52 protein-coding genes (2 of these 52 running past the window's edge) are annotated in these 55,533 nt (G+C 73.3%); 22 read left to right on the top strand and 30 right to left on the bottom strand.

Features of this window, described 5'->3' with window-relative positions:
• Positions 1–866: the 3' portion of an FUSC family protein gene (locus AC067J_RS13660; RefSeq protein WP_478298702.1), read on the top strand. Its footprint begins 859 nt before the window's first position; the window shows 866 of its 1,725 coding nt (coding positions 860–1,725); the start codon falls outside the window, past its left edge; the stop codon is at positions 864–866.
• A gap of 493 nt (positions 867–1,359) precedes the next feature.
• Here the strand turns inward: AC067J_RS13660 and AC067J_RS13655 are convergent, their stop codons facing one another.
• From AC067J_RS13655 to AC067J_RS13640, 4 genes are read right to left on the bottom strand one after another with little or no spacing between them, the layout of a single operon-like run.
• Complete coding sequence (locus AC067J_RS13655; protein ID WP_478298700.1) at positions 1,360–1,629, bottom strand: hypothetical protein; 270 nt, start codon at positions 1,627–1,629, stop codon at positions 1,360–1,362.
• A complete protein-coding gene (locus AC067J_RS13650) occupies positions 1,626–1,844 on the bottom strand; it encodes a hypothetical protein (RefSeq protein ID WP_478298699.1) in 219 nt (72 codons plus the stop codon). Before AC067J_RS13650 ends, AC067J_RS13655 begins: the two co-directional genes overlap by 4 nt.
• Positions 1,832–2,086 carry a hypothetical protein gene (locus AC067J_RS13645; RefSeq protein ID WP_478298698.1) on the bottom strand — a complete coding sequence of 85 codons (255 nt, stop codon included), beginning with the start codon at positions 2,084–2,086 and terminating at the stop codon, positions 1,832–1,834. Before AC067J_RS13645 ends, AC067J_RS13650 begins: the two co-directional genes overlap by 13 nt.
• Positions 2,083–2,451: an ATP-binding protein gene (locus AC067J_RS13640; RefSeq protein ID WP_478298696.1), complete on the bottom strand. Its 369-nt coding sequence runs from the start codon at positions 2,449–2,451 to the stop codon at positions 2,083–2,085. The genes AC067J_RS13645 and AC067J_RS13640 overlap by 4 nt, the downstream gene beginning before the upstream one ends.
• A 297-nt stretch (positions 2,452–2,748) precedes the next feature.
• Here AC067J_RS13640 and AC067J_RS13635 point away from each other — a divergent pair, with 297 nt between their 5' ends.
• The 9 genes from AC067J_RS13635 to AC067J_RS13595 all read left to right on the top strand — a co-directional run bounded on the left by AC067J_RS13635 (position 2,749) and on the right by AC067J_RS13595 (position 8,365).
• Entirely contained in the window at positions 2,749–3,615 is an 867-nt protein-coding gene (locus AC067J_RS13635; protein ID WP_478298694.1) for a helix-turn-helix domain-containing protein, read from the top strand.
• A complete protein-coding gene (locus tag AC067J_RS13630; protein ID WP_478298693.1) occupies positions 3,608–3,799 on the top strand; it encodes a DUF397 domain-containing protein in 192 nt (63 codons plus the stop codon). Before AC067J_RS13635 ends, AC067J_RS13630 begins: the two co-directional genes overlap by 8 nt.
• A gap of 66 nt (positions 3,800–3,865) precedes the next feature.
• A complete protein-coding gene (locus AC067J_RS13625) occupies positions 3,866–4,066 on the top strand; it encodes a DUF397 domain-containing protein (RefSeq protein WP_478298692.1) in 201 nt (66 codons plus the stop codon).
• Between the two features lie 233 nt (positions 4,067–4,299).
• Positions 4,300–4,521 (top strand): hypothetical protein, encoded by a 222-nt coding sequence (locus AC067J_RS13620; protein WP_478298690.1) that lies wholly within the window; start codon positions 4,300–4,302, stop codon positions 4,519–4,521.
• A 31-nt stretch (positions 4,522–4,552) separates the two neighbouring features.
• Entirely contained in the window at positions 4,553–5,011 is a 459-nt protein-coding gene (locus AC067J_RS13615) for a DUF6879 family protein (protein WP_478298689.1), read from the top strand.
• Positions 5,011–5,859 (top strand): helix-turn-helix domain-containing protein, encoded by an 849-nt coding sequence (locus AC067J_RS13610; protein WP_478298688.1) that lies wholly within the window; start codon positions 5,011–5,013, stop codon positions 5,857–5,859. Before AC067J_RS13615 ends, AC067J_RS13610 begins: the two co-directional genes overlap by 1 nt.
• Before the next feature lie 149 nt (positions 5,860–6,008).
• Positions 6,009–6,224, top strand: a complete 216-nt coding sequence (tgmA, locus tag AC067J_RS13605; protein ID WP_478298686.1) for a putative ATP-grasp-modified RiPP — start codon at positions 6,009–6,011, stop codon at positions 6,222–6,224.
• Between the two features lie 10 nt (positions 6,225–6,234).
• Positions 6,235–7,179, top strand: a complete 945-nt coding sequence (gene tgmB / locus AC067J_RS13600) for an ATP-grasp ribosomal peptide maturase (RefSeq protein ID WP_478298684.1) — start codon at positions 6,235–6,237, stop codon at positions 7,177–7,179.
• Complete coding sequence (locus AC067J_RS13595) at positions 7,172–8,365, top strand: rRNA adenine N-6-methyltransferase family protein (RefSeq protein WP_478298682.1); 1,194 nt, start codon at positions 7,172–7,174, stop codon at positions 8,363–8,365. The genes tgmB and AC067J_RS13595 overlap by 8 nt, the downstream gene beginning before the upstream one ends.
• Positions 8,366–8,494: 129 nt before the next feature.
• On the opposite strand, the gene AC067J_RS13590 is transcribed toward AC067J_RS13595, so the two are convergent.
• The 7 genes from AC067J_RS13590 to AC067J_RS13560 are packed head-to-tail and all read right to left on the bottom strand — an operon-like array spanning position 8,495 to position 14,252.
• Positions 8,495–9,184, bottom strand: a complete 690-nt coding sequence (locus AC067J_RS13590; protein ID WP_478298680.1) for an alpha/beta hydrolase — start codon at positions 9,182–9,184, stop codon at positions 8,495–8,497.
• Between the two features lie 14 nt (positions 9,185–9,198).
• Complete coding sequence (locus AC067J_RS13585) at positions 9,199–10,506, bottom strand: beta-ketoacyl-[acyl-carrier-protein] synthase family protein (RefSeq protein ID WP_478298678.1); 1,308 nt, start codon at positions 10,504–10,506, stop codon at positions 9,199–9,201.
• Positions 10,503–11,786 (bottom strand): beta-ketoacyl synthase N-terminal-like domain-containing protein, encoded by a 1,284-nt coding sequence (locus tag AC067J_RS13580; RefSeq protein ID WP_478298676.1) that lies wholly within the window; start codon positions 11,784–11,786, stop codon positions 10,503–10,505. Before AC067J_RS13580 ends, AC067J_RS13585 begins: the two co-directional genes overlap by 4 nt.
• 22 nt (positions 11,787–11,808) lie before the next feature.
• Entirely contained in the window at positions 11,809–12,657 is an 849-nt protein-coding gene (locus AC067J_RS13575; RefSeq protein ID WP_478298674.1) for an SDR family NAD(P)-dependent oxidoreductase, read from the bottom strand.
• Positions 12,654–13,193: a hypothetical protein gene (locus AC067J_RS13570; RefSeq protein ID WP_478298673.1), complete on the bottom strand. Its 540-nt coding sequence runs from the start codon at positions 13,191–13,193 to the stop codon at positions 12,654–12,656. The genes AC067J_RS13575 and AC067J_RS13570 overlap by 4 nt, the downstream gene beginning before the upstream one ends.
• Positions 13,190–13,990, bottom strand: coding sequence for an SDR family NAD(P)-dependent oxidoreductase (locus AC067J_RS13565; protein ID WP_478298672.1), 801 nt, complete (start codon positions 13,988–13,990; stop codon positions 13,190–13,192). Before AC067J_RS13565 ends, AC067J_RS13570 begins: the two co-directional genes overlap by 4 nt.
• Entirely contained in the window at positions 13,983–14,252 is a 270-nt protein-coding gene (locus AC067J_RS13560) for a phosphopantetheine-binding protein (RefSeq protein WP_478298670.1), read from the bottom strand. Before AC067J_RS13560 ends, AC067J_RS13565 begins: the two co-directional genes overlap by 8 nt.
• Positions 14,253–14,694: 442 nt before the next feature.
• On the opposite strand from AC067J_RS13560, the gene AC067J_RS13555 reads away from it, so the two are divergent.
• Positions 14,695–15,399 (top strand): helix-turn-helix domain-containing protein, encoded by a 705-nt coding sequence (locus AC067J_RS13555; RefSeq protein ID WP_478298668.1) that lies wholly within the window; start codon positions 14,695–14,697, stop codon positions 15,397–15,399.
• On the opposite strand, the gene AC067J_RS13550 is transcribed toward AC067J_RS13555, so the two are convergent.
• The 4 genes from AC067J_RS13550 to AC067J_RS13535 all read right to left on the bottom strand — a co-directional run bounded on the left by AC067J_RS13550 (position 15,366) and on the right by AC067J_RS13535 (position 21,133).
• Positions 15,366–16,382, bottom strand: a complete 1,017-nt coding sequence (locus tag AC067J_RS13550; protein WP_478298666.1) for a trypsin-like serine peptidase — start codon at positions 16,380–16,382, stop codon at positions 15,366–15,368. The two genes, AC067J_RS13555 and AC067J_RS13550, sit on opposite strands and share 34 nt — an antisense overlap.
• A gap of 355 nt (positions 16,383–16,737) precedes the next feature.
• Positions 16,738–18,189: an MFS transporter gene (locus AC067J_RS13545; protein WP_478298970.1), complete on the bottom strand. Its 1,452-nt coding sequence runs from the start codon at positions 18,187–18,189 to the stop codon at positions 16,738–16,740.
• A gap of 415 nt (positions 18,190–18,604) precedes the next feature.
• Entirely contained in the window at positions 18,605–20,329 is a 1,725-nt protein-coding gene (locus AC067J_RS13540) for a DUF885 domain-containing protein (protein ID WP_478298664.1), read from the bottom strand.
• Positions 20,330–20,434: 105 nt separating this feature from the next.
• Positions 20,435–21,133 carry a rhomboid-like protein gene (locus tag AC067J_RS13535; protein ID WP_478298662.1) on the bottom strand — a complete coding sequence of 233 codons (699 nt, stop codon included), beginning with the start codon at positions 21,131–21,133 and terminating at the stop codon, positions 20,435–20,437.
• Between the two features lie 184 nt (positions 21,134–21,317).
• On the opposite strand from AC067J_RS13535, the gene AC067J_RS13530 reads away from it, so the two are divergent.
• On the top strand, positions 21,318–22,055 hold the full coding sequence (locus AC067J_RS13530) for a TetR/AcrR family transcriptional regulator (RefSeq protein ID WP_478298660.1): 738 nt from the start codon (positions 21,318–21,320) through the stop codon (positions 22,053–22,055).
• Positions 22,056–22,131: 76 nt separating this feature from the next.
• Here AC067J_RS13530 and AC067J_RS13525 read toward each other — a convergent pair whose 3' ends face one another.
• Positions 22,132–22,992: a fumarylacetoacetate hydrolase family protein gene (locus AC067J_RS13525; protein ID WP_478298658.1), complete on the bottom strand. Its 861-nt coding sequence runs from the start codon at positions 22,990–22,992 to the stop codon at positions 22,132–22,134.
• A gap of 301 nt (positions 22,993–23,293) precedes the next feature.
• Between AC067J_RS13525 and AC067J_RS13520 the strand changes: the two genes are divergently transcribed.
• Positions 23,294–23,995, top strand: coding sequence for an MBL fold metallo-hydrolase (locus AC067J_RS13520; protein WP_478298656.1), 702 nt, complete (start codon positions 23,294–23,296; stop codon positions 23,993–23,995).
• Here AC067J_RS13520 and AC067J_RS13515 read toward each other — a convergent pair.
• The 7 genes from AC067J_RS13515 to AC067J_RS13485 form a co-directional block, all read right to left on the bottom strand.
• Positions 23,951–25,144 (bottom strand): serine/threonine-protein kinase, encoded by a 1,194-nt coding sequence (locus AC067J_RS13515; RefSeq protein WP_478298654.1) that lies wholly within the window; start codon positions 25,142–25,144, stop codon positions 23,951–23,953. The genes AC067J_RS13520 and AC067J_RS13515 overlap by 45 nt on opposite strands.
• Before the next feature lie 86 nt (positions 25,145–25,230).
• Positions 25,231–26,220, bottom strand: a complete 990-nt coding sequence (locus AC067J_RS13510; RefSeq protein ID WP_478298652.1) for an ABC transporter substrate-binding protein — start codon at positions 26,218–26,220, stop codon at positions 25,231–25,233.
• Positions 26,221–26,278: 58 nt separating this feature from the next.
• Entirely contained in the window at positions 26,279–27,031 is a 753-nt protein-coding gene (locus AC067J_RS13505; protein WP_478298968.1) for an amino acid ABC transporter ATP-binding protein, read from the bottom strand.
• Between the two features lie 38 nt (positions 27,032–27,069).
• A complete protein-coding gene (locus AC067J_RS13500) occupies positions 27,070–28,086 on the bottom strand; it encodes an amino acid ABC transporter permease (RefSeq protein WP_478298650.1) in 1,017 nt (338 codons plus the stop codon).
• Between the two features lie 40 nt (positions 28,087–28,126).
• Positions 28,127–29,074, bottom strand: a complete 948-nt coding sequence (locus AC067J_RS13495) for an ABC transporter substrate-binding protein (protein WP_478298648.1) — start codon at positions 29,072–29,074, stop codon at positions 28,127–28,129.
• A 101-nt stretch (positions 29,075–29,175) separates the two neighbouring features.
• The gene (locus AC067J_RS13490; RefSeq protein WP_478298646.1) at positions 29,176–29,670 is read right to left on the bottom strand and encodes a GNAT family N-acetyltransferase; all 495 of its coding nucleotides are present in this window, start codon (positions 29,668–29,670) and stop codon (positions 29,176–29,178) included.
• Positions 29,667–30,821 carry an LLM class flavin-dependent oxidoreductase gene (locus AC067J_RS13485; protein WP_478298644.1) on the bottom strand — a complete coding sequence of 385 codons (1,155 nt, stop codon included), beginning with the start codon at positions 30,819–30,821 and terminating at the stop codon, positions 29,667–29,669. Before AC067J_RS13485 ends, AC067J_RS13490 begins: the two co-directional genes overlap by 4 nt.
• 657 nt (positions 30,822–31,478) lie before the next feature.
• Between AC067J_RS13485 and AC067J_RS13480 the strand changes: the two genes are divergently transcribed.
• The 3 genes from AC067J_RS13480 (at position 31,479) to AC067J_RS13470 (ending at position 37,009) form a co-directional block, all read left to right on the top strand.
• A complete protein-coding gene (locus AC067J_RS13480; protein ID WP_478298642.1) occupies positions 31,479–32,531 on the top strand; it encodes an amino acid ABC transporter permease in 1,053 nt (350 codons plus the stop codon).
• The gene (locus AC067J_RS13475; RefSeq protein ID WP_478298640.1) at positions 32,528–34,465 is read left to right on the top strand and encodes an FAD/NAD(P)-binding protein; all 1,938 of its coding nucleotides are present in this window, start codon (positions 32,528–32,530) and stop codon (positions 34,463–34,465) included. Before AC067J_RS13480 ends, AC067J_RS13475 begins: the two co-directional genes overlap by 4 nt.
• Before the next feature lie 258 nt (positions 34,466–34,723).
• A complete protein-coding gene (locus tag AC067J_RS13470) occupies positions 34,724–37,009 on the top strand; it encodes an FdhF/YdeP family oxidoreductase (protein WP_478298639.1) in 2,286 nt (761 codons plus the stop codon).
• Between the two features lie 67 nt (positions 37,010–37,076).
• Here the strand turns inward: AC067J_RS13470 and AC067J_RS13465 are convergent, their stop codons facing one another.
• A complete protein-coding gene (locus tag AC067J_RS13465) occupies positions 37,077–38,768 on the bottom strand; it encodes a C40 family peptidase (protein ID WP_478298637.1) in 1,692 nt (563 codons plus the stop codon).
• Between the two features lie 406 nt (positions 38,769–39,174).
• On the opposite strand from AC067J_RS13465, the gene AC067J_RS13460 reads away from it, so the two are divergent.
• Together AC067J_RS13460 and AC067J_RS13455 are read left to right on the top strand one after the other, a co-directional pair.
• Positions 39,175–40,365, top strand: a complete 1,191-nt coding sequence (locus tag AC067J_RS13460; RefSeq protein WP_478298635.1) for an inorganic phosphate transporter — start codon at positions 39,175–39,177, stop codon at positions 40,363–40,365.
• A gap of 27 nt (positions 40,366–40,392) precedes the next feature.
• Positions 40,393–40,650, top strand: coding sequence for a hypothetical protein (locus AC067J_RS13455; protein WP_478298633.1), 258 nt, complete (start codon positions 40,393–40,395; stop codon positions 40,648–40,650).
• A 287-nt stretch (positions 40,651–40,937) separates the two neighbouring features.
• Here AC067J_RS13455 and AC067J_RS13450 read toward each other — a convergent pair whose 3' ends face one another.
• Together AC067J_RS13450 and AC067J_RS13445 are read right to left on the bottom strand one after the other, a co-directional pair.
• On the bottom strand, positions 40,938–42,431 hold the full coding sequence (locus AC067J_RS13450) for an MDR family MFS transporter (protein ID WP_478298966.1): 1,494 nt from the start codon (positions 42,429–42,431) through the stop codon (positions 40,938–40,940).
• Between the two features lie 188 nt (positions 42,432–42,619).
• Positions 42,620–43,081 (bottom strand): MarR family winged helix-turn-helix transcriptional regulator, encoded by a 462-nt coding sequence (locus tag AC067J_RS13445; RefSeq protein WP_478298631.1) that lies wholly within the window; start codon positions 43,079–43,081, stop codon positions 42,620–42,622.
• 112 nt (positions 43,082–43,193) lie between these two features.
• Between AC067J_RS13445 and AC067J_RS13440 the strand changes: the two genes are divergently transcribed.
• Positions 43,194–44,282, top strand: a complete 1,089-nt coding sequence (locus AC067J_RS13440) for an ABC transporter permease (RefSeq protein WP_478298629.1) — start codon at positions 43,194–43,196, stop codon at positions 44,280–44,282.
• Between the two features lie 93 nt (positions 44,283–44,375).
• Here AC067J_RS13440 and AC067J_RS13435 read toward each other — a convergent pair whose 3' ends face one another.
• The 4 genes from AC067J_RS13435 to AC067J_RS13420 all read right to left on the bottom strand — a co-directional run bounded on the left by AC067J_RS13435 (position 44,376) and on the right by AC067J_RS13420 (position 49,819).
• On the bottom strand, positions 44,376–45,590 hold the full coding sequence (locus AC067J_RS13435; RefSeq protein WP_478298627.1) for an ROK family protein: 1,215 nt from the start codon (positions 45,588–45,590) through the stop codon (positions 44,376–44,378).
• 151 nt (positions 45,591–45,741) lie between these two features.
• The gene (locus AC067J_RS13430; protein WP_478298626.1) at positions 45,742–46,251 is read right to left on the bottom strand and encodes a GtrA family protein; all 510 of its coding nucleotides are present in this window, start codon (positions 46,249–46,251) and stop codon (positions 45,742–45,744) included.
• A gap of 116 nt (positions 46,252–46,367) precedes the next feature.
• Positions 46,368–48,764: an endopeptidase La gene (lon, locus tag AC067J_RS13425; protein ID WP_478298624.1), complete on the bottom strand. Its 2,397-nt coding sequence runs from the start codon at positions 48,762–48,764 to the stop codon at positions 46,368–46,370.
• Between the two features lie 278 nt (positions 48,765–49,042).
• A complete protein-coding gene (locus tag AC067J_RS13420; RefSeq protein WP_478298622.1) occupies positions 49,043–49,819 on the bottom strand; it encodes a rhomboid-like protein in 777 nt (258 codons plus the stop codon).
• A 550-nt stretch (positions 49,820–50,369) separates the two neighbouring features.
• Between AC067J_RS13420 and AC067J_RS13415 the strand changes: the two genes are divergently transcribed.
• The 3 genes from AC067J_RS13415 to AC067J_RS13405 all read left to right on the top strand — a co-directional run.
• Positions 50,370–51,107, top strand: coding sequence for a response regulator transcription factor (locus AC067J_RS13415; protein ID WP_327680600.1), 738 nt, complete (start codon positions 50,370–50,372; stop codon positions 51,105–51,107).
• Between the two features lie 97 nt (positions 51,108–51,204).
• Positions 51,205–52,335: a sensor histidine kinase gene (locus tag AC067J_RS13410; RefSeq protein ID WP_478298620.1), complete on the top strand. Its 1,131-nt coding sequence runs from the start codon at positions 51,205–51,207 to the stop codon at positions 52,333–52,335.
• 323 nt (positions 52,336–52,658) lie between these two features.
• Positions 52,659–55,533, top strand: the 5' portion of a protein-coding gene (locus tag AC067J_RS13405) for a multifunctional oxoglutarate decarboxylase/oxoglutarate dehydrogenase thiamine pyrophosphate-binding subunit/dihydrolipoyllysine-residue succinyltransferase subunit (RefSeq protein WP_478298618.1). It continues 872 nt past the right edge of the window; 2,875 of the gene's 3,747 nt are visible here — the first part of the coding sequence; it begins with the start codon at positions 52,659–52,661; its stop codon lies off the right edge, out of view.

The following is a 55,533-nucleotide window of genomic DNA, read 5'->3' as shown; positions in this document are numbered from 1 at the left end:
CCGTCGCGGGCGCCTTCGGACCGCACGAGGACGCCGCCGTCGTACTGATCTTCGCGGTCCTCGCGCTCGCCACCTGGCTGCGCGAACTCAGCTACGCCTACTGGGCGGGGTGCGTCACCGCCGTGCTCTCGCTGCTGTACGGCTGGTTCGGACAGGGCTCCGACGACCTGCTGCGCACCCGGTTGGCGGCAATCGGCCTCGGCGCGGCCGTCGGCATCGCGGCGGCCTGGCTGATCCTCCCGCTCCGGACCCGGGACGTGCTGCGCCGGCGCACCGCTGACGCGCTGGCCGCACTGAACGAGCTGCTGGGCGTCGCCGACGCCGACCGGCCCGCCCTGCTGCGCGGCCGGGCGCGGTTCGCGTACGGCGTCGCGCAGCTCGAACTGCTGGCCCGCCCGCTGCGGGCCGAACGCCGCGCCGGACGGCTGACGCGGCGGCTGACCGGGCGCGGGGGCGGGTCCGGGTCCGGCGCCGGACGGCCCTACCGGGCCGACGTGGTGGATGCCGTCGGCGCCTGCGAATCCCCGGTGGGCGTGCTGGTGGACGGGGCGGTCACGGATCCCACGCTCTGGTCCGATCCCCGGGTGGCCCGGCTCAACCGGGCGGTGGCGGCGAACAGTGCGGCCGTCCGGCGGGCGATCGGCGGGCGACCCGGGCCCGCCTACCAGGGGGTCCGGGCGCGGATCCCCAAGCAGTCGGGAGCCGGGCCGAGCGGGCCGCCGGAGCAGCTGCGGATGCTGGCGGCACTGCTCGCCGTCGACGACGCGCTCGGGACGATGGCCGCGGTGTTCGGCGACCCGCCACCGGCCCCGCCCACGGACGGGGGCGCCGGGGATGGGGATGGGGGCGGGCCGGGGTCCTCCTAACGCTCGGCAGCACGGCGGAGGTGTTCGGGGCGACCCACCGCCGGTCCCGCCCGGCACCGAGGATGGCGGCGGGCCGGGGCCTGAGGCCTCCACCACGCCGCTCATCGTCGGCAACGCGGCCGGCAGCACGGCAGAGGCGTTCGGCGACCCATCACCAGCCCTGCCCGGTACGGGGCGGCAACGGACCGGGGCCACCGGCACTCCGCCCCGTTGGGATCAGCCGGGGATACCGACCGCACCGCTCACCATCGACAACGCGCCCAGCGCCCAGGCCGCGGTGCTCGGCGCCCCCGCCGGTCCCGCCCGGCGCCGGGGATGGCGGCGGCGACGGGACTTCCAGCTGCTCCGCCCCGCCGGAGCAGCTGGGGATGCCTACGGTGCTGCTCACCGTCGGCGGCCTGCCACCCGTCCTGCCCGACCCCGGAAGTAGCGACGAGCCCTTCAAGCACTCCACCCCGCCGGAGGACTCCGACGGGGCGAGGAGGGGTGCGGGTCAGTGGGGTATGCGGTGGCGGCCGTGGGGCTGCCGGTTGTCGGGGGTGGGGTTGGTCTCGGGGCTGAAGTGCCCGGCCTGGCGGGCGATCCAGGTGTACTCGGTGGTGCCGTCGGGGAGGTGGCGCAGTTCCCAGCGGCCGTGGCGGGTGATGGGGGGCGGGGGCGGGGTGTCCTCGATGCGCAGGCTCGTGACCACGCCGACGACGACGGTGGTGATGGCGAGGGCGAGGAGGACGGCGAAGGCGGTGCCGACGAGGTAGTCGGTCATCGGAGGTATCCGAGGTGGTTGGCGAGGTTTTCGAGGAGGTCGCGGGCCTGGGCGCGGGTGAGGGGGACGGCGAGGTGGTCGCCGGGGGCGGCGTTGACGGCGAGGTCGACGGGGAAGCGGAGCTGGAGGTCGGCGTCGGGGACGGTCTCGACGGTGAGGTAGGGGACGGTGGTGCGCTCAGTGTGGGGGCGCGGGATGGGGATCAGGACGCCCATCGGGGGTCGGTCCCTTCGCGGAGGAGGCGGAGGAGGTTGAGGAGGGTGGCGACCGGCGCGTTGCCGAAGTCGACGAGGATGCGGCCGTCGACGGTGCCGGGGAGGGTGGCGGCGGAGCCCCACTGGATGCCGAACGGGCGGCCCGCTTCGTGGAGTTCGCGGATCAGGGCGGTGACCTCGGGGTCGGTGTAGGTGCGGATGACGGGGTCGTCCGGCGCGATGGGGGTGTGGTCGTGGTTCACGCGGCGGCGTCCAGCTCGAACCAGACCCGCTTGCCCGTCTTGCGCGGATCGGCGCCGAACCGGTGGGTGAGCGAGCGCACGAGGTGCAGCCCGCGCCCCGACACCTCGTACGGGTCGGCGGAGATCCGCGGCTCCGGCAGCGTCGGGCTGTCATCGGCGACGGAGACCCGGACGGTGCGGGCGGTGAGGAGGACGACCACGACGGCGGGCGCCTGGCAGCCCGCGTGGCGCCAGGCGTTGACGTACAGCTCGTGGAGAGCGAGTTCGGCGTCGGAGATGAGGTCGTCGGGCCAGGCGGCGAGGGCGAGCGCAGCACGCAACTCCTCGCGGGCGGCGGACCAGTCGGGCGGGTTGCAGGCACGCATGAGAAACCTCCGAAGGAGAGGCGAGAGTGGGGAGGGGAGAGCGTCGGCGGATACGTCACCGTGAGCCAGGCCCGGCCATGGCTGCTCTGCGGTGCAAGAGGGCAGCAGGCACCTACCACCCCGATGAACAGGCGTTACTGACGATCCGTCGGATCGCTGTGATGTCGACCATAGCGCAGAGGGTCACAAATCTGTGGCGATCCCCTGGAAGTTCCCCCTACCGTGGCACCCAGCCTCAGATGGACCCGTTCACCACGGGCGCGGCACACTGACCCCAGTACCGGCAGAGAGGACGCCATGGCCCTTCGCTCCAACCCGACCCTCCGTCAACGTAGGCTCGGCGTCGAGCTTCGGCGGATGCGGGAACAGGCTGGCTTCGGGGGCAGTCAGCTTGCTCGCGACCTCGGCATCAATCCCGCGCATGTGACGCAGATGGAAGCAGGAAGGACCGGCCTCAGCACAGAGCGGCTACGCACCATCGCCGCACTGTGCATGTGCGTCAACCAGCCCCTGATCGATGCCCTTGCCGAGATCATCACCGAGCGCGGCAAGAGCGGCTGGTGGGAGGAATACCGCGGGACGCTGGCCACGGACTTTCTTGAGGTTGCCGAGCTGGAGGCCGGTGCACGGAAGATCTTCACCTACACAACCACTTTCATCCCCGGGCTACTTCAGACCAACGGATACGCCTCGGCACTCTTTTCCCAGACGTACCCACCCCTACCTCCGCACGAGGTAGACCTCAGGACGGCCTTCCGTATGCGGCGGCAACTCGTGGTGCGATCCGATTCAACGCCATACCGTGCGTTCATACACGAAGCTGCCCTGCACATGCAGTTCGGCGGCTCGAAGGTTCTCACTGAGCAGCTCGAATCGATCCTCGTTGACTCCGAGCGTCCCGGAATCTCCGTTCGAGTCGTGCCATTTGGCGTTGACGTCGTTCCAAGCCCCAGCGAGAACTTCACCTACGCGGACGGGCCTGTCACCGACCTGGATGCGGCGCAGATGGACACGGGCCACGGCTGCCGGCTCTTTGATGCGCCAGCGCACCTGGCAAGGTTCCGTGCGCTCATCGGACAGATGGAATCCACTGCGCTGGCCGAGGAAGAGTCGCGAGATCTCATCCGATCCATCAAGGAAGAAAAGGAAAGCAAGCATGGCTAACCTCGGCTGGCAAAAGTCCAGCTACTCCGCCGCAAGCGACAACTGCGTCGAGGTCCGCACAGTGAACGGGCTGATCGAACTCCGTGAGTCCGACGACGGCGACATCATCCTCCGCACCACCCCCGCCGCCTTCGCCGACCTCCTCCGCACCATCAAATCCGGCGGACTCAACCACTACGCCTAACTTCCAGCGGTGCCTCACTCGAACCGAGCGAGGCACCGCAACACCACCACCCTCGGGAGATGGGCCATGTCCAACCCCACCTGGCAGAAGTCCAGCTACTCCGGGTCGAGTAACGCATGCGTCGAGGTGCGTGCCGTGGGCGGCCTGGTCGAACTCCGGGAATCCGACGACGGCGACATCATCCTCCACACCACCCCCGCTGCCTTCGCCGACCTTCTCCACGCCATCAAATCCGGCGAACTCGACCACCTCGGCAGCAGCACCTAGCGGGTCGTTCCGGCGGCCCCTCGCGCCCGCGAGCGGCCGCCGGAGGTGAGCACGTGACCACCAGCACCTCTGCCCGCGCAGGAAGTCGGCCGGTCCGACTTCCTGCGCGGGCAGAGGGAGCAGGTCCTCCCCCACCCATGCAAGTTCGCGCAAGTCCGAGGCGTAGGAACTGCCCGGTGCTGCATGCTTCTTCGCAGCAATCCGCTTCGGCTACGAGCGAGAGGGAAGCCGGCATGGCGCTGCACAAGCTCGGCAAGGACCCCGAGTCCCCGAACGGGCACTCCCCCACGGTCTACCTGGATGACGAGACCGGCAACTACCTCCTCCAGGGCTGGAAGGTGCTGGACACCGAACGGCTGGCCCAGCTGGACCTCCCGGAGCACGAGACCGTGATCGAGTTCCCCCGCCGGATGCTTCAGTTCTTCCCGGAGGTGAACGGTGGCAGCTCTGTTTGAACGACTGTTCCAAGCGACGGAGCGATCGGCGGTGCACCTTGAGATGCGTGACGCCTACATGCTCGACGACCCGTCGTACATCGCCTGGCAGGACGGCCGGATCGTGCTCGACGGCGCTGACGAGGTCAACTGGCGGGGACTGGTCCGCGCCGCGACCGACCGGGGTGTGGCGGTACGCCGAGCCCGCATCGTGTCGGAGCCGCTGAGCGACTACACCCGCTTCGAACACGCCATCACCGAGGAGCACAACATCACAGCGGGCGAGCAGGTCCGTTGGCTGCCCCGGCGGAGCGCGACCGATCTGGCCCTGCCCGGCAACGACTTCTGGCTCTTCGACGACAGCGTCCTGCTGGTCAACCACTTCAGCGGAAGCGGCGACTGGACGGACTCCGAACTCGTCACCGATCAACCCACGATCAAGCTGTGCGCCACGGCGTTCGACTCCGTCTGGGACCGTGCCGTCCGTCATGAGGACTACCAGCCCGACTGATGTCCTCGCCCCACTCCTCCGTACAACGTGCCAGGGAGGCACTCGGCCAGCGCTTGCGCGAGATCCGGCTCGACTCCGGACTCACCGCACGAGCGCTGGCCGGTCTTGCCGGCTGGCACGAATCGAAGTGCTCGCGAATCGAGCACGGCAAGACTGCCCCCTCCGACACCGACATCAGGGCATGGGTGGTCCACTGCAACGCGACAGGGCAGACCGATGATCTGATCGCCACATTGCGTGGCGTCGAAGGAGCGTACGTCGAGTGGCGGCGTCTCGAACGGTCGGGACTGAAGCACGTCCAGAGTTCGGTGGTGCCGATCTGGGAACGAACACTTCGCTATCGCTTCTACTCGTCATGGCTCATCCCCGGACCACTCCAGACCGGCGACTACATCCGAGCACTGCTGACGGCGCTCAGGGACCGGCGAGGACTCACCGACGACATCGCGGAGGCCGTGGCGGTTCGCCTTGAAAAGCAGCAGGTCGCCTCCAGCGGCCATCGGCGCTTCTCCCTGGTCCTCGAAGAGAGCGCCCTGCGTCACCGGATCGGCAGTGTCAGAACGATGGCCGATCAGCTTGAGTACCTCCTCGAAGCGGCGACACTGCCCTCGGTGAGTCTCGGAATCATCCCGTCGGACGCCGACCGGTCCAAGTTCTGGCCGTCGGAAGGCTTCTTCATGTTCGACGACGAGCAGGTCAACGTCGAGCTCGTGTCCGCCCACCTGACCATCACCCAGCCGCATGAGGTCGCCATGTACGCGGAGACCTTCGCCGGTCTGGCCCGATTGGCGGTCTTCGGTTCCGCCGCTCGATCCCTCATCGTCGCCGCGGTCGACTCGCTCAGGTGAATCTCCGCAAGTTCACGCAAATCCATTGTTGGCACTGGGCGCTGATTCCTAGCCTCATCCGTAGCGAAGGCCCAACGCTCCGTGACATCGGGCGGGAAGGCATCGACGCGAACGACCCGTACGAGCTCAACACCGCAAGGAGGAGACCTGTGACCACCACCGTCCCCGAGCGACAGCCGTTCGCCATGCGCTACGCGGCGCGGCAGACCAGCGAGCCCGCCGACACCACCGGCGTCACGTACGACCGGGAGTTGCAGATCGCCGTCACGTCCGACGGCAACCCCTGGGCGCACACCGCCAGCGGAGAGACCAGCAGCAACACCAACTCCGACAGCAAGAACGACGAAGGCACCGACTTCTACTAGGAGAACCGCGGTGACGGAGCCTGACGGCGAGGCGGTGCTGGTCCTCACGCACCGGCTCGACTCGACTGCGGATCTGGTGGTCGAGCACCTGAACGACCGGGGTGTCCCGGTGTTCCGCTGCGACACCGCCGATTTCCCGACCGAACTCACCCTGACCGCGACGCTCGACGACAGGTGGGCCGGTGTACTCGACGACGGGTACCGCTCGCTCGACCTCTCCCGCGTCCGGTCGGTGTACTTCCGCAGACCCGAAGAGTTCCGACTGCCCGACGACATGTCCGAGGCTGGGCGGCGGTTCGCCGCCGCCCAGTCGCGGGCCGGCTTCGTCGGCGTCGCCGTAGCCCTTCCCTGCCTGTGGATCAACCACCCCGCGCGGGACCTGGACGCCAACCACAAGCCCTGGCAGCTCGCCACCGCCCGGCGCCTGGGGCTGGACCCGCCGCGCAGCATCATCACCAACGACCCCCGGGCCGCGCGGAAGTTCGCCGCCGAACTCGACGGCCCGATCATCACCAAGAGCCTCGGCGCGCCCGTGGACACGGTGGTCCTCGACCCGGCCGACCTGGACGACTCGGTACGCCTGTGCGCCCATCTCTTCCAGGAATGGATCGACAAGTCCCACGAGGTCCGGATGACCGTGGTCGGCGACCGGTTCTTCTCCGTGGAGATCCACGCCGGATCCGACGCGGCCAGGATCGACTGGCGGACCGACTACAAGAGCCTCACGTACCGGCCTACGACCGTCCCCTCCCCGGTGCGCGAGCGCGTGTCCGCGTTCATGCGCGCCTTCGGGCTCGTCTTCGGGGCGTTCGACTTCATCGTGACACCGGCCGGGGACTGGCGATTCCTCGAAGTGAACCCCAACGGCCAGTGGTCGTGGATCGAGCACAGAACGGGTGTGCCCATCTCGCACGCCATCGCAGACCTCCTGGAGAAGGGCGACGCAGGTGAGTGACATCCCGGACGAAATCGAGGCGACGGCCCACGGGCTTCGAATCGCGCTGGCGAAGGAGCTGGAGCACGACGGCTCCCTGCGCACCCCGGAGTGGCGGGACGCGCTGCTGGCAGTCCCCCGGCACGTCTTCCTGCCGTCCTTCCTCGCCGCCCTGGACGGCCCGGACGGCGTCACCCGCTACACCCCCGTCGGCCGGGACACCGACCCGGGGGAATGGCTGCGGCTGGTCTACCGGAACACGACGTGGGTCACCCAGCTCGACCACGGAGCCACCGAGCCAGGCGGCGAACCCGTCACCGGGACACCCACCAGCTCCTCGACGCTGCCCGGCGTCGTCGTGCGGATGCTCGAAGACCTGGAGGTCCCGGACGGCGCGAACGTGCTCGAAGTGGGAACCGGCACCGGCTACTCCACCGCGCTGCTGTGCGCCCGGCTCGGCGATCGGCACGTCACCAGCGTGGAGCACGACGCGGGCCTGTCCGCCGTGGACGGCGAACGGCTCGCCTCCATCGGCCACCGCCCCCGCCTGGTCGTGGGCGACGGTGCCGAGGGCGACCCGATCAGCGGACCCTACGACCGGATCATCGCCACGTACTCGCCCACTCGCGTCCCGGCCGCATGGCTGGCCCAGGCGGCGCCCGGCGCGGTCATCGTGCTGTCGCTTGTGGGCAGCCTCGGCGCCTACGGCTACGTGAAACTGCACGTGGGCAACGGGGTAGCGCATGGTCGATTCATCGACTCCGACGTCTCGTTCATGCCCTCCCGCGAGACCGAGCAGCCCGAGATCGGCCCCCTCATGCGCGCGGCCGTCCGGTCCCGGGACGACGCCGCCGGCCTCGTTCCGGCCGTTCACCCCGACACCCTGGACGACCCCGCGTTCCTGTGGAGCGCACAGCTCGCCCTGCCCGGCACGACCCGGCTGCGCCTGGCGGCCGACGGCGTCACCGGCCGATGGTTCCTCGCCCCCGACGGATCGTGGGCGGTGCTGGAAAGCCGGAGCAACGGCACCGCGCGGGCCTATCAGGGCGGCCCGCGCGCACTCTGGTCCGAGCTGGCGGCCGCCGCCTCGGCGTGGCTGGCCGACGGGCGGCCGGGGCTCGACCGCTACGGGCTCACCGTGACCCCGGACACGAACACGGTCTGGCTGGACGATCCGGGGAATGTGGCAGGCGTCCTCGGCACGTGACCACCAGCACCACCCCCCGCAGCAGGAAGTCGGCCGGGCCGACCTCCTGCTGCGGGGGGGGGTGGTCGTGCCGGAGGGGCCGGGCTTCGAGAGGGGTCTCGAAGCCCGGCCCCCGTTCGGATCGGCCGGTCAGCCCCCGGCGGGCCCGAGGACCCGGTCCAGGAAGGCCGGCAGCCCGCGCTTCACGCCGCCGAACGCCTCGTGGCCGGCCCGGTAGCGCTGCCAGCGCACCGGGTGCCCCCAGTCCGCCAGCACGTCCCGCACCTTCTGGCCGCTCTGCTCCGGGATGATCCAGTCGAACGCGCCGTGGCCGATCCAGACCGGCAGGTCCGCCCCGGCCGCCGACCGGCGCGCGGCCAGCAGCGGGACGGCCGTATCCGGGAGGAACGGCGCGTACAGCGCCAGCCCGGCCAGCCGCTGCGGGTAGCGCAGGGCCAGCACCAGCGCCATCAGCGCCCCCTGCGAGAACCCGGCGACCACCGTCCGCCCGGCCCCCACCCGGGCGGTCTCCTCGTCGAGGACGGCACGCAGCCGCCGTTCGACGGCGAGCGCGCTCGGCAGCGACTCCGGCCCGGGGTTGTCCAGGGAGAAGACGTCCTGCTCGAACCAGGCCCGCACCGGGTCGCCGGAGACCCGGCCGACCGGCCGCAGCGGCGCCTGCGGGAAGACCCCGCGGATCCCCGCCCGGTCCAGCCCCATCCGGTCGGAGACCTCGACCAGGCTCTCCGGGCCCTGGCCGAGGCCGTGCAGCCAGAGGACGGTGGCGCGGTGCCCGCCGACCGGTTCGACCACGTCGACCGGCAGCTCGGCGGTGCCCACCGCCTCGCCGCCCCTCATCGGGCCGGGGCCGGGCGGGGCTGCGCCGGGCGCTTGAACACCATGGACGCGTACTGCCCGCCGAAGCCGAAGGAGTTCTTCAGCACCGTGTTCACCGGGCGCTCCACCGGCGTGAGCGAGGTCTTCACCGCGCAGGCCGGGTCCGGTTCGGTGCAGGTCACCACCGGCGGGATGACGCCCCGGCCGAGGGTGAGCGCCGCCGCCACCGTCTCCACCACCCCGGACGCGGCCGAACCGTGCCCGGTGAGCGACTTCACCGCGCAGACGTCGAGTTCCGCCGTCCGCTCGCCGAACACCCGGTGCAGGGCCCGGGCCTCGGTGATGTCGTTGAGCTTGGTGGAGGTGCCGTGCGCGTTGACGGTGTCGATGTCGTCCGGGGTGAGCCCGGAGCCGGCGATCGCGGTGCGCATCACCCGCTCGACCATGCCGACCTGCGGCGCGGTGATGTGGGTGGTGTCCACCGCCAGGCCCCAGCCGCCGACCACCGCGTGCGACCCCGCGCCGCGCCGGGCGGCGTGGCCCGCGGTCTCCAGGACCAGCGCCCCGGCCGACTCGTTGATCACCATGCCGGAGCGGCGCCGGTCGAAGGGCATCGAGGAGTGGGCCGGATCGCCCTTCCAGCGGGACAGCGCCATCAGCTGCCCGTACTGGGAGAGCACGTACTGGGTGTTGCGGGAGACCGAGACCGCGACCACGGCGACCTCCACCCGCCCGAGGCGCAGCAGCCGGACCGCCTCGGCGATCGAGCGCAGGCCGCCGGAGCAGGTGGCCTCCACCCGGGAGGCGATCAGCGGGACGCCCAGGCGCCCGGCCAGTTCGACCGGGAAGGCCGAGTGGTCCGAGGCCTCCGCCGACAGCCGGCGGCTCCGCAGGCTCTCCAGCACGGCGGCCGGGTCGTTCCCGATCCGCCGGTAGCGTTCGCCGAGCTCCCGGAAGTGGACCGCGTAGTCCTGCGGGAAGGAGCCGCTCGGCCCCGGCCAGACCCGGGACCAGACCAGTCCGGCGGCCTCGCCGCCGATCGGGCCGGTGATCCCCGCGTCGGTGAGCGCCTGGTCCACGACGCAGTGCAGCAGGGTGTCGCCCCAGGTGCGGTCCGGGTCGCCCCAGCGCTCGGCCACCTCCTTCCTGATGTCCTCGGGGATCAGGCCGGCCGCCCAGCCGCAGGGCAGTCCGCCGAGGTCCATCCGGTCCTCGGCGACCACGCCCGACCGGCCGGCCAGGTTGGCCTCCCAGAAGTCCTCCACGGTCGCGCCGATCGGGGTGACCACGCCCATCCCGGTGATCACGATGTCGTCGTCCGTCACAGCTCCTCCTCCCGCCGTGCGCGGTGGTCGCGCGGGTCACCGGTGACGCCGGCGAGCACCAGGGCGCCGGCCGAGGCGGTGCCCCGGCCGTGGTCGATCCCGGTGACCAGGGCGGTGCCCAGGCCGGGCACCGGCCGGGCCGACCCGGTCACCGTGTCCGGGCCGCCGAGCCGGGGGTCGGGGCGCCGCAGCAGGCCGACCGGCGGCAGCTGGCCTCGGCGCAGCGACTCGACCGCGAGTGCGGTGTCGATCAGCGCCGAGCACTCCAGGGCGAGGCCCAGGGTGCCCTTGCTGCTGGTCACCGGCACCGCGCCGACCTGGGGCAGGACGGCCGAGCACTCCTCCCGGTCGGCGGCCGGCGAACCCGAGCCGTGCGCCCACCAGAGGTCCGGCCGTCCGCCGGCCCGGCGGAGCGCCGCCCGCACCGCCAGGCCGGTCGCGCTCGCCCGGTCGGCGGCGACCACCGTCTCGCAGGCGAGCAGCCGGGCCAGGGCCCGGGGTGCCGGGGCGTCCGCCGGGGCGGCCCGCTCCAGCAGGACGGCGGCGGCGCCCTGGCCGAGCAGCGGCCCGGCCCGCTCCTCGTCGAACGGGCCGCGGCCCGGGGCGGCCTCGGTGCCGATCGGCTCGTCCCGGTCGAAGGAGGCGAGCGCGGAGACCGAGGACGGCGGGGCCACCCCGACCACCAGCACCCGGTCCAGTTCGCCGCTCTCCAGCAGCCGCACCGCGAGCGCCAGCGCGCCCAGGCCGCCGGCCGCGACCTCGCCGTAGGCGGCGACGTTGGAGCCCCGGAAGCCCGTCGTCATGCAGACGAACTGGCCGAGCTGGGAGGGGATGCCGCGGATGTAGGAGTAGTCCGGCACCTCCTCGTAGAGCAGGGTGGCGAGCGGGCGCGGGTCGTCCAGGGCCATCCCGGCGAGCCGGGGCATCACGTCGCCCAGCTCGTCGCCGGTGCTGCCGACGGCCATCACGGTGCCGCCGCGCTCCGGGTCCCCCCAGCCCGGGCTGTCCGGGGCGTCCGGGTCGCGGCCGGCCTGCCGCAGTGCGAGCCGGGCCGCCTCGACCGCCCAGTAGGCGGCCAGGTTGGCGTACTTGCGGTTGTCCACCCAGGGCTTGCCGGGCGGCCACTCCACGGCCGCGCGGTCGACCGCGGCCACCGGCCAGGGCAGCGGCCCGGCCGGGTCGAAGAACGACCGGCCGGCGGCCATCGCGGACCAGAGCGGTTCGGTGCCCAGACCGGCCGGGGAGACCACCCCGGTGCCGGTCACGATCACGTCGGACATGGCGAGCTCCCCCTTCCCGGTGTCACTCGCCCACCCGGAGCGGGCTGTTGAGGTTGCCCCAGAGCGCGTAGCCGCCGTCCACCGTGATGGTCTGCCCGACGATCCAGGCGGCCTCGTCCAGGCAGAGCATGGCGACCACGTCGGCGCTGTTCTCGGGGGTGGTCATCTGTCCCTCCGTCCACGGGGAGACCGCGAGCTCGTGCCGCACCCCGTGGTTGAAGTCGGGCCGGACGCTGAAGACGCCGGTCTGCACCAGGCCCGGGCGGACGCAGTTGGCGACGATGCCGTGCGGCGCCAGCTCGTAGGACAGGAACCGGGTGAGGTTCTCCAGGGCGGCCTTGGCGGCGCCGAGCAGCCCGGCGCGCGGCACGATCCGGGTGGTGGTCGAGTTGGTGATGGTGATGAACCGGGCGCCGGGGCGGCCCTTCATCAGCGGCACCCCGTGCTTGGCCAGCAGCCAGGTGGCGCGGGCGTTGGTGTCCTGGACGAACTGCCACTGGCTGAGCGTGGCGTTCTCCAGCAGGGAGAACTTGGTGGCCGCCGCGTTCTGCACCAGGATGTGCAGGTCGCCGTGGGCCTCGCCGACCTCGGCGAGCAGCTCCTCGGCGGCCGTCGCCTCGGAGAGGTCGGCCCGGTGCAGGGTCACCTTGGCGCCGGACTCGGTGAGTTCGGCGGCCAGCTCCTTCGCGGGGCCCTCCCGGTCGACGTAGTTGATCGCCACGGTGGCGCCCCAGGCCGCGAGCTTGCGGCTGATGCCGGCGCCGATGCCGCGCGAGCCGCCGGTGACCAGGGCCACCCTGCCCTCCAGCGGGCGGGGCGAGAGCGGCCCGGGCAGCGGCACCGGCGGGGTGTTCGCGGTGTCGTCGGTCATCGTTCTGTCCTCTCGCTGGTCCGGGCGGGGGCGGTCGCCGCCCGCACCGGGTCGGTGGGGGTCCCCGGGGCGGCCGGGTCCGGGGCCGGGGTGAGCGCGACGGCCGCGGCGCGGCGCAGCACCACCACGCTCATCCGGCCGATCGCGTAGACCCGGCCGTCCTCGTCGTGCACCCGCCGGGTGGACTCGACCAGCCCGAGCCGGTCGTCGATCTCGACGGTCCGGCCGGTGCGGGTGGTGAACCAGAACGGGGTGTCGGGGTAGAGCGGGCGGACGAAGTCCCAGGCCAGCGTCCGCAGTCCGACGACGGCGGCCGGCGAGCCGTGCTGGACCACCCAGCCGGAGGTGATCGAGTGGATGAAGCCTCCGGGCACGATCCGCCGGGTGCGGTCGAGGGCCCGGGCGAAGGCGTCGTCGTCGTGGACGGGGTGCTTCTCGCCCATCAGGTCGAGCAGCCGGTCGAGGAGGTCGCCGCCGAAGACCAGCGGACCGAACCGGTGGTCCGGCGCGCCGACCAGGTCCTCCCAGTACTTCACGCCGGCACCCCCGCCCGGCGCGGCCGGGCCCCGGCGGCGGCCCGCATCACCAGCCGGCCGCCGTCCACCGTGAAGGTCTGGCCCTGGATGTAGTCGGCCTCGTCGCCGGCCAGGAAGGCGACCAGGCCGGAGATGTCCTCGGGCAGGCCCCAGCGGGTGCCGGCGCCGTCCGAGCCGAGCCGCTCGGCGACGGCGTCGGTCATCTCGGTGCGCACCTTGCCGGGGGCGACGGTGTTGATCCGGATGCCCTTGCGGCCGACCTCGACGGCCAGCGTCCGGGTGAGCGCCTCCAGCCCGCCCTTGGCGGCGGCGTAGGCGCTCTGGCCGGGCCCGGGGATGCGCACCGAGTTGGACGAGATGTTGACGATCCGGCCCCAGCCCTGGTCGAGCATGACGGGGAGGACCTCCCGGCAGGCCAGGAAGGGGCCGGTCAGGTTGATCCGGAGCACCCGTTCCCAGTGCGCGGTCGGGGTGGCGGCGACCAGCCGGTCGTCGATCACGGCCGCGTTGTTGACCAGGACGTGCAGCGCGCCCTCCTGGTCGGTGATCCGCTCGACCAGGTCGACGACCTGCTTCTCCTCCGCGACGTCGGCGCGGTGGGCGACCGCCCGGCCGCCGGCCGCCGTGACGGCGGCGACGACGTTCCGGGCGGCCTCCTCGGCCTCGCGGTAGACCAGGTGCACGGTCAGCCCCTCGGCCGCCAGGCGGTGCACGACGGCCGCGCCGATCCCGCGCGAGCCGCCCGTGACCAGGGCGACCCGGCCGGCGCCGGGCGAGGTCCCGGGCTGCTCAGACACGCTGGGCCGCCGCGACCACGGCGAGGATCGAGCCGACCGTGCGGCGGTGCTCGGCCGCGGTCTCGTTCCAGCCGTCGAGGTCGAAGTCGACGCCGAGCCGGCGGTTGATTTTCCGGGCCAGCTGGAGAAGGTCCAGGGAATCCAGCCCGAGGTCCTCGACCACCGAGTCGGCCGGGGTGATCGACTGGCCTTCCAGGCCGGATTTGACGTCCTTGAGCAGCTCGACCAGGACGGTGAAATCAGCGTTTTCCGTGGGCGACATAATGTCTCCTCCGAGAGTTCCGAAATACCGCTGCGGATGCCGCCAATGCCAACAGACCGGTAAAGCCCGCCGCAAGGGCCACTCGCCCCGCCGGCGCCGGACAATCGCCTCGGCCGGACACCACCCGGACCCATCTTCACCCAGGCCAGGGCGGCGGAATCCGTCCCACCGCATTCCGGACGAATTGAATCAACGGCCCCCGGCAAGACCCCGTGGCGGTAACTTCTACAACATCGGACGATGCAAAGAAGAGGCAAAGGGCATTGACCTTGGGAGAACCCGGTGACTACCGTGGTCGCACCCATACGTGTACCACCCGGAACGTCATTCGAGGCGATTCACGACATCGCACCGCAGTCGGCTGGCCGAACCGGTCGGACCGGGTTCCGGCCGTTACCGGGAACAACGGCCGACCGGGCGGCACGCCGTGGGGAGGGCGGCAATGGCGCGACGCAAGAACGCGGTGTCCCCGGCGGCACCGCACTACGAACTGGCCCAGTGGCTGCGCGCCCTGCGCGCGGAGTCCGGCCTCACGTACCGGCAGATGGCCGGCCGGATCACCCGGTCCGGGTGCTCGCCGGCGACCCTGTCACGGGCCGACAGCGGCTCCGCACTGCCCCGGCTGGGAGTGGTCGAGGCGTACGCGGCGGCCTGCGGGGCCTCGGTCCGCGAGGCGCGACAGCGCTGGGAGCGGGCCGCCTCCGGGGCGGGCACGGCGGCGGCCCGCGCCGAACGGCGGCCGGGCGCCGCGCCGCCGGGCGGGCGGGCCCGAAGACTGGAGCTGGTCTACGAGCCGGCCCACCTGCTGGAGGCGATGCACCGGCTGCGGCTGGCCGCCGGGCAGCCCTCGCTGCGCGAACTCCAGGAGCGGGCCAGGACGGGCGGTTTCGGGGTCCTGCCGCGCAGCACCCTGGCGGACGTGCTGGCCGGGCTCCGGATGCCCTCGGAGCCGCTGCTGGTCACCTACGTCCGCTGCTGCGGGATCCCGGGCGACCGGATCGCCGCCTGGCGCGCGGCCTGGTTCCGGGCGGTCGGTTGTTGCGCGCCGGCCGCGGTGCCGGCCGCCGGTGCGCGGGTGCGCTCCCTCGGGCTGCACCGGCACCGCTACGGCGGTCAGGAGCCGGCTGCGGCGGCCGCCTCGGCGTAGAGCCCGGCGATGGTGTGGTCGAAGTAGGCGCTGTACGACACGTCGGGGGTGTCGCCGCCCTCCTGGTAGCCGCCGATGGTGCCGACCACGTGGCCGGTGGTGGTGGAGATCCACGGGCCTCCGCTGGTGCCGCCCGGGTAGTCGGGGCAGTCGACGACGCGCTGGTAGGCGCTCTGCCGCCCGGTGGCGTTGGTGCAGAGGACCGGGTCCTCGCTGCCGGAGGGGTAGCCGTAGAGGCGGACGGCGGTGCCGAAGGGCTCGTCGGTGCCGAGCGGGTTGGCACCGACCACCTCCTCGATCCGGCGGCCCGAGGCGTCGGCGGCGGTCTCCAGGATGGCGAAGTCCTCGTCCGGGTCGCCGCCCCGGGACCAGCCGGCGGTGGTGTGCACGGCGGTGACGCGCCAGGTGCCGTACGGGGCCGAGCCGTCGCGGTACCCGGGGGCGAAGGTGACGCCGTCCGGGTCGTCCAGGCAGTGGGCGGCGGTGAGCAGCAGGTTGCCGGTGGTGCTGTGCAGCACGCTCGCGGTGCAGAAGTGGCTGCCCGGGCGGACGCCGCCGGTGAACAGCGCGCCGACGGTGGCCGCCTCGGGCGTCGCCGGCGCGACGGCGGTGGTGCCGAGGACGGTGGTGCCGGGGGCGGTGGACGGCGAGGCGCCGGCGGACGGCGTGGCGGTGGCGTCCGCGGGGGACGGCGTGGCGGTGGCGGCTGCGGGGGACGGCGTGGCGGTGGCGGCTGCCGGGGAGGGCGAGGGGGTGCCGGCGCCGGCGGGGAGTTCGGGCGGCGCGGGGGCGGCCGGGGCCGAGGACCGGAACGCGGGACCGGGCGGCCGGACGGCGGTCGCCTCGGAGGTCGCGCTGTGGCTGCCCGCGAGGACGGCGGCGACGGTGAGGACGGCCAGGGCCGTGCCGGCCAGCACGCCGCGGACCAGGGCGGTGCGGGCCGGCGGGCGGCGTCGTGGTCTGCGGCGGCGGTGCTGGCCCATGCCCGGTCGGCTCCTGCCCTGGTCGGCGTCGGTGTGAGGACGCTCCGACTATGGCGGTCGGAGCTGGGAGGGCCGTGATGCACGGCTGGGAGGCGGATGAGAATTCAGCCGGTCGCCCCCGTCTGCACCCTCCGGCACCCTTCGACGCCCTCCGGCCCGGCTCCCGGCCCGGCTCCCGTCGGGGCAGGGGCGGGAGCCGGGCCGGGCCGATCCGGGTGCGGGGTGCGGGGTCGGGGTGCGGGGTACGGGGTCGGGGTGCGGGGTCGGGGTGCGGGGTCGGGAGCGGCGCGGACGGGTCGCCGGGGCGGGCCGGAGGGTGACTGCGTGACCTCGCGGCGGGCCTCGGCGGATCGCCTCAGGAGGCGCGCTGCCGCTGGTCCGGCGCCTGCGCGCCCGCCGTGGCGGGGGCCTCGGCGGTGCCGTCCACGGCGCCGGTGGCCTCACCCGGTGCCGGCCGGTGGTCGATCATCACGAACGCGATCAGCGCGGCCACCAGCAGGATGCCCATCGCCACCCAGGTGGCCACCACGTAGCCGTGCACCGCGCCCTGGGCCTGGACCCCCGGATCGGAGCCGATCCGGGTGGCGAGGTAGCTCGCGGTGGCGCTGGCCGCGATGGTGTTGAGCAGCGCGGTGCCGAAGGAGCCGCCCACCTGCTGGGCCGAGTTGATGGTGGCCGAGGCCGCGCCTGCCTCGTTGGGCGCGACCCCGAGGGTGGCCAGGCTCATCGACGGCATGAAGACCAGGCCCATGCCGAAGCCCAGCAGGAGTTCGGCGGGCAGCACCATGCCGACCCAGGGGCTGTCCACCTTCATCTGGGTCAGCCAGGCCATGCCGGCGGCCGCGAGCAGCAGCCCGGGGCCGATCAGGTTGCGGGACGGCACCCTGGTCATCAGCCTGGCCGAGATGGCGGTGGAGCCGATCACGATGGCGGCGGTCATCGGCAGGAAGGAGACGCCCGACATCACCGGCGAGAAGCCCTTGATGACCTGGAGGTAGTAGGTCAGGAACAGGAACAGGCCGAACATGCCGACCATGGCCAGGCCGACCGACAGCGCGCCGCCGCCGCGGTTCCGCTCGGCGACGATGTGCAGCGGCAGCAGTGCGTGCGGGGTCCGCTTCTCGACCAGGACGAACACGCCGAGCAGGGCGACGCCGAACACCAGCGAGCCCAGGACCAGCCAGTCGCCCCAGCCCCGGCTCACCGCCTCGGACATGCCGAACACGATGGCGAGCAGGCCGCCGCAGCCGAGCACGGCGCCCGGCAGGTCGAGCTTGACCCGCTTCCCCTTGGAGATGTGGTCGCGGGACAGGACGGAGAAGGCGGCGAAGGCGGTCGCGATCGCGATCGGGGTGTTGACGAACAGGCACCAGCGCCAGTTCAGGTACTCGGTGAGGAGTCCGCCGAGCAGCAGGCCGATCGCGGCGCCGCCGCCGGCGATCGCTCCGAAGATGCCGAACGCGGTGCTCCGCTCCTTCGGGTCGGAGAAGGTGGTGGAGAGCAGCCCCAGGGCCGAGGGCGCGAGCAGCGCGCCGAAGGCGCCCTGGAGGGCCCGGGCCGCGAACAGCATCTCCGGTCCGCTCGCGGCACCGCCGACCGCGGAGGCGAGGGCGAAGCCGAGCAGGCCGATGGTGAAGACGCGTTTGCGGCCGTAGAGGTCGCCGAGCCGGCCGCCGAGCAGCAGCAGGCCGCCGAACGCCAGGGTGTAGGCGGTGATCACCCACTGCCGGTCGGCGTCGGATATGCCGAGGTCCTTCTGGGCCGATGGCAGGGCGATGTTCACGATGGTGATGTCGAGGACGATCATCAGCTGGGCGATGGCGATGACCGCCAGGGCCCACCAGCGGCGGGGGTCCGGCGTCTCGTGACGAGTGGCAGCTGTGGAAGACACGGGGAGCCTTTCCGGAGGGGTGCGGAGAGGTCACGCAGTCGTCTTCAAGCCAAACGCGAGCCAGGACGGATGGCAAGGAAAAACATCACCAAATCGGGTGAAATGGGACCAAAGAACCAGAGGCCCGGGACCGGAGGCCGAGCGGTCCCGGGCCGGAGGTCGGACGCCCCGGAACCTGCCTCGGGACCGGCCCCGGCACCGGCACCGGAACGGGTCCTGGGACCGGCCCCGGGGCGGGTGCCGCAACGGCGGCGGGCCCCCGGGGATGCTCCCCGGGGGCCCGCCGAACGGTCCCGCGCCGACAGTGCGCCGACGGCGCGGCGCCGGCCGGCTACAGCGCCGACAGCTCCGCGACCAGGTCGTCCAGGCCCAGCGAGCCCTGCGACAGCGCCGCCATGTGCCAGGCCTTGAGGTCGAACACCTCGCCGCGCGCCTCGTGCGCCGCCCGGGCGGCCGCCCGCCCGCGCAGCCAGGCGCGCTCGCCCAGCTTGTAGCCGATCGCCTGGCCCGGCATCCCCAGGTAGCGGACCAGCTCGCTGTCCAGGACGTCCGACGACAGCCCGCAGTACAGGCCGAAGAACTCGCGCGCGGCGTCCGGCTCGACCCGCTCGCCCGGCCGGTACGGCGAGTCCGCCGGGAAGTCCAGGCCCGCGTGCATGCCGATGTCGACGATGACCCGCAGCGCCCGCATCATCTGGGCGTTGAGGTAGCCCAGCCGGTGGCCCGGGTCGGTCAGGTAGCCGAGCTCGTCCATCAGGCGCTCGGCGTACAGCGCCCAGCCCTCCAGGTTGGCGCTCACCCCGCCGACGCTGACCTGGTAGGTGGAGAGCCGGTCCGCGACGTAGTTCCACTGCGCGAGCTGCAGGTGGTGGCCCGGGACGCCCTCGTGGTACCAGGTCGAGACGAGGTCCCACTCCGGGAAGCGCTCACGGCCCAGGGTGGGCAGCCAGGTGCGTCCGGGGCGGGTGAAGTCCAGCGAGGGCGCGGTGTAGTACGGCGCCGCGGCGCTGCCGGCCGGGGCGATCATCGACTCGACCTTGGTGAGCGGCTCGGCCAGGTCGAAGTGGGTGCCCTGGAGGTCGGCGATCGCCCGGTCCATCTGGCCCTGGAGGTAGCTGCGGGCGGCCTCCGCGCCGTGCTGCGCGGGGCCGTCGCTCTCCAGCCACTTCATCGCCTCCATCGGGGCGGAGCCGGGGCGCACCTTCTCGGCCTCGACCCGCATCTGGGCGTCGAGGTCGTGGAACTCCCGCCAGGCCCACGCGTACGCCTCGTCGAGGTCGAGGTCCGCGCCGGTCCAGTAGCGGACCCAGCGGGTGTAGCGCTCGCGGCCGACGGCGTCGGGCGCGCCGGCGGCGGCCGGCGCGTAGTGGTCGCGCAGCCAGTCGCGCAGCCCGGCGAGCGCCTCGGCGGCCGCGACGGCGTGCTCGGTGAGGCCCGCGCGCAGCGGCTCGGGAGCCTCCCGGACCAGCTCGCCGAACCACCCGCCCGGCACGTCGCCCTCCAGCCACTCGCCCAGCTGACCGACCACGGTGACCACCTGCCGGGGACCGGAGAGCAGACCGCGCTCGATGCCCTCGACCAGGGTCTCGCGGTACCCGGCCAGCGCGGCCGGCACCCGGGCGATGCGGCGGCCGATCACCTGCCACTGCTCGTCGGTGTCGGTGGGCATGAGGGTGAAGACCTCGCGCACGTTGTGCACCGGCGAGCCCAGGTTGCGAACCGCCCGGTACTCCTCCCCCGCCTCGTGCACGGCGAGTTCCGCGGTGAGCCGCTCCCGCAGCAGGCGGGCGCAGCGCCGTTCGGCCTCGTCCCGGGGGGCGCCGGACGCCTCGGCCGCGTCGAGCGCCGCCTCCGCCTCGCCGAGCCGGGCGAGGGTGCGGCGGCCGAGCGCGGCGATCGCCCCGGCGCCGGCCGGGGAGAGGTCGGGGAGGCGGTCGTCCTCGGGGTTGAGGCCCAGGTACACCGCGGTCAGCGGGTCGAGCTCCGCGAGCTCCCGCACGTGGTCGTCGGCGATACGGCGGGGGGTGGTGCCGTCGGAGGTGATCAGTTCAGCCATCCGGACATCATTTCGCGGCCGGGGCCGTTTGCAAGCCCCTCACCGGTGGCATGGACCGGCCAATTCGGACGAACGCCCGGTTTTCGCCTGACCGTTCGGGACCGTTCACCCCGGCAGGCGGCGCGACCACCACCGCCGCAGCGCCGGACCCGGGTCCCAGAGCGGCCGTCCGCGCGCGAAGCGGAAGAAGCACAGGCCGATCAGGACGGCGCTGAAGTGCCCGAGATCCGTGAACGTGTGCGAGACCGCCAGCGGCACCGAGTAGAACAGCAGCACCCCTCCCCCGTACAGCAGGCGCCAGCGGCCGGCGAACCGGTAGGTGAGCACGGCGACCACCCCGGCCAGCGCGTACGAGACGCCGACGTCCACGGTGTCCGCCATGCTCCGCTGCACACTGCCCCGGACGATCCCCCAGGCCACCAGGCCCTCGCTCACCACGGTGGCCAGCACGTGCGAGGTGGCGGCCACCGTGAACCAGCGCAGCGTGCCCAGCCAGCGCTCGGCGTTGGCGTGGAAGAGCGTGAAGAGGACGAGGTACAGCGGCCAGCTCGCCTGCTCCGTCCAGAGCGCGCTGGCCACCAGGGCGTGCACCGGCCGCGAGCGCAGCTGGTCGAGGTTGGTCGAACGGGCCGCCAGGAACCAGTCCAGGCTCGCCGGGTCCATCCGCGCCACCACGAAACTGGTGACGGCCAGGACCAGCAGCCACAGGTACGTCCCGGGCGCCGAGCGGACCCACCGCCACACCGCCCGCGGCAGCCCGAGCAGCCTGCGGGCCCGGCTCGGCCGCTCCAGCGTCTGCGCCATCCGGCGGGCCTCCTCCGTGCGGCGGCCGTACGGCGACCGTCGGGCTCCATCCTCGGTGGTCGCGCGGCTGCCCGCCTCCGGACCGTTCCGATCGGCTCCGGCCCCGGGGCGGCCGCAAACGTCCGTTCGGAAGATCGGTGCACGCCCGGATCCGATCCGGCCGGCGGCGGTTACGCTGACCGGCATGGAAGCCAGCTCAGCGCCCGTCCCGCCCGCCCCCGAGCCGGCCCGGCCGCGGCGTGCCGGGTACCGGCGGCTGCCGGTGCAGCAGCGGCGGGAGCAGCTGATCGCGGTGGCGCTGGAGCTGTTCGCCACCCGGCCGCCCGAGGAGGTCGGGCTGGACGACGTGGCGGAGGCCGCCGGGGCCTCCCGGCCGCTGGTGTACCGCTACTTCGCGGGCGGCAAGCAGCAGCTGTACGAGGCCGCGCTGCGCAGCGCGGCCGAGGAGCTGACCGGCCGGTTCGCGGTGCCGCTCGCCGGCACCCCGACCGAGCAGCTGGCGGCCGTGCTGGAGCGGTACTTCGCGTTCGTCGAGGAGCACGGCGCCGGCTACTCGGCGCTGCTGCGGGGCGGTTCGGTGGTGGAGACGGCGCGGACCTCGGCGATCGTGGACGACGTCCGGCGGGCCGCGCTGAAGCGGACGCTGCGGCACCTCGGGGTGCGCGAGGCCGGGCCGCGGCTGACCATGCTGGTGCGCTCGTGGATCTCGGTGGTCGAGGGCGCCTCGCTGAGCTGGCTGGACGAGGGGCGGGTGCTGCCGGTCGCCGAGCTGCGGGAGTGGCTGGTGGACCAGTTCGTGGCGATGGCCGCGGCGACGGCGCTGCACGATCCGCAGACCGCCGGGGTGCTGACCTCGCTGCTGGCCCTGGAGGGCGCGGACTCGCCGCGGACCGCGCGGCTGCGGGCGGTGCTCGCGCCGTAGGGCAGTGCTCGCACCCCAGGGCGGTGCTCGCGCCGTAGGAGCCCGACCCCCGTGCCCGGGGTCGGGCGCGCGGCGGTCAGGCCTTGCCGAGCACCTGGCGCTGCCGGCCGAGCCCGTCGATCTCGATCTCGACGACGTCGCCCGGCGTCAGGAACGGCGTGCCGGGGCGGCCGAGGGTGACGCCGGCGGGGGTGCCGGTGACGACGACGTCGCCCGGCTCCAGCACCATGAACTGGCTCGCGTACCGGATCAGCTCCAGCACCGGGAAGACCATCTGCCCGGTGGAACCGTCCTGCCGCAGCTCGCCGTTGACCCAGAGCCGCAGCGGCAGCCGCTGCGGGTCCGCCACCTCGTCCGCGGTGACCAGCCAGGGCCCGAGCGGGGTGAAGGTCTCCGCCGACTTCCCCTTGTCCCACTGGCCGCCGCGCTCGAACTGGAAGGCCCGCTCGGTGACGTCGTTGGCGATCGTGTACCCGGCGATCACCCCGGCCGCCGCAGCGTGGTCCTCCAGGTAGCGGGCGGTACGGCCGATCACCACGGCCAGTTCGGCCTCGTAGTCGGTCTTCTCGCCGCCGCGCGGCACCAGCACCTCGTCGTACGGGCCGACCACGGTGGAGCTCGGCTTGAGGAAGATCACCGGCTCGTCCGGGATCGCCGCGCCGGCCTCGGCCGCGTGGTCGCGGTAGTTGAGGCCGATGCCGACCACCTTGCCCGGCCGGGCGACCGGCGCACCGACCCGCCGGCCGGCGATGTCGGCGAGCGGCAGCCGCCCGGCGGCCGTCGCTCCGGCCAGTTCGGCCAGCGCGGCGGCGTCCAGCCCGGCGAGGAACCCGCCGTCGATGTCCGGGGTCACCCCGGAGAGGTCGTACGCGGTGCCGTCCTGGCCCAGCACGACCGGGCGCTCGGCGCCCGGCGGGCCGACACGGAGGAGCTTCATCTGAGCCTCACCATCAAGTTCGTCGCAGCTCACCGGGGCGGTCACGGACCGCGCCGGCCTCTTGTCTGCGAGGTATATCAACGGCCCGCACCCCGGGACCAGACCGTCCCGGTCGGCGAAATCCTCCCAACCCGCACAGGCCGGGCGGCGCGTTCTCGGGCGCCCGCACGGTTGACACCCCGCTGACACCCCGCCCGTACGGTGGACACCCCGCCCGCGCGGCGGTCCGCCGACGGCGAAAACCCCACGCCCAGGGCGAACAGCAGGAGTGAACGGTCACCCGCCGGTCCAGGATCCGAGCATGGAGACCACCCGGATACGCCCCGAACTGACCCTGATCACACTCGACTTCGGCACCGTCTACCTCTGGCGCGACGAGGACGGCACGCTCACCCTGGTCGACACCGGCATCGCCGGCCAGGCCGACGCGATCGAGGCGGCGATCCGCGCCGTCGGCGCCGACCCGGCCGCGCTGCGCACCGTCGTGCTCACCCACCACCACGAGGACCACACCGGCTCGGCGGCCGAGCTGGCGAAGCGGCTGGGCGCCGAGGTCGTCGCGCACAGGCTGGAGGCCCCCGTGATCCGGGGCGAGCAGGAGCCCGCGCCGTTCGTGCTGAGCCCCTTCGAGCAGCAGATCTGGGACAGCCTGCCGCCGCGGCCCCCGGCCCCGCCGTGCGAGGTGCACCGCGAGGTCGAGGACGGCGAGGTGCTCGGCTTCGGCGGCGGCGCGGTGGTGGTGCACGTGCCGGGGCACACCGACGGCTCGATCGCGCTGCACCTGCCCGGCCCCGGAGTGCTGTTCACCGGGGACATCGCGGCCAACGTGGACGGCCGGACCATGCCCGGCATCTTCAACACCGATCCGGAGCTGGCCGTCGGGTCGTTCCGCCGGCTGGCCGCGCTGGACTCCCGGACGGTGCTGTTCGGGCACGGCGACCCGGTCGTCGAGGACGGCTCAGCCGTGCTGCGGCGTGCCGTCGAGCAGCTCGGCCAGCACTAGCGGCCGCACCGGGCCGGGGCCCGCGAGGACGGTCTCGCGCTCCCAGCGGTCCAGGTCGCGTTCGACGTCGGCGCGGGCCCGCTCGTGGCCGTCCAGGGCCGGGACCAGTTCGCGCAGCAGCGCGACGGCCGCCCCCGGACTGCCCGAGCGGGCCAGCCAGAGCGCCAGGTCGTGGCAGGTCCGCAGGGTCCGCGGGTCGGCCGCGCCGAAGGCCCGGGCGAACTCGGGGATCAGCGCCCTCAGCTGCTCGACGGCCCGCTCCGGCGAGCCGGCCGCGCCGCGCCGCCAGGCGTCGTCGGCCCTGGTCCGCAGCTGCTCCGGGTCGGGGCCGAGCCTGATGTCCCGCAGCCGGCGGCGGACCTCGGCCGCGTCGGCGGGCCGGTCGGCCGGCTCCTTGGCGAGCAGTTGCAGGACCAGCCGGTCGAGCGCCGGGTCGGCGGTGCGCGGCGGCGGCGGGGCCTCGTTGAGGTGCTGGAACATCATGGTGACCGCCGAGCCCGCGTTGAACGGGCGGCGGCCGCTGCAGAGCTGGTAGAGCAGCACGCCGAGCGCGTACAGGTCGGCCCGGCCGTCGATCCGCCCGCCGGCCCAGCACTCGGGCGCCAGGTACGGCGGGGTGCCGATGACCACGCCGGTGGAGGTGAGCCCGCTGCCGGACTGGGTGAGCAGACGGGCGATGCCGAAGTCCAGCACCTTGGCCTCGCCGGTGTCGGCGATCATGATGTTCTCGGGCTTGATGTCCCGGTGCACCACGCCCGAGCGGTGCGCGGCGTCCAGCGCCTTGCAGACCTGCCGCATCCACTTGAGGGAGACCGCCGGGTCGGGGGTGCCGTCGCGGAGCAGCGCGGAGAGCGGGCGGCCCCGGACGAGTTCCATCACCAGGTAGTGGGTCCACCGGGGGCCGTCCTGCACCCGGCCGTAGTCGTGCAGGGTGACGATGTGCGGGTTGGAGAGGCCGCCGACGGTCTTGGCCTCGCGGATGAACCTGCTGACCGCCTCCTCGTCGCTGGCCTTCTCCTCGGAGAGCACCTTGAGCGCGACCGGCCGGCCGATGGTCTCGTCGTAGGCGGCCCACACCACACCGAAGCCGCCCTGCCCGAGCTCCCGGTCCAGCCGGTAGCGGCCGCCCACGACATCGTCCGCCTTCATGCCTTCCCCCAAGTCCGCCGGATTCGAACGCCGTTCATCCTGACCGGGTCACGATAGCGGTGGGGGAAGGCGTGGAGGTGAACGGGTCAGGGCTTGGGCTTGGGCAGGCCGACCGGGTTGATCTCGGACGTCGGGACGGCCTCCGCGTCCAGCCCCCAGCGCTTCAGGACCTGTCCGTAGGTGCCGTTCTTGATGACCTCGTTGATCGCGCCGTTGAGCGCCTGGACCAGGCCGCTGTCCTTCTTCGTGGTGGCCCCGATCTTGCCGAGGACGTCCGCGCCGCCGCCCGAGTAGGTGCCGATCACCTCGGTCTCGCCGGTCTGCACGCCGTGGAAGGCGGCCACCGGGTTGGGGCCGACGTAGGCGTCGATCCGGCCGGAGGAGAGCGCCAGGTAGTAGTCGGAGGAGCTCTGGAAGTACTTGATGTCGGCGGCCTTCAGGCCGTTCTTGACGTTCTCCTCGTTCCAGGAGATCAGCAGCTTCTCCTGGTTGGTGCCGGAGGAGACGGCGACGGTCTTGCCGGCGATGTCCTTGGGCCCGGTGACCTTCCAGCCGCTGCCCTTCTTCGCCTCGAATCCGAGGATGTCCAGGCGGTAGGTGGCGAAGTCGTACTTCTCCTTGCGGGCCTCGGTGACGGTGATGTTGGAGATGCCGACGTCGTACTTGCCGCTGTCCAGGCCGACGAAGATGTTCTCCCAGGAGACCGGGTTGAACTCGACCTTGAGGCCGAGCACGTTGCCGATCAGCGAGGCGAGGTCGGGCTCGACGCCGATGATCGTCTTGTCGTCGTTGGCGTAGAAGTCCAGCGGCGGGGTGGTGCCGAGCGAGTCGACCACGGTCAGTGTGCCGCGCTTTCTGATCTCCTCCGGCACCAGCGCCGCGATGGCGTCGACCTTCGGCGTGGTCACCCGGTTCTGGTTCGGGGTCAGGTTGACCGTGGTGCCGTTCGGAGCGGTGCTGCCCTTCGCGGGGGCGAGTTCCGCCGCGGCGTCCGAGGAGCTTCCGCAGGCGGCCAGGGTGAGGGCGGCGGCGAGCGCGGCGGCGGCGGTCACGAGGGCGCGACGGGGTAGGGACATGGCGGAACTCCTGCGGGGTGGAAGGGGGTTGCTCGGGAGGGTTGCCCGGGAGGGGGCGTCAGAGGACCTTGGCCAGGAAGGCCCTGGTCCGCTCGTGCTGCGGGTCGTCGAGGACGGCCGCCGGCGGGCCCTGTTCGACCACCACGCCGTCGTCCATGAAGACCACGGTGTCGGCGACCTCGCGGGCGAAGCCGATCTCGTGGGTGACCACGATCATCGTGGTGCCGCCCAGGGCGAGGTCCTTGATGACGTCGAGCACCTCGCCGACCAGCTCCGGGTCGAGGGCCGAGGTCGGCTCGTCGAAGAGCAGCACCTTCGGGTCCAGTGCCAGCGCCCGGGCGATCGCCACCCGCTGCTGCTGGCCGCCGGAGAGCTGGCGCGGGTAGGCGTCCGCCCGGTCGGCCAGGCCGACCCGGCCGAGCAGCTCCAGCGCCCGCGCCCTGGCCTCGGCCTTGGGCCGGCGCAGCGCGCTGACCGGCGCCTCGACGATGTTCTCCAGCACGGTCAGGTGCGGGAAGAGGTTGAAGTTCTGGAAGACGAAGCCGATGTTGGTCCGCTGCCGCAGGACCTCGCGCTCCTTCAGCTCGTGCAGCCGGTCCCCGGACCGGCGGTAGCCGATCAGCTCGCCGTCGATCGCCACGAAGCCCTTGTCCACCTTCTCCAGGTGGTTGATCGAGCGCAGCAGGGTGGACTTGCCGGAGCCGGACGGGCCGAGCACCACGGTCACCGAGCCGACCGGGACGTCGAGGTCGACGCCGCGCAGCACGGTCTGCGGGCCGAAGCTCTTGTACAGGCCGCGGACCTGCACCATGGGCCCCCCGGCGGTGGCGGGTTCCTTGACGGTGGTGGTCACGAGCGTCCTCCGGGGGCGGTCTCGGCGGGGCCGGTCCCCGGGGGGCCGGTGCGGGCGCGCAGGCCGCGGGCGAAGGCCCGGGCCCGCTGGAGCGGGGTGGGCGGCGGGTTGCGGTCGGCGCCCCGGGCGAAGTAGCGCTCGACGTAGTACTGGCCGATCGACAGCACGGTGGTGAGCAGCACGTACCAGACGGTGGCGACCATCAGCATCGGCACCACCCGGCCGGTGCGGCCGTAGACCACCTGCACCTGGTAGAAGAGCTCGCCGATGGCCATCACGTAGACCACCGAGGTGCCCTTGAAGAGCGAGATCACCTCGTTGGCGGCGGACGGCAGGATGCCGCGCATCGCCTGCGGCAGCACGATCCGCCAGGCCTGGCGCCAGCGCGGCACGCCCAGGGCGGCGGCGGCCTCGCGCTGGCCGGCGTCGACGGCGATGATGCCGCCGCGGATGATCTCGGCGGCGAACGCGGCCTGGTGCAGCCCGAGGCCGAGCACGGCCGCGCCGAGCGCGCCCAGCACGCCGACCGTCTCGAAGTCGCCGAAGGTCGGGCCGAACGGGATGCCGACGCCGAACCGCTTGTAGAGGTACGACAGGTTGAACCAGAAGACCAGCTGGACGATCAGCGGGATCGAGCGGAACGCCCAGACGTAGGCCCAGGCGATGGTCTGCAGGATCGCGCTGCGGGAGAGCCGCATCGCGGCCACCACGGCGCCCAGCAGGAAGCCCAGCAGGGTGCCGTAGGCGGTGAGTTCGACGGTCCGGCCGACCGCGCGCAGGATGGTGTCTGCGGAGAAGTAGACCCGGAAGGTCGCCCAGTCCCAGCCGGGGTTGGTGGCCAGCCCGTGGGCGAACTGGGCGAGGACGACGAGGGCGCCGAGGCCGGCGGCCCAGCGCCAGGGGTGCCGGGCGCGGACGGTGCGCAGCCCGGCCAGTTCGCCGATGTCGAGCGGGGCGGCGGCCGGTCTGCCCGCGGACTTGCCGAGGACGGCCGGGGTGGTGGTGACGGTCATGGTGGGATTCCTCCAAGGGGCCCGGGGCCCGGACAGGGGGTCACGCGTGCTCGGGCGGGCTGATCTGGGACTCCTTGATGGCCGAGTCGGTCACCCCCCACTTCTTCAGGATCCGCTCGTAGCTGCCGTCCTTGATCAGCTGGTTGACCGCCGCCTGGAACGCGGGGGTGAGCGGGGAGCCCTTCTTGAACGCGAAGCCGACGTCCAGCCGGTGGAACTCGCCGAGGAACTTCGTCCCGGACGCCTCCTGGGAGGCCTGGTAGCGCAGCCCGTTGATGGTGGACATCTGGATGTCCACCCGGCCCTGCTGGAGGCTGGTCAGCACGGCACCGGTGTCGCTGAACGCCTTCACCTCGTAGGGCTTCTTGCCCGCGTCGGTGCAGACGTTCTTCTTGGCGTTGAGGGTCGTCTCGAAGGTGGTGCCGGCGCCGGTGCCGACGGTCAGGCCGCACAGCTGGACCAGGTCGGTGACCGGCTGGATGCTCGTGTTGTCCTTCTTGACCGAGAAGCCCTGGCCGTCGTCGATGTAGGTGACGAAGTCGATGGTCTTCAGCCGGGCCGTGGTGACGCCGAAGTTGCCGGTGCCGACGTCGTACTTGCCGCTGCCCAGCGCGGGCAGGATGGTCTCGAAGGCGGCTTCCTCGCGCTGCACCGTCAGGCCGAGCACCTTGGCCACCGCGTCGGTGAAGTCGATGTCCACCCCGGCCGCCTTCTTGGTGGCCTGGTCGACGTAGAACGCGGCGGGCGGGGCCCCGAACGAGGAGCCGAACTTCACCGTCCCGGCGGAGCGGACGTCGGCGGGCAGCAGCGCGGCCGCGGTGTCCGACTTCTTGATGCCGGAGATCAGGTCCTCGGCGGCGGCGGAGGCGGCCTGCCCGCCGGCGCCCGGCGTGGCGGTCTTCGGGTCCGACCCGCACGCGGCCAGCGCCAGGACCGGCAGGAGGGCGGTCGTCGCGAGCAGGCGGCGGCGGACGGTGGTGGTTCTCACGGGTGCGGTGCCTTTCGGGAGGTGCGGGGTGCGGAGCGGGTGCGGGGTAGGGCGCGGGTGCGGGGTGCGGCCGGGTCCGGCGGTCACGGACACGGTCACGCTCACGGCAGGTGCTTCTCGAACGGCAGCGGGCCGATCGTCAGCGGGTCGGCGGTGACGTCGAACAGCGGGGTGTAGCCGGTCGCCAGGTAGAGCCCCTTGGCCTCCGGCTGGAGCGGCCCGGTGGTGAGGTAGATCCGGCGGTAGCCGACCGCCGCGGCGGCCCGCTCCAGCTCGACCAGCACCCGGCGGGCCAGGCCCCGGCGGCGGTGCGCGGAGTGCGTCCACATCCGCTTCACCTCGGCGGTCCGCTCGTCGTAGCGCTTGTACGCGCCGCCGGCCACCGGCTCGCCGTCCTCCAGCAGGAGCAGCAGCACGCCGTGCGGTTCGGTCCAGCTGTCGGCCGGGAAGCGGGTCATCTCGCTGTGCGCGGACGGCCCGTACCGGTTGACGTACTCCTCGGTGAGTTCGCGCAGCAGCGGTTCGACGAGCGGGTCGTCGACGGCGACCCGGCGGACCTCGACGTCGAGGCCGGTCCCTGGCCGGGCGCCGCTCATGCCTGCACCGCGATCAGCTGTTGCCGGTCGCGCTCCGCCCGGTCGGCCCGGGCCGCCCTCTCGGCGTCCCGCTTGGCCACCTCCTCGCGGACGATCGGGATCACGTGGCGGCCGAAGTCGATGGTGTCGCCGACCAGGTCGTAGCCGCGCGCGGAGAGGATGTCCACGCCGAGGTCGTAGTAGTCGAGCAGCGCCTGGGCGACCGTCTCCGGGGTGCCGACCAGCGCGTTGGAGTTGCCGGCCCCGCCGGTGGCGGCGGCGGTCGGGGTCCAGAGCGCGCGGTCGTAGCGCTCGCCGGCCTCGGCGATCTCCAGCAGGCGCTGGGAGCCGGTGTTCTCCGGGGCGGCGCCCTGCGGGCGGCCCCGGCGGATCAGCTCGCCGCTCTCCCTGCGGGCCTTGATCGCGTCGACCGTCCGGTACGCCTTCTCCCAGGCCAGCTCCTCGGTCGGCGCGATGATCGGCCGGAACGCCACCTGGATCCGCGGCACGTCGGTGCGCCCGGCGGCCCGCGCCGCCTCCTTCACCCGCTCGATCTGCTCGGCGGTCCGGGCCAGCGGCTCGCCCCAGAGGCAGTAGACGTCCGCCTCGGCACCGCCGGCCGCGTAGGCCGCCTCCGAGGAGCCGCCGAAGGAGACGCCCGGGCGCGGCTGCTGCACCGGGAAGACGTCGGAGACGAAGTCGTTGAACCGGTAGTGCTCGCCCTCGTGGTCGAAGGGCTCCCGGCTGGTCCACGCCTTCTTGACGATGCCGATGTACTCCCGGGTGCGGGCGTACCGCTCGTCCTTGGTGAGGAAGTCGCCCTCGCGCTGCTGCTCGTGGTCGTTGCCGCCGGTGATGAAGTGGACGGTGAGCCGGCCGCCGCTGATCCGGTCGAGGGTGGCGAAGGTCTTGGCGGCGAAGGTCGGGTAGGAGACGTTCGGCCGGTGGGCGAGCAGGATCTGCAGCTTGTCGAGGTGCGCGGCGAGGAAGGCCGCGGCGGGCGCCGGATCGGGGGCGCCGGCGCCGTAGGCGAACAGCACGCGGTCCCAGCCGTGGTCCTCGTGGGCGCGGGCCAGCCGGAGGGTGTAGTCGCGGTCGAAGGCGGCCGTGGTGCGGGCGGTGGTCTCCGAACCGTCGCCGGTGGCGGCTATGCCGAGGAATTCGACGGGCATGGTGGTGGAACCTTTCGGGTCGTGCGCAGTCCGGTGGGCTGCGGGTGGGCAGGCCGGAGAGGGCCGTGGCAGGACCAGGCCGTGGTGCCGGTGGGGCGGGTGCGTGACGGTGCGGTGGCCGGGTGACCGGGGTGGCCGGGGCGGAACGGGGGACTGCCGGAGCGCAGAGCTGGTGAGGAAGGGGGCGGCGGCAGCGCGCGTCTGACGAACCGTCAGGAAGTGACGGCTCTCCCGGCCCGCGCCGTCGAGGGCGACGGGGCACCGAGGGAGGGCCCTCCGGAGGAGGACGGGGCCGGCTGGACGGCCCGCTGCCGGGTCAGCCGCGACACGCCGCGGACCACACTCGACCGAAGTCGATGTGGTCGCGGGTGACCAGGGGCTGCTCGGCGTACATGGGCTCAAGTTGAGCAGTGAACCACGCACGGCGTCAACCACCGTCCATTACCGCTCTGTTGCGATCTCCTGTCGCCCCGCGACACACTCCGCGACCCTGGCTCACCACCCTTGACAGGCGCCGATCGCGCATGCGTACGATCGAAAAGGAGTGCAGTGCAGGGCCGGCCGTGTTGAGGGACGCGGGCCGGCCGCGACCGCCGTACGTGACCACGCCGTACCCCCGCCTGCCCGCATCTCCGCCCTCCCGCCTGGAGCCTCCGCATGGCCACCCCGCAGGACGTCCTCCCCGCCCCCGCCCTCACCGAGCCCGCCGGACCGCCACCCGCCACCGCCCCCGACGCGGCGGCGGCCGACGCCCGGATCGTCGCCCGCCGCCGCCCCGGCCAGTGGATCTCCGCCGCCGTCGCCCTGCTGGTCTTCGCGATGGTCGCCAACTCCCTCGTCCGCAACCAGGCGTTCCAGTGGGACGTGGTCGCCGACTGGTTCACCGCCACCTCGGTGCTGAACGGGCTCACCCTGACCCTGTGGCTGACCGCCGTCACCCTCGCCCTCGGCTTCGTGCTCGGCACCGTCCTCGCCACCATGCGGCTCTCCACCAACCCGGTGCTGCGCACGCTCAGCTGGGTCTACATCTGGATCTTCCGCTCCACCCCGGCCCTGGTCCAGCTGCTGCTCTTCTTCAACATCGGCGCGCTCTACCCGACCCTCGGCGTCGGCATCCCGTTCGGCCCGGAGTTCCTCACCGTCAAGACCGTCAACCTCTTCGGCCCCACCCTCACCGCCGTCGTCGGGCTCACCCTGCTGGAGGCCGCGTACGCCGCCGAGGTGGTCCGCGGCGGGATCCTCTCCGTCGACCGCGGCCAGCTGGAGGCCGCCGCGGCGCTCGGCATCGGCCGCCGGCGGGTGCTGCTGCGGATCGTCGTCCCGCAGGCGATGCGCTCCATCGTGCCCACCGCCGGGAACATGCTGATCAGCGCGCTCAAGGGGACCAGCATCATCAGCGTGCTGGCCGTCTCCGACCTGCTGTACTCGGTCCAGCTGGTCTACCTGCAGTCCTACCAGGTCATCCCGATGCTGATGGTCGCCACCATCTGGTACATCGTGATCACCACCGTCCTCTCCGTCGGCCAGTACTACGTCGAACGGCACTACGCCAAGGGCGCCACCCGGGAGGGCCTGCCGCCCACCCCGCTGCAGAAGGCCCGGGCCGCGTACCGGCGGCTGCGCACCGCCGCGGACGCCGACGGCCCCGGCACCCCCGCCGGGCCCGGGTCCGGCCCCGGCCGCACCCCGGCGAAGGAGACGGCCCGATGACCGCCGCGAGCACCCTGGTCATCGTCGGCGCCGGCCCGCGCGGCACCGGACTGCTGGAGCGGATCGCCGCCAACGCCACCGAACTGCTGCCCGCCGAAAGCCCGCTGCACATCCACCTGGTCGACCCGTACCCGCCCGGCGCCGGCCGGATCTGGCGCCACGAGCAGTCCCCGCTGCTGCGGATGAACTCGATGGCCGAGGACGTCACGATGTTCACCGACGAGCGCTCCACCATCGACGGCCCGGTCCGGCCCGGCCCCTCGCTCGCCGAATGGGCCTCCCGCATCGAGGAGTTCGAGCCCTACCGGGCGATACCCGACCCCGCCGTCCTGACCGAGCTGCGCACCCTGGACCCCACCGACTTCCCCACCCGGCGCGCCCAGAGCGCCTACCTCGACTGGGTGTTCCGCCGCGCCGTCGCCGACCTGCCGCCGCACGTCACCGTCACCGTCCACCGGGACACCGCGCACCGCGTCGAGGGCCCGGCCGACGGCCCGCAGCTGGTCCACCTCACCGACCGGGTGCTCACCGCCGACCACGTCGTGCTCACCCTCGGCCACCTCGACTCCGCCCCGGACCCCCGGTACTCCGCCGACGCCGAGTTCGCCGCCCGGCACGGCCGCTACCACCTGCCGCCCGCCTTCTCCGCCGACGCCGACCTCGACGGCATCGCCCCCGGCGAGCACACCGTGCTGCGCGGCTTCGGGCTGGCCTTCGTCGACCTGGTCGCCCTGCTCACCGAGGGCCGCGGAGGCCGCTTCGAACCGGGCAGCGGCGACGGCACCCGCACCGGCGGCCTCGTCTACCACCCGTCCGGCCGGGAGCCGGTGATCCACGTCGGCTCCCGGCGCGGGGTGCCGTACCACTCCAAGACCGACTACCGGCTCCAGGGCCCGCGCGCACCGCTCCCCCGCTACTTCGACGCCGCCGCCGTCGACGCCCTGCTCGACCGGCCGGGCCCGATCGAACTGCGGCGCGACGCCTGGCCGCTGATGGCCAAGGACATCGGCTTCGGCCACTACCACGAGCTGTTCCACGCCCACCCCGAGCGCACCGCGCTGCCCTGGGCGGAGTTCCTGGCCGGCTACGACGCCCACGACTGGTACTCCCCCGAACTGGACGAGCTCGTCGAACGGGCCGTCCCCGACCCGGCCGACCGGCTCGACCTCGAACGCCTCGACTTCCCGCTGGCCGGCGTCGAACTCGGCACCGCCGAGGAACTCCAGGACCACCTGCGCCGCTACATCACCGAGGACGCCGACCGCCGCGCCGACCCCGCGTACAGCGCCGACCTCGGCGCCTTCCTCGCCCTGCTCTCGCTGTTCGCCCAACTGCCCCGGGTGCTCGGCTCCGGCCGCCTCACCGCCCGCTCGGTCGCCGAGGACGTCGACGAGTGGTTCTTCGGCTACTTCAGCTACCTCGCGTCCGGCCCGCCCGGCTTCCGGCTGCGCCAGCTGCTCGCGCTCTCCGAGGCCGGGGTGGTCCGCTTCCTCGGCGCGGGCGTGAAGGTCGAGCGGGACGAGGCCACCGGCACCTGGCGGGCCTCCGGCGCCACCGTGCCCGGCCACAGCGTCACCGCCACGGCGCTGGTCGAGGCCTACCTGCCCCGGCACGCCCTGTCCCGCACCCGGGACCCGCTCCTGCGGGACCTGCACCGCACCGGCCGCATCGTCGAGGAGGTCGTCACCGACGAGGAGTACACGCACCGCTCCGGACTGGTCACCATCCGGCCGGGTGACAGCCGCCTCCTCGACCCCGCCCTCGACGACGGACCGCACCCGCGCCGCACCGCGCTCGGCCCGCACACCAGCCTGCGGGCGGCCGCCGCCTTCGCCCGGCCGCGCACCGACTCGCCCGGCTTCCGCCAGAACGACGCCGCCGCGCGGGCCCTGCTCCGCACCCTGACCCGGACCGGGTCGGCCGTCGCGGTCTGAACCCCCCGGAGGAACGACCGGTCGGCAGGGGGCGGGCACGCGGCCCGCCCCCTCCCCGGAGGACGCCGCGCGCCGCCGGCCGGACCGGCCCCGGGCCGTCGTCCGACCGGCTCCCACCTGCGGTCCCCCGCCCGCGACCGCCCCGCCGCCCCTACCACGGCGGCCGTCGGGCCTGACCCCGTCACCCGAACGGATGGAAGGATGGGGGGCAGGCCCCCGCGAAGGAGCTGCGGGCCGAACGATCCGAGGAGCGCAGTCATGGCCAAGCAGGCCCCGCAGAGCGATCCGGCGCAGGACGCCCCCCGGGTGTCCGCGCCCCAGCACGCCGCGGCCGGGCTGCCCGCCGTCGGCCACAGCCTGCGGATGGCCGCCGAGCAGATGGGCGTCCGCCGGACCGTGGCCACCCTGCTCAAGGTCAACCAGCCCGACGGCTTCGACTGCCCCGGCTGCGCCTGGCCCGAGCCGGGCAAGACGCACACCGCCGAGTTCTGCGAGAACGGCGCCAAGGCCGTCGCCGAGGAGGCCACCGAGCGCCGGATCCGCGCCGAGTTCTTCGCCGCCCACCCCGTCGCCGAGCTCGCCGAGCGCTCCGGCTACTGGCTCGGCCAGCAGGGCCGGCTGACCCAGCCGATGCTGCTGGACGAGGGCGCCACCCACTACACCCCGGTCTCCTGGGACGACGCCTTCGCGCTGATCGCCGAGGAGCTCCGCGCCCTGGACACCCCGGACGGCGCCGCGTTCTACACCTCGGGCCGGACCAGCAACGAGGCCGCGTTCGCCTACCAGCTCTTCGCCCGCCGGCTCGGCACCAACAACCTGCCGGACTGCTCCAACATGTGCCACGAGTCCTCCGGCTCGGCGCTCACCGAGACGCTCGGCGTCGGCAAGGGCAGCGTCAGCCTCAAGGACCTCCACCAGGCCGACCTGATCATCGTGGCCGGCCAGAACCCGGGCACCAACCACCCGCGGATGCTCTCGGCCCTGGAGCGGGCCAAGCGGGCCGGCGCGACGATCGTCAGCGTCAACCCGCTGCCCGAGGCCGGCCTGGAGCGGTTCAAGAACCCGCAGCAGGCGCGCGGCCTGGTCGGCCACGGCACCAAGCTGACCGACCTCTTCCTGCAGATCCGGCTCGGCGGCGACCTCGCCCTGTTCCGGGCGCTCAACCAGCTGGTCCTGGAGAAGGACGGCGTCGACCGGGCGTTCGTCGAGGAGCACTGCCACGGCTTCGAGGAGTTCGCCGCCGAGGCCCGCGGGACCGACCGCGAGGAGGTGCTCGCCGCCACCGGCCTGCCCTGGGAGCAGATCGAGGAGCTGGGCCGGCTCGTCCTCGGCTCGGAGAAGGTCATCGTCTGCTGGGCGATGGGCCTCACCCAGCACAAGCACTCCGTGCCGACGATCCGCGAGGTGGTCAACTTCCTGCTGCTGCGCGGCAACGTCGGCCGCCCCGGCGCCGGCGTCTGCCCGGTCCGCGGCCACAGCAACGTGCAGGGCGACCGCACGATGGGCATCTTCGAGCGCCCCTCGGCCGCCTTCCTGGACGCGCTCGGCCGGGAGTTCGGCTTCGAGCCGCCCCGCGAGCACGGCCTGGACGCGGTGGACACCATCCGGGCGATGCGGGACGGCAGGGTCGGGGTGTTCTTCGCGATGGGCGGCAACTTCGTCGCCGCCACCCCGGACACCGACGTCACCGAGGCGGCGATGCGCCGGTGCCGGCTGACCGTGCACGTCTCCACCAAGCTCAACCGCTCGCACGTGGTCACCGGCGCCCGCGCCCTGATCCTGCCGACCCTCGGCCGCACCGACCGGGACGTCACCGCGCGGGGCGCCCAGTTCGTCAGCGTCGAGGACTCGATGGGCCAGGTGCACTCCTCGCGCGGCGGCCTGCGCCCGCCGGCGCCGGGGCTGCTCTCCGAGGTGGCCATCGTCTGCCGGCTCGCCCGGGCGGCGCTCGGCCCGCAGGACACCGTGCCGTGGGAGGACTTCGCCGCCGACTACGACGCGGTGCGGGACCGGATCGCCCGCGTGGTGCCGGGGTTCGAGGACTACAACGACCGGGTCCGCCGGCCCGGCGGCTTCACCCTGCCGCACGGCCCGCGCGACTCCCGCACCTTCCCGACCGCGACCGGCAAGGCCAACTTCACGGTCAACCCCCTCACCGCCCCCGAGGTGCCGGAGGGCCGGCTGCTGCTGCAGACGCTCCGCTCGCACGACCAGTACAACACCACGATCTACGGCCTCGACGACCGCTACCGGGGCATCACCGGCGGCCGCCGGGTGGTCCTGGTCAACCCCGCGGACGCCGCGGAGTTCGGGCTGGCCGACGGCGCGTACGTCGACCTGGTGAGCGAGTGGAAGGACGGCGTCGAACGCCGCGCCCGGCACTTCCGGGTGGTCCACTACCCGGTCGCCCGCGGCGGCGCCGCCGCGTACTACCCCGAGACCAACGTCCTGGTCCCGCTCGACTCCACCGCGGACATCAGCAACACCCCCACCTCCAAGGCCGTCGTCATCCGCTTCGAGCCCGACAGCGGCGCCGGGGCCTGACCCGGCCGGAACGCGCCGTGCCCGCCGGATCGGTCCGGCGGGCACGGCGGCGTTCGGGCGGGTGCGGTCAGTTCTGGCCGGGCGGCAGCGTTCCGGTCGCCGTGCCGGAGGCCGAGGCGGTGCCGGTCGCCTTCGCCGAGCCGGACGCGGCGGGCGTCCCGGTCCCGGTCCCGGTCGGCGTGCCGGTCCCCGCCGGGGTGCCCGTGGGCGTGCCGCTCGGCGAGTCGGTCGGCGTCCCGGTCGGGGTGCCGGTGGGCGTCCCCGTGGGAGTCCCGGTCGGGGTTCCCGTGGGCGTGCCGGTCGGCGTCCCGGTCGGGGTGCCGGTGGGCGTCCCCGTGGGAGTCCCGGTCGGGGTTCCCGTGGGCGTGCCCGTCGGGGTCCCGGTCGGCGTGCCCGTCGCCGGGTCGGTCGGCGTGCCGGTGGGCGTGGTCGGTGCCCCCGTGGCCGTCGGGTCGGGCGTACCGGTGCCGCCCGGGGTCGGCGTCCCCGGCACGGGCGTACCCGGCGCGGGGGTGGTGCCGGGTGCCGGGGTGTCGGTCGGCGCCCCGGGAACCGGGGTGACCGGCACCTGGTTGAGCGGGCTCGGCGCGATCGCGGTGACCGAGTCCCAGCCCGCGGGCAGGTCCGGCACCTTCCAGGCGCCGCCGGCCTCGTCGGCCGCACCGTCCGGGTCGGGCCGGACGGCGCCGAGGATCGGGTTGCCGCCGATCGGCGCCACCTTGACGTGCGAGCCCGGCCGGGGCGCGTGGACGACCAGGCCGCCGCCGATGTACATCCCGACGTGCGTGGCGCCCTCGAAGTAGATGATCAGGTCGCCGGCGCGCAGCTGGTCGAGCGGGATGCGCCGGAGCTGGGCCCACTGCTCCTGGCTGGTGCGCGGGATCGGCTTGCCGGCGTGCAGCCAGGCCTGCGAGGTGAGACCGGAGCAGTCGAAGACGTCCGGCCCGGCGCCGCCCCAGACGTACGGCTTGCCCAGCTGGGCCAGCGCGTAGGCGACGGCGGCCCGGCCGGCCTGCGAGGGCGTGCGCTCGCCCTGGCCGAGGACCCCGGAGGCGAGGAAGGCGATCTGGGCCTCGTCGGCCTTGGCCTTCTCCAGCTTCTCCAGGTCGGCGCGCTGGGCGCCGGTGAGCGAGGAGACCAGCTGCTCGACGGACGCGAGGTCGGCGGCCATCTTGGCCTTGGCCACGTCCTGCTGGGTGACCAGGGTCTGCGAGTTCGCCAGCGCCTCCTCGTTCTGCTTCTGCAGTCCGGTGAGCGCGTCGCGGTCGACGGTCAGCTTGTTGAGGAACTCGGACTGCGAACGGCTGGCGGCGGACAGCAGCTCGGCGATGGTGACGGCCTCGTACGGGTCCTTGGAGAGCAGCAGCTCGGCGTAGGCGGAGGCGGCGCCGTTGCGGTACTGGGCGGCGGCGAGCTGGGCGGCGATGTCGGTGCCCGCGTCGACCTGCTTCTGCTGGCGCTCCAGCTTGGCCTTGAGCTCGGCGAGCGCGGCCTGCTGCTCGGTGACCTTGGCGACGGCCGCGTTGTACTGCTCGGTGGCGGCCTCGGCGCCCTGGTAGAGCGCGTGCAGCTGTTCGAGGAGCGGGCCGAGGGTGGCCCTGGCCTGGGCAAGCGGGTCGCCGCCGGGGTCGACCCCGGGGACGGCCGGGCCGGTGGTGCCGGGGGCCGGCGGCGCGGGGTCGGCGTAGGCCGGTCCGGCCAGCGGCAGGGCCAGCGCGGCGGCCGCGAGGACGGCTCCGCAGCGCAGGGCGGCCCGCACCCAGGGTCGTGTGCCGGTCGACGGCCGTGTGCCCGCCCGCTCCGTGTGCTGCCCAGCCCCGCCCATGGGTCCCGCCCTCCCCGCCCACCTGCCCGTGCTCCGGGGTCCCCGGATCTCCGCCCGATCCTGCCATGGGTTACTCGCGGGAAACAGACCGCACCCGTACGGCTCGGTGAATTCTACGGTCGGGCTGTGAGACAGCTCTCAACAAAACGGATGAAGCGGGCGTTTCTCCGTTAACGTCCAGCTCAGCGCGGTGGAAGACACGTGCTGGCAAGGTCATGGCAACCCCGGGGACACCATCGGAACCACGAGTCCGACGCCAGTTCACCTTCCGTTCACCAAGCGTCCCTAGCGTCGCGCACGACACCAACGTCAGTGCGACAACTACGACGATTGTTTGGGTATGGAACACATCTCGTTCCTGGTGGCCGTTGTGATCATCACGGCGCTCGCCTTCGACTTCACCAACGGGTTCCACGACACCGCCAACGCGATGGCCACCTCCATCGCGACGGGAGCCCTTCGGCCCAAGGTCGCGGTCACCATCGCGGCCGTCCTCAACTTCGCGGGCGCGTTCCTGTCCGTGAAGGTCGCCACCACCATCTCCGGCGGCATCGTCAACGAGAAGACCGGCATCCATCCGGAGATCATCTTCGCGGCGCTGGTCGGTGCCATCCTCTGGAACCTGCTGACCTGGCTGCGCGGCCTCCCGTCGAGCTCCTCGCACGCCCTCTACGGCGGCCTGATCGGCGCCACCGTCGTCGGCGTCGGTGTCAACGGCGTCAACTTCGACACCGTCGTCTCCAAGATCCTCATCCCGGCGGTCGCCTCGCCGCTGGTCGCCGGCCTGGCCGCCTGGGGCGCCACCAAGCTGGCGTTCGCGATCACCCGCAAGAGCAACGGCAAGACCGTCACCAAGGGCTTCAAGACCGGCCAGATCTTCTCGTCCTCGCTGATCTCGCTGGCCCACGGCACCAACGACGCCCAGAAGACGATGGGCATCATCACCCTGACCCTGGTCTCGGTCGGCGCCCTGCCGAAGGGCGCGCTGCCCCCCACCTGGGTGATCGTCTCGGCCGGCGCGGCCATCGCGATCGGCACCTACATGGGCGGCTGGCGGATCATCCGCTCGATGGGCAAGGGCCTGGCGGACATCACGCCGCGGCAGGGCTTCGCCTCCGAGTCGGCCGCCGCGACGGTCATCCTGACCTCCTCGCACATGGGCTTCGGCCTCTCCACCACCCAGGTCTGCTCCGGCGGCATCATGGGCGCCGGCCTCGGCGGCCCGAAGGCCGAGCTGCGCTGGAGCCTGGTCCGCCGCATGGTCTACACGTGGGGCCTGACCCTGCCCGCCGCCGCCACGGTGGCCGGTCTCGCCGCCTTCCTCGCCGAGCAGGGCACCTGGGGCGTGGTCCTCGTCGGCGTCGCCCTGGTGGCCGGCTCGGGCGCGATGTGGGTCATCTCCCGCCGCCAGCCGATCGGCGCGGACAACGTCAACGACACCGGCGACGTCCAGGACGTCACCCCGGTCGAGGTCGGCCCGGCCGCCGCATCCGCCACCCCGACCCCCGCCTCGACCACGGTCGCGGCCTGACCGCCGCAGGCTGAGGAGCTCAACACCATGCACATCAAGTGGAACGCCCTGGCCCAGACCGCCGGCGTCAGCTTCGGCATCACCGTCGCCGTCGTCACCGTCTTCGCACTCGGCATCCTGGCGCTGTCGCGCCACGAGGCCGCGCTCACCGCGCGCCGTGAGGCGGCCGGCCCGACGGACGCCCCGGTGACCGGCGGCCGACTGGCCCTGGCCGGCGCGTACGCCTGCTTCGCCGTCTGCGGCGCGGCCGTCCTCTACGGGCTGACGCTGATCGCGGGCAAGTGATCCCGGGCGAGTGATCGCGGGCGGGTGGCCCGCGGGCGCGGAGCCGGACCGGCGGACGCGCACGACGGCGGGAGGGGCCGGGAGTGGTGATCCACTCCCGGCCCCTCCCGCCGTTCCCGGCCCCGACCGTCCCGGCCCGGTCGGGATCGGGCCCCTGCCGCCCCGATCCCTGCCGCCCCGATCCCTGCCGCCCCGATCCCTGCCGTCCGGCCCGGCCGTCCGGTCCGACGGCGCCGGCCGCCGGGCGCCCCGGCGGGCTCAGCCCCGCCGGAGCGGCTCCCGCGGGCTCACTCCTGGCCGGTCCGCAGCACGGTCTCGCGGATGAACAGCACCGTGACGAAGGCCAGCAGCGCGAACGGCGCCGCGACCAGGAAGACCACGCCCACACCGTGCCCGAAGGCGTCGGCCACCAGCGGCACCAGCGGGGCTGGCAGCTTGTGCAGGTCCGGGATGCCGCCGCCGAGCCCTCCGCCGGCCGCCGGGACGTGCGCGGCCGCCAGGTTCTCGGTCAGGTAGTGGCCGACCCGGTTGTTCATCAGCGCGCCCAGCGCGGAGACGCCCATCGCGCCGCCCATGGTGCGGAAGAAGGTGACCACCGAGCTGGCCGCGCCGAGCTCGCCGCGCGGCACGGTGTTCTGCACCGCGAGGACGAGGTTCTGCATGGTGAGCCCGAGGCCGATCCCGGTGACCGCCATGTAGACGGACAGCAGGCCGTAGTCGGTGTCGGCCCGGGCGGTGCCGAGCAGGGCGAAGCCGACGGCCAGCAGCAGCGTGCCGGCGACCAGGTAGGCCTTCCATCGGCCGTACTTGGTGATGAGCCTGCCCGCGACGGTGGAGGAGACGGCCAGGCCGAGGATCATCGGCAGGGTCATCAGCCCGGCGATGGTCGGGGACTTCTCCCGGGCCAGCTGGAAGTACTGGCTGAGGAAGGTGGTCGCGCCGTACATCCCGATGCCGACCAGGACGCTGGCCAGCGCGGCCAGGGTCACGGTGCGGTAGCGGAACAGGCCCGGCGGGATGATCGGCTCGGCGGCGCGGCGCTCGACCACCACGGCGAGCCCGCCCAGCAGCAGGCCGCCGCCGACCATGGCCGCGGTCTGCCAGGAGAGCCAGGCGTAGTTCTTGCCGGCCAGCGTGATCCAGATCATCAGCAGGCTGACGGCGGCGGTGATGACCGCCGCGCCCAGGTAGTCGATCTTCACCTTGCGCTTGACCACCGGCAGCTTGAGGGTGCGCTGCAGCACCAGGATCGCGGCCAGCGCGAACGGGATGCCGACGTAGAAGCACCAGCGCCAGCCGAGCCAGGAGGTGTCGACGATGACGCCGCCGATCAGCGGGCCGCCGATGGTGGCCAGCGCGAAGACGGCGCCGAAGTAGCCGCTGTACCGGCCGCGCTCGCGCGGCGGGACCATCGCGGCCAGGCAGATCTGGGCGAGGGCCGTGACGCCGCCCGCGCCGATGCCCTGGAGGGCGCGGCAGGCGATCAGCTGGCCGGTGTTCTGGGAGAGCCCGGCCAGGGCGGAGGAGGCGATGTAGATCACCAGGGCGATCTGCAGCAGCAGCTTCTTGCTGGCGAGGTCGGAGAGCTTGCCCCAGATCGGGGTGGAGGCGGTGAGGGTGAGCAGGGTCGCGGTGATCACCCAGGTGTAGGCGGACTGGCCGCCGTGCAGGTCGGTGAGGATGCGCGGGAGGGCGTTGGAGACGACGGTCGACGAGAGCACGGCCACGAAGAGGCCGAGCAGCAGGCCGGACAGCGCCTCCATCACCTGCCGGTGCGTCATCGGTAGGTCGGTGGCAGCAGCGGCGGCGGCTCCGGTCGAGGCAGGGGTGGTGACGGTCATCAAGATCCTTAGAATAGTTGCCTGAAGCAACCATAAGACGGTTGGTTGACTTGGGCAACATTCGTCAAGGACAAGTAAAGCCCGGACCGATCCCGGCCCGGGCTGCTCCACGGGGCGCACCCCGGCGGCTAGTGGACGGCCGACTCGCCGACCACGTCGTTGAAGCGGTGCAGCAGTTCCGCGAAGCGGACCACGTCCTCGCCGGACCAGCTGCCCATCAGCTCCCGGACCCGCGCCATCCGGGCGTCCCGCGCCGCCAGGTACCGCCGCCGGCCGTCCTCGGTGAGCGAGACCAGGGCCGAACGGCGGTCCAGCGGGTCCGCCTCGCGGTCCACCAGGCCCAGCTCCTCCAGCGCCCTGATCTGCCGGCTGACCGTGGCCTTGCCCACGGCGAAGTGCACGCCCACGTCGGTCACCCGCACCGGCCCGGCCTGCTCGATGTAGCCGAGCATGCTGTACGCCGTGCCCTCCAGCTGCGGGTGGACCCGCCGGGACAGCTCGGCCACCCGCGCCCGGCCGCGCCGGAACAGCACGCCGACCTCGCGCTCCACCGTCAGCAGGGGCTCCTCGTGCTCGTTCTCCGCAGTCACCGCGCCAGTATCCCGCAGCGCGGAGGGGCCGGACGCGGCGCGGGAGAAACGAAGACGAAACTAGTTCATGCTATTAAGTATCCGGTTTCCCCCGATACGCAAGGAGATGTGGATGACCGCCCCAGGGCAGGGACCAGGGCAGGCCGCGGCACCGGAGCGGGCGCCGCAGCCCGCCCCGAAGCAGGGCCTCGCCGCCGAACTGAAGGGCGCGGTCACCCCGCGCGCGGCGCTGCTGGTGATCGCCGTGCTCCTCCTCCAGCTCGGCTTCATCACCTCGTACGTCGGCGCGCTGCACCACCCGACCCCGCACGAGCTGTCGATCGCGGTGGTCGCCCCGCCGCAGGTCGCCCCCCAGCTGGTGGCGGGCCTGGAGTCCGTCCCGGACGAGGCCGTGAAGGCCGTCACCGCGCCGGACGCGGCGACCGCCACCGAGCAGATCAAGGACCAGAGGATCTACGCCGCGCTGGTGGTGAACCCGGCCTCCACCGAGGACGTGCTGCTGGTCGCCAACGCGCGCGGGCCGTCCGCCGCCCGGGCCGCCGAGACCATCGTCACCGGCCTGGAGAAGTCCCAGGGCCGGACGGTCAAGGTCGAGGACGTCGTCCCGCTGGCCAAGGGGGACGCCAACGGGCTCACCTCCTTCTACCTGGTGATCGGCTGGTGCGTCGGCGGCTACCTGGTCGCCTCGATCCTCGGTGTCAGCGCCGGGGCGAAGCCCGCCAACGCCAACCGGGCGCTGATCCGGCTCGGCACGCTGGCGCTCTACTCGATCGCGGCCGGCATCGGCGGTGCGATCATCGTCCAGCCGGTGCTGGACGCGCTGCCGGGCCCGTTCTGGAGCCTGTCGGCGGTCGGCGCCCTGGTGGTCTTCGCGGTCGGCGCGGTCACCATGGCGCTGCAGTGCCTGTTCGACATCATCGGCATCGGCATCGCGGTGCTGCTCTTCGTGGTGCTCGGCAACCCCAGCGCCGGCGGGGTCTTCCCGCCGCCGATGATGCCGGCGTTCTGGCGGGCCATCGGTGCCTGGTTCCCGAACGGCGCCGGGACGGACGCGGTCCGCTCGATCGCCTACTTCGACGGCTCCGACCTGGCGGTGCCGCTGCTGGTGCTGCTGGCCTGGGCCGCGGTCGGGGTCGCCGTCACCTTCGCCGCCGTACTCCGCCGTCCGCGGCACCTCACCCGCGAGCTGGTCACCGACTGACCCCGGCAGGGACCGGCCGGCCCCGGAGCGGGAGCCGTCGGACCGGCAGCCGTCGGGGCGACCGGCGGCTGGGCAATCGGCGGCGGGCCGGCCTCAGTCCTCCGGCCGCCCCGGGTCCGCGATCACCGACCGGACCACGCCGACCGCGGCCCCCAGCAGGGGGCCGCGGCGGCCCAGCCGGGAGACCGTCAGCCGCTCCTCCGTCCAGGGCCGGACGGTCACCCGGGCGGCCAGCTCGGCCCGCATGGCCGGCAGCAGCCAGGGCGCCAGCTGGGCGTAGCCGCCGCCGAGCACCACCTCGGCCGGGTCGAGCAGGTTGACCGCGCCCGCCGAGGCGATGCCGAGGGCGGTCCCGGCCCCGGCCAGCGCCGTCCGCACCTCCTCGTCCCCGGCCTCGGCGCGTTCGGCGAGCAGCGCCACCCAGTCGCCGCGGATCCCCTCCAGCCCGGCCTCGCGCAGCACCGCCGTCTCCCCCGCGTACTGCTCCAGGCAGCCGTGCGCCCCGCAGGCGCAGCGCGGCCCGTCCGGGCGGACGGGTACGTGCCCCAGCTCGCCCGCGTAGCCGCGCGCCCCGCGCAGCAGCCGTCCGCCGACCACGATCGCCGAACCGACCCCGGCCTCGGCGGACACGTGCAGGAAGTGGTCCGGCCCGCCGCCGAGCCAGAGCTCGGCCAGCCCGCCGAGGTTGGCCTCGTTGTCCGCCCGGATCGGCAGCTCGGCCAGTTCCTCGGCGTTGGCGGCGCGCAGCGCGAGCCGCAGCTCGGCGGTGACCGGGACGTCCCGCCAGCCGAGGTTGGCGGCCCGCTGGAGCACCGCGCCGTCGGAGCCGACCAGCCCGGGCACGGCCAGGGCCAGCCCGGCCGGCCGCAGTCCGGCCTCGGCGACGGCCCGGCGGAGCAGTTCGGCCAGGTCGGCCAGGACGGCGGCGGGCTGCCGGTCCCGGTTGCGGATCTCCTGCCGGCGCCAGGACCGGACCTCACCGCGCAGGTCGACCACGCAGGCGCCCAGGTGCTCGACACCGATCTCGGCGCCGAGGCCGCCGGGGCCGTTCGGGGCGAGGCCGAGCGCGGTGCCGGGCCGGCCGACCTTGCCGCTGGGGGCGGCCGGGCCCTCCTCGACCACCAGGCCGGCCGCGATCAGCTCCTCGGCCAGCGAGGAGACGGCCGCGCGGGTCAGCCCGGTGTCGGCGGCCACCTCGGCGCGGGAGCGCGGGGCGCTCGCGATGACCCCGAGCACCAGCGCCAGGTTGGCCCGGCGCATGCCCTGCTGGCTGGCGGGCCCGGACCGGCGACCGTCCGTCTCGCGCATCGCCCTCACCCCGCTCGGCTTCCGCAGACTCGTTTGCAGCGTAGCCCGGTTTCGCCGTCCGCTCCCGCCCGCTCCCGGCCCGTCCGGGCCGGTCAGGGCCGGTCAGGGGCCGTCGGACGGCCGGGCGGGCGGTGCGGTGCCGGGTGCGCCGTCAGGACTGCTCCGCCCGGGTGGCCACCGGCTCGGCGAACCGGGTGAAGACCCAGCGCTGCATGGCCCAGAACCGGAACAGCATCGCCACGAAGGTGCCCAGCACCATCCCGCTGAGGAAGTCGGCCAGCTCCTGCGCGAACGGGCTGACCCAGGGCTCGCGCAGGTCCAGCACGTACCGGGAGACGATCAGCGGGACGTCGTTGACGCCGATCGCCGCCACGCTGACCAGGAGGTAGAGCAGCGCCTCGCGCTGCCGGCCGGTCGCCCGGAAGGCCCACCGGCGGTTGAGCACGTAGGAGACGGAGGTGGCCACGACGGTCGCCAGGGTGAGCGCCACCACCGGCTTGTGCGCCAGCAGGGTGAACCGCAGCGAGTAGTTGATCACCACGGTCAGGGCGAAGCAGCCGCTGCCGACCAGCAGGAACTTCACCAGCCGCCGGTGCCGGAGCAGGACCGGGCGCAGCCCGGCCGGCACCCGGGCCAGGACGCGCTGCGTGGGTGACGCCATCCTCGCAGTCTGGCACGGGGCCCGCCGCCGCTCCTGGCGACGGCGGGCCGGACGGGGACGCCGCGGTCCGGCGGACCGGCGCGCCCCCGTGGTCGCGCCGGGCCGCCGGACCCGCGTCAGGCCGCGGCGACCAGCACCCCGGCCGGCTCCAGGGCCAGCCCCAGCACCTCCCGGACGTCGGAGACCGGGTGGACGGTCAGCCGCTGCAGCACCTCGGCCGGGACGTCGTCCAGGTCGGCCTCGTTCCGCTTGGGGATGATCACCGTGGTGACCCCGGCCCGGTCGGCGGCGAGCAGCTTCTGCTTCACCCCGCCGATCGGCAGCACCCGCCCGGTCAGCGACACCTCTCCGGTCATCGCCACGTCGGTGCGCACCCGGCGGCCGGAGAGCAGCGAGGCCAGCGCCGTGGTCATGGTGATGCCGGCGCTCGGCCCGTCCTTGGGGACGGCCCCGGCCGGGATGTGCAGGTGCACGCCGCGGTCGCGCAGCGAGGTGACCGGCAGCTCCAGCTCGGCTCCGCGCGAGCGCAGGTAGGAGAGCGCGATGTGGGCGGACTCCTTCATGACGTCGCCGAGCTGGCCGGTCAGGGTCAGCCCGGTGCCGCCGGTCTCGGCGTCGGCGAGCGAGGCCTCGATGTAGAGGACGTCGCCGCCGGCGCCGGTGACCGCCAGTCCGGTCGCGACCCCGGGGACGGCGGTGCGGCGCTCGGCCGGTTCCTGGGCCGCCTCGGGGACGTGGTGCGGCCGGCCGATCAGGGCGCGCAGGTCGCCGGCCCCGATCGCGGCGGGCAGCTCGCGCTCGCCCAGCTCGCTCTGCGCGGCGACCTTGCGCAGCACCCGCGCGATCGACCGTTCGAGGTTCCGGACGCCCGCCTCGCGGGTGTACTCGCCGGCCAGCCGGCGCAGCGCCGTCTCGTCGACCGCGACGTCCTCGTCCCGGAGGCCGGCCCGCTCCAGCTGGCGCGGGAGCAGGTGGTCGCGGGCGATGACGACCTTCTCGTCCTCGGTGTAGCCGTCGAGCCGGACCAGCTCCATCCGGTCGAGCAGCGGCTCGGGGATGGCCTCCAGCACGTTGGCGGTGGCGAGGAAGACCACGTCGGAGAGGTCCAGCTCGACCTCCAGGTAGTGGTCGCGGAAGGTGTGGTTCTGCGCCGGGTCGAGCACCTCCAGCAGGGCGGCGGCCGGGTCGCCGCGGTAGTCGGAGCCGACCTTGTCGATCTCGTCCAGCAGGACGACCGGGTTCATCGAGCCGGCCTCCTTGATCGCGCGGACCAGCCGCCCGGGGAGCGCGCCGACGTAGGTGCGCCGGTGGCCGCGGATCTCCGCCTCGTCCCGGACGCCGCCGAGCGCGACCCGGACGAAGCTGCGGCCCATGGCGCGGGCCACCGACTCGCCGAGCGAGGTCTTGCCGACGCCGGGCGGGCCGACCAGCGCCAGCACCGCCCCGCCGCGCCGGCCGCCCACCAGGCCGAGCCCCTGGTCGGCCCGGCGCTTGCGGACCGCGAGGTACTCGACGATGCGGTCCTTCACGTCGGCCAGGCCGGCGTGGTCGGCGTCCAGCACCGCGCGGGCGCCGGCGATGTCGTAGGAGTCCTCGGTCCGCTCGTTCCAGGGCAGCTCCAGGACGGTGTCCAGCCAGGTGCGGATCCAGGAGCCCTCGGGCGACTGGTCGCTCGCCCGCTCCAGCTTGTCGACCTCCTTGAGCGCGGCCTCGCGGACCTTCTCGGGGAGGCCGGCGGCCTCGACCCTGGCGCGGTAGTCCTCCTCCTCGTCGGCCGGGTCGCCGTTCAGCTCGGCCAGCTCCTTGCGGACGGCCTCCAGCTGGCGGCGGAGCAGGAACTCCTTCTGCTGCTTGGCCACGCCCTCCTCGACGTCCTTGCGGATGGTGTCGTTGACCTCCTCCTCCGCGAGGTGGTCGCGGAGCAGGCCGAGCGCGTACTCCAGGCGGGCGACCTGGTCGGCCTCCAGCAGCACCTTGAGCTTCTGCTCGGCGGTGACGAAGGGCGCGTAGCCGATGTTGTCGGCGAGCTCGCCGACGCCCTCGATGGCGGCCACCCGGTCGACGATCTGCCAGGCGCCGCGCTTGCGCAGCCACTGGGTGGAGAGGTTCTTGTACTCCTTGACCAGCTCGGCGGCGCGCCCGGCCACCGGGGTGCCGACCGAGGACTCCCGGAACGGCGTGGTCTCGACCCAGAGCGCGGCGCCGGGCCCGGTGGTGCCGACGCCGATCCGCACCCGGCGCACCGCGCGGACCAGTGCGGCCGGGTCGCCGTCGGCCAGTCGGCCGACCTGTTCGACGGTGGCGAGGGTGCCGGCGGCCGCGTACGAGCCGTCCACCCGCGGGACCAGCAGGACCTGGGGCTTGCCGGTCCCGGTGGCCGCGGCGCGCGCGGCCTCGACGGCGGCGCGGACCTCGGTGTCCTTCAGGTCCAGCGGGACGACCATGCCCGGGAGCACGACCTCGTCGTCGAGGGGCAGCACGGGCAGGGTGAGCGGTGTGGACGTCGATGCCATGATCTCTCCCCGGTCAGCGAACTTGAGTCGACCTGACTAAGGCTTGGCGGGCGCCGGATGTTCCCCGGGCCGTGTTCGCCATGAGCGAACATCAGGCTGGCCCGGAAAGGGCCCCCGCCGGGCTGTCAAAAAGCACCGGCCGAGCACCCGGCGGGCCCGGCCGAGCCACGGCGACCGGCGAGCGGGAGCGGCGGCGGAAGGCCCCGGCGACGAACCGGGCGGCGGACCCGGCGGCGGACCCGGCGGGCCGAGGGCCCGGGAACGGGCCGAACGCCGCCCTACAGTCGGTCCAGCACCGCGGTCCGGCGGCGCGCGGGCGCCTGCTTCGGCACCCCGGCGGGCACCGCGACCCGGCCCCGGCCCGGCCCGTGGCCGTCCCAGCGGCGCAGCCAGCGCCAGAGCGCGACCCCGGCCAGCAGCGCCACCGGATGGCCGACCCCGGTGACCAGGTCCCGGTCGGTGGCGATCTGCTCGGCGATCAGCACCCCGGCCAGACCCAGGCCGAGCAGCCGGCCGCGTGCCGGGAGCAGCCCGGCCAGCGCGCCGAGGCTGGCCAGCACGCCGTAGCTGACCCCGATGTCCAGGTCGTCGAGCGCCGCGGACTCCAGCCGCCCGGTCTCCACCGCGGTGATCACCACGGCCTGGGAGAGCAGGGTGGCCGTGACGTGCCCGGCCGCGAAGACCACCGCGGCCCGGGCCGACCCGACCCGGCGCTCCAGCGGGGCGACGGTCAGGGCGAAGGCCCACAGGTAGGGCATCCAGACCGTGCCGGCCACCCAGAAGCCGCTGAGCAGGAGCGCGCGCAGCGGATGGTGCAACAGGTTGTGCCCGTCCGAGCTCGACGCCTCCTGGAGGCGGGTCACCACTTCCGGATCGGCGAGCATCGCGAAGGTGGTGGTGGCGCCCACCACGGCGAGGTAGCCGAGTGCGAAGGGGTTGCGCCGGGGGGTCGGCACCCTGGCCAGCACCCATTCGACCGCGCCCGCCCGCAGTCCGTGCCGGAGCATCCCGTACGGCGGCCCGCCGCGCCCGGCGGACGCCTGCCGCTCCGTCATGTCGCCTCCGCTCCACCGCCCGCAGCCGTCGGCCCCGCCCGGTGCCAACGCACCGGCGCGCCCCGGTACTCCCACCCCCGCGATTTGTCGTGGCCACGGTACGACCGGGTCCTGGGAGTCAGCTGGGAAAATGCCGTGAGTATTCCGATAACGGTCGAGACCCGACATTGGTCCAGACCATCCCCCCGACTACGCGGCGGTAGCCCCCCTGACCGGCGGCTTGGCGTCAACTCATGTGCATACGTACCGTTACGGAGTGAAAAATCGCCGGGTAAGGTATCGGCCCGTGCCCACTTCCGAGTGGGTCCGGAGACCGGCCCGAAAGGCCGGTCCGCGGGCCGGAAACGTCCGGTCCGCCTGCCGGGAGGCATCCTCTGTCCGTACGCTGCGGAGTGTGCGGGAGAGAAGGACGGTCCACACCCGTCCTTCGATGCCGCACGCGCAACGGGACGGCGGACCCGGCACAGTCCACGACGGAACAAGACTACGAGCGGAGCCTCGCCATCCCCACAGGTGGCCGGCCCGCAGCCCTGGGGGCGGTGGCGTGACCGTGACAGAAATTCAGCAGGACAACCAGAACAACGGCGGCACGGTGAGCAGCCAGCGCAGAGTGCTGGTGGTGGAGGACGAGCCCACGATCGCCGAGTCCATCGCGGCCCGGCTGGGCGCGGAGGGCTTCAAGGTCGCTGTGGCCCACGACGGCCCGGGCGCCGTCGACGGCTTCCACACCTGGCAGCCCGACCTGGTCGTCCTCGACATCATGCTGCCCGGATTCGACGGGCTGGAGGTGTGCCGCCGGATCCAGGCCCAGCGCCCGGTACCGGTCCTGATGCTCACCGCGCGGGACGACGAGACGGACCTGCTGGTCGGCCTCGGCGTCGGAGCCGACGACTACATGACCAAGCCCTTCTCCATGCGCGAGCTGGCCGCCCGGGTCAACGTGCTGCTGCGCCGCGTCGAGCGCGCCCAGCAGGCCGCCCGGACGCCCGCACTGGGCTCGCTGCGCTTCGGCGAGCTGGAGATCGACCACGTGCAGCGCCGGGTCCGGCTGGCCTCGGGAGACGTCCACCTGACGCCGACCGAGTTCGACCTGCTCGCCTGCCTGGCCGCACAGCCGCGCGCGGTGCTCACCCGCGAGCAGCTGCTGGCCGAGGTGTGGGACTGGACGGACGCGTCCGGCACCCGCACCGTCGACAGCCACGTCAAGGCACTCCGACGCAAGATCGGCGCCAGCTGGATCCGCACCGTCCACGGTGTCGGGTACGCGCTGGAGGCCCCCCTCTCGTAGCGGCGCCTCGGGCACCGGGCCTCCGGGGGGCCCGTGTCCCGAACCGCCGTGCGCGCCACCCGGGGGATCACAGCACGCGGGGGATCACAGGGGACCAATGACCTTTCCACAGCAACGCAACGGGGACACCGACGGCAGCCGGCCGCCCACACTGGCCACGCGTGCCGCCCGCCGGGTCTGGGCCGACATCCGGCCGCTCGACCCGGTCCGCTCCATCAAGGGCAAGCTCGCCCTCCTGGTGATCGTCTCGGTCTTCCTGGCCACCGGCATGGTGGTCGTGGCGATCCGGTCCGAGACCCAGATCCGGATCATCATGATCTTCTCGATGATCGCCTCGCTGCTCTTCATGCAGTTCCTCGCGCACGGGCTGACCGCCCCACTGCGCGACATGACCGCCGCCGCCCGGGCGATGGCCTCCGGCGACTACACCCGCCGGGTCGAGGTCGGTTCGCGCGACGAGATCGGCGAGCTGGCGGCGACCTTCAACCAGATGGCGGCCGATCTCGGGGCCGCCGACCGCCACCGGCGCGAGCTGGTCGCCAACGTCTCGCACGAACTGCGCACGCCCATCGCCGCGCTGCACGCCGTGCTGGAGAACGTGGTCGACGGCGTGGTCCAGCCGAACCCGGCGACCCTGGGTGCCGCGCTGGAGCAGACCGAGCGGCTCGGCCGGCTGGTCGCCCACCTGCTCGACCTGTCCAAGATCGACGACGGCGTCGTCGACCTGGACGCCCGCCCCTTCGAGGTCCGCGAGTTCCTGGACGGCGTGCTGCGCGGGGTCACCGTGGACGGCGCGACGGCCGGCGGGGCGTTCTCCCGCCGCGGCGACGTCCGGCTCGCCCTGGAGGTCAGCCCGTTCGGCCTGACCGGCGTCGCCGACCCCGAGCGGCTCCACCAGGTGGTCGCCAACCTGGTCGACAACGCCTGCAAGCACTCCCCGCCGGGCGGCACCGTGACGGTCCGCGCCCGGCCCGGCGACAAGCCGGGCGGGCTGCTCCTGGAGGTGGAGGACGAGGGGCCGGGCATCCCGGCGGCCGACCGGACCAGGGTCTTCGAGCGGTTCAGCCGCAGCGGCACCGCGACGGCCGCCGGGCCCGGCGCCGACGGCGGCACCGGCCTGGGCCTGGCCATCGCCCGCTGGGCGGTGGACCTGCACGGCGGGCGGATCGAGGTCGCCGAGGCCGAACGCGGCTGCCGGATCGAGGTCCGGCTGCCCGGCCCGCGCTGACCCCGGCCGGGCCCGCCCGGCCGTGTTCGCGTCGAGCGGACTTCGCCCGCATGTCACAGAAGCGACACAGACGTGCGCGGCGGAGTCCGCCGGTCGGACGCATGCATTTGTCCGGTTTTGTCCGAGTATGCGGCGTGGTCAGGCGCGATCGGTTCCCCACGAATGCGGCCTTCTAACGCACATTTTCAGCCAAACTGCAGGTCAGGACTGTGATCTGGGCGACGCCTGAGCCCCGGGGACTGCGCGATCACTGGTCAGAGGCGTAGCCTTAATCCCCGCTGTCCAAACATCCCAAAAGGAAGCGGAAGAGGGCGGTTGCCGCCGTGTCGCCACAGTCCCATGAAACCCCCAACAGCTCGGCAAGCTCCACTGGCTTCGGCCCCAATGAGTGGCTCGTCGACGAGATCTACCAGCAGTACCTCCAGGACCCGAACTCGGTCGACCGAGCCTGGTGGGACTTTTTCGCCGACTACAAGCCCGGTACCGAGGTGACCCCAGTGACCCAGGCCGCGACCCAGGTCGGCCCCGCGCCGACCCCCGCCGCCGCCCCCGCCGCCGCTGCTGCTCCGGCCGCCCCGGCTGCCCCGGCCCCGGCTCCGGCCGCGCCGGCCGCAGCCCCGGCCCCCGCGCCGCTCGCCGCAGCCCCCGCCGCGCCCCCGGCCCCCAAGGCCGCCGCCCCGGCCCCCGCGCCCGCCGCCGACGCGACCGGCCCCGAGCTGGTCCCGCTGCGCGGCCCCGCCAAGGCCGTCGCGACCAACATGGACGCCTCGCTGGAGGTGCCGACCGCCACGTCGGTCCGCGCCGTCCCGGCCAAGCTGTTGATCGACAACCGCATCGTCATCAACAACCACCTGCAGCGCGCCCGCGGTGGCAAGGTCTCCTTCACCCACCTCATCGGGTACGCCCTGGTGCAGGCCGTCAAGGCCTCCCCGGGGATGAACCACAGCTACAAGGTGGAGAACGGCAAGGCCTTCCTGGTCAAGCCGGAGCACGTGAACCTCGGCCTGGCCATCGACCTGGTCAAGCCGAACGGCGACCGCCAGCTCGTCGTCGCGGCCATCAAGAAGGCCGAGACGCTCGACTTCTTCGGCTTCTGGCAGGCCTACGAGGACATCGTCCGCCGGGCCCGCGCCAACAAGCTGACCATGGACGACTTCACCGGCGTCACGGTCTCGCTGACCAACCCCGGCGGCATCGGCACCGTGCACTCCGTGCCGCGCCTGATGCAGAACCAGGGCACCATCGTCGGCGTCGGCGCCATGGAGTACCCGGCCGAGTTCCAGGGCTCCGCCCCGGAGACCCTGGCCCGGCTCGGCGTCTCCAAGATCATGACGCTGACCTCGACCTACGACCACCGCGTCATCCAGGGCGCGGCGTCCGGCGAGTTCCTGCGCGAGATCCACCGCCTGCTGCTCGGCGAGAACGGCTTCTACGACGAGATCTTCGAGTCGCTGCGGATCCCGTACGAGCCGGTCCGCTGGGCGACCGACGTCGCCACCACCCACGACGACGAGGTCAACAAGACCGCGCGCGTCATCGAGCTGATCCACTCCTACCGGGTCCGCGGCCACCTCATGGCCGACACCGACCCGCTGGAGTACAAGCAGCGCAAGCACCCCGACCTGGACGTCACCACCCACGGCCTCACCCTGTGGGACCTGGAGCGCGAGTTCGCGGTCGGCGGCTTCGGCGGCCAGCGGATGATGAAGCTGCGCGACATCCTCGGCCTGCTGCGCAACACGTACTGCCGCACCGTCGGCATCGAGTACATGCACATCCAGGACCCGAAGCAGCGCAAGTGGCTGCAGGAGCGCCTGGAGAAGCCGTACACCAAGCCGGAGCGCGAGGAGCAGCTGCGCATCCTGCGCCGGCTGAACTCGGCCGAGGCCTTCGAGACCTTCCTGCAGACCAAGTACGTCGGGCAGAAGCGTTTCTCGCTGGAGGGCGGCGAGTCCCTCATCCCGCTGCTGGACGCCACCATCGACTCGGCGGCCGAGCACCGCCTGGACGAGGCCGTCATCGGCATGGCCCACCGCGGCCGCCTCAACGTGCTGGCCAACATCGTCGGCAAGCCGTACGGCAAGATCTTCGGCGAGTTCGAGGGCAACCTCGACCCGAAGTCCATGCACGGCTCCGGCGACGTGAAGTACCACCTCGGCTCCGAGGGCACCTTCACCGGCCTGGACGGCGAGACCATCAAGGTCTCGCTCGCCGCGAACCCCTCCCACCTGGAGGCCGTGGACCCGGTCGTCGAGGGCATCGCCCGCGCCAAGCAGGACATCCTGGACCAGGGCGGCACCACCTTCCCGGTGCTGCCGATCCAGATCCACGGCGACGCGGCCTTCGCCGGCCAGGGCGTCGTCGCGGAGACCCTGAACATGTCGCAGCTGCGCGGCTACCGCACCGGCGGCACCGTGCACGTCGTGGTGAACAACCAGGTCGGCTTCACCGCCGCCCCGGCCTCCTCGCGCTCCTCGATGTACTGCACCGACGTGGCCCGGATGATCGAGGCCCCGATCTTCCACGTGAACGGCGACGACCCGGAGGCCGTGGTCCGCGTCGCGCGGCTCGCCTTCGAGTTCCGCCAGGCGTTCCACAAGGACGTCGTGATCGACCTCATCTGCTACCGCCGCCGCGGTCACAACGAGGCCGACAACCCGTCGTTCACCCAGCCGCTGATGTACGACCTGATCGACAAGAAGCGCTCGGTGCGCAAGCTGTACACCGAGGGCCTGATCGGTCGCGGCGACATCACCATGGAAGAGGCGGAGCAGGCGCTCCAGGACTTCCAGGGCCAGCTGGAGAAGGTCTTCGCGGAGGTCCGCGACGCCGCCCAGGCCCCGGCCGTCGCCACCAACGGCAAGCCGGTCGCCGACTTCCCGGTCAACATCCAGACCGGCATCTCCCAGGAGATGGTCAAGCGGATCGCCGCCTCGCAGGTCAACCTGCCGGACTGGCTGACCGTCCACCCGCGCCTGCTGCCGCAGCTGCAGCGCCGCGCCGCCTCGGTCGAGGACAACACCATCGACTGGGCGATGGGCGAGACCCTCGCCATCGGCTCGCTGCTCATGGAGGGCCACCCGGTCCGCCTGGCCGGCCAGGACAGCCGCCGCGGCACCTTCGGCCAGCGGCACGCCGTCCTGATCGACCGCCAGACCGGCGAGGACTACACCCCGCTGCAGTACCTCACCGAGGACC

This window comes from Kitasatospora sp. NPDC042419 (assembly GCF_056437345.1).
The sequence above is the reverse complement of the archived record's forward strand: the minus strand, read 5'-3'. Positions and strand labels throughout refer to the sequence as shown.

Excerpts from the sequence above, each read along its gene's own strand:
- AC067J_RS13655 (WP_478298700.1), bottom strand. The coding sequence starts at position 1,629 with ATGACCGACTACCTCGTCGGCACCGCCTTCGCCGTCCTCCTCGCCCTC.
- AC067J_RS13650 (WP_478298699.1), bottom strand. The coding sequence starts at position 1,844 with ATGGGCGTCCTGATCCCCATCCCGCGCCCCCACACTGAGCGCACCACC.
- AC067J_RS13640 (WP_478298696.1), bottom strand. The coding sequence starts at position 2,451 with ATGCGTGCCTGCAACCCGCCCGACTGGTCCGCCGCCCGCGAGGAGTTG.
- AC067J_RS13635 (WP_478298694.1), top strand. The coding sequence starts at position 2,749 with ATGGCCCTTCGCTCCAACCCGACCCTCCGTCAACGTAGGCTCGGCGTC.
- AC067J_RS13630 (WP_478298693.1), top strand. The coding sequence starts at position 3,608 with ATGGCTAACCTCGGCTGGCAAAAGTCCAGCTACTCCGCCGCAAGCGAC.
- AC067J_RS13625 (WP_478298692.1), top strand. The coding sequence starts at position 3,866 with ATGTCCAACCCCACCTGGCAGAAGTCCAGCTACTCCGGGTCGAGTAAC.
- AC067J_RS13620 (WP_478298690.1), top strand. The coding sequence starts at position 4,300 with ATGGCGCTGCACAAGCTCGGCAAGGACCCCGAGTCCCCGAACGGGCAC.
- AC067J_RS13610 (WP_478298688.1), top strand. The coding sequence starts at position 5,011 with ATGTCCTCGCCCCACTCCTCCGTACAACGTGCCAGGGAGGCACTCGGC.
- AC067J_RS13580 (WP_478298676.1), bottom strand. The coding sequence starts at position 11,786 with ATGTCCGACGTGATCGTGACCGGCACCGGGGTGGTCTCCCCGGCCGGT.
- AC067J_RS13575 (WP_478298674.1), bottom strand. The coding sequence starts at position 12,657 with ATGACCGACGACACCGCGAACACCCCGCCGGTGCCGCTGCCCGGGCCG.
- AC067J_RS13560 (WP_478298670.1), bottom strand. The coding sequence starts at position 14,252 with ATGTCGCCCACGGAAAACGCTGATTTCACCGTCCTGGTCGAGCTGCTC.
- AC067J_RS13555 (WP_478298668.1), top strand. The coding sequence starts at position 14,695 with ATGGCGCGACGCAAGAACGCGGTGTCCCCGGCGGCACCGCACTACGAA.
- AC067J_RS13550 (WP_478298666.1), bottom strand. The coding sequence starts at position 16,382 with ATGGGCCAGCACCGCCGCCGCAGACCACGACGCCGCCCGCCGGCCCGC.
- AC067J_RS13545 (WP_478298970.1), bottom strand. The coding sequence starts at position 18,189 with ATGATCGTCCTCGACATCACCATCGTGAACATCGCCCTGCCATCGGCC.
- AC067J_RS13540 (WP_478298664.1), bottom strand. The coding sequence starts at position 20,329 with ATGGCTGAACTGATCACCTCCGACGGCACCACCCCCCGCCGTATCGCC.
- AC067J_RS13535 (WP_478298662.1), bottom strand. The coding sequence starts at position 21,133 with ATGGCGCAGACGCTGGAGCGGCCGAGCCGGGCCCGCAGGCTGCTCGGG.
- AC067J_RS13530 (WP_478298660.1), top strand. The coding sequence starts at position 21,318 with ATGGAAGCCAGCTCAGCGCCCGTCCCGCCCGCCCCCGAGCCGGCCCGG.
- AC067J_RS13525 (WP_478298658.1), bottom strand. The coding sequence starts at position 22,992 with ATGAAGCTCCTCCGTGTCGGCCCGCCGGGCGCCGAGCGCCCGGTCGTG.
- AC067J_RS13520 (WP_478298656.1), top strand. The coding sequence starts at position 23,294 with ATGGAGACCACCCGGATACGCCCCGAACTGACCCTGATCACACTCGAC.
- AC067J_RS13515 (WP_478298654.1), bottom strand. The coding sequence starts at position 25,144 with ATGAAGGCGGACGATGTCGTGGGCGGCCGCTACCGGCTGGACCGGGAG.
- AC067J_RS13510 (WP_478298652.1), bottom strand. The coding sequence starts at position 26,220 with ATGTCCCTACCCCGTCGCGCCCTCGTGACCGCCGCCGCCGCGCTCGCC.
- AC067J_RS13505 (WP_478298968.1), bottom strand. The coding sequence starts at position 27,031 with ATGGTGCAGGTCCGCGGCCTGTACAAGAGCTTCGGCCCGCAGACCGTG.
- AC067J_RS13500 (WP_478298650.1), bottom strand. The coding sequence starts at position 28,086 with ATGACCGTCACCACCACCCCGGCCGTCCTCGGCAAGTCCGCGGGCAGA.
- AC067J_RS13490 (WP_478298646.1), bottom strand. The coding sequence starts at position 29,670 with ATGAGCGGCGCCCGGCCAGGGACCGGCCTCGACGTCGAGGTCCGCCGG.
- AC067J_RS13485 (WP_478298644.1), bottom strand. The coding sequence starts at position 30,821 with ATGCCCGTCGAATTCCTCGGCATAGCCGCCACCGGCGACGGTTCGGAG.
- AC067J_RS13480 (WP_478298642.1), top strand. The coding sequence starts at position 31,479 with ATGGCCACCCCGCAGGACGTCCTCCCCGCCCCCGCCCTCACCGAGCCC.
- AC067J_RS13475 (WP_478298640.1), top strand. The coding sequence starts at position 32,528 with ATGACCGCCGCGAGCACCCTGGTCATCGTCGGCGCCGGCCCGCGCGGC.
- AC067J_RS13470 (WP_478298639.1), top strand. The coding sequence starts at position 34,724 with ATGGCCAAGCAGGCCCCGCAGAGCGATCCGGCGCAGGACGCCCCCCGG.
- AC067J_RS13460 (WP_478298635.1), top strand. The coding sequence starts at position 39,175 with ATGGAACACATCTCGTTCCTGGTGGCCGTTGTGATCATCACGGCGCTC.
- AC067J_RS13455 (WP_478298633.1), top strand. The coding sequence starts at position 40,393 with ATGCACATCAAGTGGAACGCCCTGGCCCAGACCGCCGGCGTCAGCTTC.
- AC067J_RS13450 (WP_478298966.1), bottom strand. The coding sequence starts at position 42,431 with ATGACGCACCGGCAGGTGATGGAGGCGCTGTCCGGCCTGCTGCTCGGC.
- AC067J_RS13440 (WP_478298629.1), top strand. The coding sequence starts at position 43,194 with ATGACCGCCCCAGGGCAGGGACCAGGGCAGGCCGCGGCACCGGAGCGG.
- AC067J_RS13435 (WP_478298627.1), bottom strand. The coding sequence starts at position 45,590 with ATGCGCGAGACGGACGGTCGCCGGTCCGGGCCCGCCAGCCAGCAGGGC.
- AC067J_RS13430 (WP_478298626.1), bottom strand. The coding sequence starts at position 46,251 with ATGGCGTCACCCACGCAGCGCGTCCTGGCCCGGGTGCCGGCCGGGCTG.
- lon (WP_478298624.1), bottom strand. The coding sequence starts at position 48,764 with ATGGCATCGACGTCCACACCGCTCACCCTGCCCGTGCTGCCCCTCGAC.
- AC067J_RS13420 (WP_478298622.1), bottom strand. The coding sequence starts at position 49,819 with ATGACGGAGCGGCAGGCGTCCGCCGGGCGCGGCGGGCCGCCGTACGGG.
- AC067J_RS13410 (WP_478298620.1), top strand. The coding sequence starts at position 51,205 with ATGACCTTTCCACAGCAACGCAACGGGGACACCGACGGCAGCCGGCCG.